Origin of the sequence: Celeribacter baekdonensis, from assembly GCF_900102315.1 — a bacterium.
GTDB classification, from domain to species: domain Bacteria; phylum Pseudomonadota; class Alphaproteobacteria; order Rhodobacterales; family Rhodobacteraceae; genus Celeribacter; species Celeribacter baekdonensis.
The window spans coordinates 57,672-104,289 of record NZ_FNBL01000016.1 but is presented as its reverse complement, the minus strand read 5'-3'; the positions used below and the strand labels follow the sequence as shown (position 1 = coordinate 104,289).

General features: G+C 60.0%; 41 protein-coding genes (1 of these 41 running past the window's edge). 18 read left to right on the top strand and 23 right to left on the bottom strand.

The genetic code is table 11. The features are described 5' to 3' along the window. Positions 1 to 241: 241 nt before the first annotated feature. Both BLT54_RS19325 and scpB read left to right on the top strand, forming a co-directional pair. The gene (locus BLT54_RS19325) at positions 242 to 1,186 is read left to right on the top strand and encodes a DUF1403 family protein (RefSeq protein WP_074646959.1); all 945 of its coding nucleotides are present in this window, start codon (positions 242 to 244) and stop codon (positions 1,184 to 1,186) included. Beyond that, the gene (gene scpB / locus BLT54_RS19320; RefSeq protein ID WP_074646957.1) at positions 1,183 to 1,797 is read left to right on the top strand and encodes an SMC-Scp complex subunit ScpB; all 615 of its coding nucleotides are present in this window, start codon (positions 1,183 to 1,185) and stop codon (positions 1,795 to 1,797) included. The genes BLT54_RS19325 and scpB overlap by 4 nt, the downstream gene beginning before the upstream one ends. On the opposite strand, the gene BLT54_RS19315 is transcribed toward scpB, so the two are convergent. From BLT54_RS19315 to BLT54_RS19305, 3 genes are all read right to left on the bottom strand, one after another. Then, the gene (locus BLT54_RS19315) at positions 1,794 to 5,093 is read right to left on the bottom strand and encodes a DEAD/DEAH box helicase (protein WP_074646955.1); all 3,300 of its coding nucleotides are present in this window, start codon (positions 5,091 to 5,093) and stop codon (positions 1,794 to 1,796) included. The two genes, scpB and BLT54_RS19315, sit on opposite strands and share 4 nt — an antisense overlap. After that, positions 5,086 to 5,739, bottom strand: coding sequence for a hypothetical protein (locus BLT54_RS19310; protein ID WP_245708066.1), 654 nt, complete (start codon positions 5,737 to 5,739; stop codon positions 5,086 to 5,088). The genes BLT54_RS19315 and BLT54_RS19310 overlap by 8 nt, the downstream gene beginning before the upstream one ends. Before the next feature lie 293 nt (positions 5,740 to 6,032). Further along, on the bottom strand, positions 6,033 to 7,553 hold the full coding sequence (locus BLT54_RS19305; protein WP_074646950.1) for a Fic family protein: 1,521 nt from the start codon (positions 7,551 to 7,553) through the stop codon (positions 6,033 to 6,035). A 956-nt stretch (positions 7,554 to 8,509) separates the two neighbouring features. Between BLT54_RS19305 and BLT54_RS19295 the strand changes: the two genes are divergently transcribed. The 5 genes from BLT54_RS19295 to BLT54_RS19280 all read left to right on the top strand — a co-directional run bounded on the left by BLT54_RS19295 (position 8,510) and on the right by BLT54_RS19280 (position 14,534). After that, positions 8,510 to 8,848, top strand: a complete 339-nt coding sequence (locus BLT54_RS19295; RefSeq protein WP_068248363.1) for a DUF736 domain-containing protein — start codon at positions 8,510 to 8,512, stop codon at positions 8,846 to 8,848. Between the two features lie 635 nt (positions 8,849 to 9,483). Then, complete coding sequence (locus BLT54_RS22670; protein ID WP_176832925.1) at positions 9,484 to 9,660, top strand: hypothetical protein; 177 nt, start codon at positions 9,484 to 9,486, stop codon at positions 9,658 to 9,660. Between the two features lie 410 nt (positions 9,661 to 10,070). Beyond that, positions 10,071 to 10,691 (top strand): helix-turn-helix domain-containing protein, encoded by a 621-nt coding sequence (locus BLT54_RS19290; protein ID WP_074646947.1) that lies wholly within the window; start codon positions 10,071 to 10,073, stop codon positions 10,689 to 10,691. Next, positions 10,684 to 12,606: a relaxase/mobilization nuclease domain-containing protein gene (locus BLT54_RS19285; protein ID WP_074646944.1), complete on the top strand. Its 1,923-nt coding sequence runs from the start codon at positions 10,684 to 10,686 to the stop codon at positions 12,604 to 12,606. The genes BLT54_RS19290 and BLT54_RS19285 overlap by 8 nt, the downstream gene beginning before the upstream one ends. Before the next feature lie 14 nt (positions 12,607 to 12,620). After that, complete coding sequence (locus BLT54_RS19280; protein WP_074646984.1) at positions 12,621 to 14,534, top strand: type IV secretory system conjugative DNA transfer family protein; 1,914 nt, start codon at positions 12,621 to 12,623, stop codon at positions 14,532 to 14,534. Between the two features lie 110 nt (positions 14,535 to 14,644). Here the strand turns inward: BLT54_RS19280 and BLT54_RS19275 are convergent, their stop codons facing one another. The 4 genes from BLT54_RS19275 to BLT54_RS19260 form a co-directional block, all read right to left on the bottom strand. Beyond that, positions 14,645 to 14,854 (bottom strand): KTSC domain-containing protein, encoded by a 210-nt coding sequence (locus BLT54_RS19275; protein ID WP_065331067.1) that lies wholly within the window; start codon positions 14,852 to 14,854, stop codon positions 14,645 to 14,647. Further along, positions 14,854 to 16,671: an ATP-binding protein gene (locus BLT54_RS19270; RefSeq protein WP_074646942.1), complete on the bottom strand. Its 1,818-nt coding sequence runs from the start codon at positions 16,669 to 16,671 to the stop codon at positions 14,854 to 14,856. The genes BLT54_RS19275 and BLT54_RS19270 overlap by 1 nt, the downstream gene beginning before the upstream one ends. Further along, positions 16,668 to 17,882: an SIR2 family NAD-dependent protein deacylase gene (locus tag BLT54_RS19265; RefSeq protein WP_083351910.1), complete on the bottom strand. Its 1,215-nt coding sequence runs from the start codon at positions 17,880 to 17,882 to the stop codon at positions 16,668 to 16,670. Before BLT54_RS19265 ends, BLT54_RS19270 begins: the two co-directional genes overlap by 4 nt. Positions 17,883 to 18,241: 359 nt before the next feature. After that, entirely contained in the window at positions 18,242 to 19,033 is a 792-nt protein-coding gene (locus BLT54_RS19260) for a BrxR family transcriptional regulator (protein WP_074646938.1), read from the bottom strand. 57 nt (positions 19,034 to 19,090) lie between these two features. On the opposite strand from BLT54_RS19260, the gene BLT54_RS19255 reads away from it, so the two are divergent. The 5 genes from BLT54_RS19255 (at position 19,091) to BLT54_RS19235 (ending at position 25,714) form a co-directional block, all read left to right on the top strand. Beyond that, positions 19,091 to 20,242 (top strand): exonuclease SbcCD subunit D, encoded by a 1,152-nt coding sequence (locus tag BLT54_RS19255; protein ID WP_245708065.1) that lies wholly within the window; start codon positions 19,091 to 19,093, stop codon positions 20,240 to 20,242. After that, on the top strand, positions 20,239 to 23,319 hold the full coding sequence (locus tag BLT54_RS19250; RefSeq protein WP_074646936.1) for an AAA family ATPase: 3,081 nt from the start codon (positions 20,239 to 20,241) through the stop codon (positions 23,317 to 23,319). The genes BLT54_RS19255 and BLT54_RS19250 overlap by 4 nt, the downstream gene beginning before the upstream one ends. Before the next feature lie 394 nt (positions 23,320 to 23,713). Continuing rightward, positions 23,714 to 23,962, top strand: a complete 249-nt coding sequence (locus BLT54_RS19245) for a hypothetical protein (RefSeq protein WP_065331062.1) — start codon at positions 23,714 to 23,716, stop codon at positions 23,960 to 23,962. A gap of 109 nt (positions 23,963 to 24,071) precedes the next feature. Then, the gene (locus BLT54_RS19240) at positions 24,072 to 25,013 is read left to right on the top strand and encodes a toll/interleukin-1 receptor domain-containing protein (protein ID WP_074646934.1); all 942 of its coding nucleotides are present in this window, start codon (positions 24,072 to 24,074) and stop codon (positions 25,011 to 25,013) included. A gap of 179 nt (positions 25,014 to 25,192) precedes the next feature. Next, positions 25,193 to 25,714 carry a hypothetical protein gene (locus tag BLT54_RS19235; RefSeq protein ID WP_074646932.1) on the top strand — a complete coding sequence of 174 codons (522 nt, stop codon included), beginning with the start codon at positions 25,193 to 25,195 and terminating at the stop codon, positions 25,712 to 25,714. A 139-nt stretch (positions 25,715 to 25,853) separates the two neighbouring features. Here the strand turns inward: BLT54_RS19235 and virB11 are convergent, their stop codons facing one another. The 13 genes from virB11 to BLT54_RS19165 all read right to left on the bottom strand — a co-directional run bounded on the left by virB11 (position 25,854) and on the right by BLT54_RS19165 (position 37,142). Continuing rightward, the gene (gene virB11 / locus BLT54_RS19230; RefSeq protein ID WP_074646930.1) at positions 25,854 to 26,846 is read right to left on the bottom strand and encodes a P-type DNA transfer ATPase VirB11; all 993 of its coding nucleotides are present in this window, start codon (positions 26,844 to 26,846) and stop codon (positions 25,854 to 25,856) included. Next, entirely contained in the window at positions 26,843 to 28,267 is a 1,425-nt protein-coding gene (locus BLT54_RS19225) for a TraB/TrbI/VirB10 family type IV secretion system protein (protein ID WP_074646928.1), read from the bottom strand. The genes virB11 and BLT54_RS19225 overlap by 4 nt, the downstream gene beginning before the upstream one ends. Before the next feature lie 2 nt (positions 28,268 to 28,269). Continuing rightward, positions 28,270 to 29,004 carry a TrbG/VirB9 family P-type conjugative transfer protein gene (locus BLT54_RS19220; RefSeq protein ID WP_074646926.1) on the bottom strand — a complete coding sequence of 245 codons (735 nt, stop codon included), beginning with the start codon at positions 29,002 to 29,004 and terminating at the stop codon, positions 28,270 to 28,272. A 5-nt stretch (positions 29,005 to 29,009) separates the two neighbouring features. After that, positions 29,010 to 29,690 (bottom strand): VirB8 family type IV secretion system protein, encoded by a 681-nt coding sequence (locus tag BLT54_RS19215; RefSeq protein WP_074646924.1) that lies wholly within the window; start codon positions 29,688 to 29,690, stop codon positions 29,010 to 29,012. Between the two features lie 17 nt (positions 29,691 to 29,707). Continuing rightward, entirely contained in the window at positions 29,708 to 30,721 is a 1,014-nt protein-coding gene (locus BLT54_RS19210; protein WP_074646922.1) for a TrbL/VirB6 family protein, read from the bottom strand. Further along, the gene (locus tag BLT54_RS19205; protein WP_245708064.1) at positions 30,722 to 31,156 is read right to left on the bottom strand and encodes a hypothetical protein; all 435 of its coding nucleotides are present in this window, start codon (positions 31,154 to 31,156) and stop codon (positions 30,722 to 30,724) included. Next, positions 31,153 to 31,920: a type IV secretion system protein gene (locus BLT54_RS19200; RefSeq protein WP_074646920.1), complete on the bottom strand. Its 768-nt coding sequence runs from the start codon at positions 31,918 to 31,920 to the stop codon at positions 31,153 to 31,155. Before BLT54_RS19200 ends, BLT54_RS19205 begins: the two co-directional genes overlap by 4 nt. Next, on the bottom strand, positions 31,917 to 33,029 hold the full coding sequence (locus BLT54_RS19195; protein WP_074646919.1) for a lytic transglycosylase domain-containing protein: 1,113 nt from the start codon (positions 33,027 to 33,029) through the stop codon (positions 31,917 to 31,919). The genes BLT54_RS19200 and BLT54_RS19195 overlap by 4 nt, the downstream gene beginning before the upstream one ends. A 202-nt stretch (positions 33,030 to 33,231) precedes the next feature. After that, positions 33,232 to 35,625, bottom strand: coding sequence for a VirB4 family type IV secretion/conjugal transfer ATPase (locus BLT54_RS19185; RefSeq protein ID WP_176832924.1), 2,394 nt, complete (start codon positions 35,623 to 35,625; stop codon positions 33,232 to 33,234). Continuing rightward, a complete protein-coding gene (locus tag BLT54_RS19180; RefSeq protein WP_074646916.1) occupies positions 35,600 to 35,878 on the bottom strand; it encodes a VirB3 family type IV secretion system protein in 279 nt (92 codons plus the stop codon). Before BLT54_RS19180 ends, BLT54_RS19185 begins: the two co-directional genes overlap by 26 nt. 15 nt (positions 35,879 to 35,893) lie before the next feature. Beyond that, positions 35,894 to 36,175, bottom strand: coding sequence for a TrbC/VirB2 family protein (locus BLT54_RS19175; protein ID WP_074646914.1), 282 nt, complete (start codon positions 36,173 to 36,175; stop codon positions 35,894 to 35,896). A 15-nt stretch (positions 36,176 to 36,190) separates the two neighbouring features. Further along, complete coding sequence (locus BLT54_RS19170) at positions 36,191 to 36,667, bottom strand: lytic transglycosylase domain-containing protein (protein ID WP_245708063.1); 477 nt, start codon at positions 36,665 to 36,667, stop codon at positions 36,191 to 36,193. A 160-nt stretch (positions 36,668 to 36,827) separates the two neighbouring features. After that, a complete protein-coding gene (locus BLT54_RS19165; RefSeq protein WP_074646910.1) occupies positions 36,828 to 37,142 on the bottom strand; it encodes a hypothetical protein in 315 nt (104 codons plus the stop codon). A 144-nt stretch (positions 37,143 to 37,286) separates the two neighbouring features. Here BLT54_RS19165 and BLT54_RS19160 point away from each other — a divergent pair, with 144 nt between their 5' ends. Further along, a complete protein-coding gene (locus BLT54_RS19160) occupies positions 37,287 to 37,865 on the top strand; it encodes a hypothetical protein (RefSeq protein WP_074646908.1) in 579 nt (192 codons plus the stop codon). Here the strand turns inward: BLT54_RS19160 and BLT54_RS19155 are convergent. From BLT54_RS19155 to BLT54_RS19145, 3 genes are all read right to left on the bottom strand, one after another. Beyond that, positions 37,859 to 38,059 (bottom strand): hypothetical protein, encoded by a 201-nt coding sequence (locus BLT54_RS19155; protein ID WP_074646905.1) that lies wholly within the window; start codon positions 38,057 to 38,059, stop codon positions 37,859 to 37,861. The genes BLT54_RS19160 and BLT54_RS19155 overlap by 7 nt on opposite strands. A 541-nt stretch (positions 38,060 to 38,600) precedes the next feature. Next, positions 38,601 to 39,425, bottom strand: a complete 825-nt coding sequence (locus tag BLT54_RS22920) for a universal stress protein (RefSeq protein WP_226946242.1) — start codon at positions 39,423 to 39,425, stop codon at positions 38,601 to 38,603. Between the two features lie 58 nt (positions 39,426 to 39,483). Continuing rightward, positions 39,484 to 40,458, bottom strand: coding sequence for a LysR family transcriptional regulator (locus BLT54_RS19145; RefSeq protein WP_074646903.1), 975 nt, complete (start codon positions 40,456 to 40,458; stop codon positions 39,484 to 39,486). Between the two features lie 546 nt (positions 40,459 to 41,004). Between BLT54_RS19145 and BLT54_RS19135 the strand changes: the two genes are divergently transcribed. From BLT54_RS19135 to BLT54_RS19115, 5 genes are all read left to right on the top strand, one after another. Then, positions 41,005 to 41,991 (top strand): ABC transporter permease, encoded by a 987-nt coding sequence (locus tag BLT54_RS19135; protein ID WP_074646897.1) that lies wholly within the window; start codon positions 41,005 to 41,007, stop codon positions 41,989 to 41,991. 150 nt (positions 41,992 to 42,141) lie between these two features. Continuing rightward, positions 42,142 to 43,089 (top strand): sugar ABC transporter substrate-binding protein, encoded by a 948-nt coding sequence (locus BLT54_RS19130; protein WP_176832923.1) that lies wholly within the window; start codon positions 42,142 to 42,144, stop codon positions 43,087 to 43,089. 61 nt (positions 43,090 to 43,150) lie between these two features. Next, positions 43,151 to 45,298 (top strand): ABC transporter permease, encoded by a 2,148-nt coding sequence (locus tag BLT54_RS19125; protein ID WP_074646892.1) that lies wholly within the window; start codon positions 43,151 to 43,153, stop codon positions 45,296 to 45,298. After that, on the top strand, positions 45,291 to 46,370 hold the full coding sequence (locus tag BLT54_RS19120) for an SMP-30/gluconolactonase/LRE family protein (RefSeq protein WP_074646890.1): 1,080 nt from the start codon (positions 45,291 to 45,293) through the stop codon (positions 46,368 to 46,370). Before BLT54_RS19125 ends, BLT54_RS19120 begins: the two co-directional genes overlap by 8 nt. 9 nt (positions 46,371 to 46,379) lie before the next feature. Beyond that, positions 46,380 to 46,618, top strand: the beginning of a protein-coding gene (locus BLT54_RS19115; protein ID WP_074646888.1) for a sugar ABC transporter ATP-binding protein. The gene runs 1,264 nt beyond the window's last position; only the first 239 of its 1,503 coding nucleotides appear in the window; the start codon lies at positions 46,380 to 46,382; its stop codon lies off the right edge, out of view.

Below are 46,618 nucleotides of genomic sequence, written 5' to 3'. Positions count from 1 at the left end.
ATCCAGTCTCATAAATACCGGTACAGAATCTCATGAACCCCGACTCGCTTTTCAGGGAAGTGCTTGAATCTCATGAATTCCGGCCATCCGACAAAGAACCCGTTCATATTGAGACTGTATCGTAGCGTATTTCCGTGTGTCCGATAATGCAAACTTATTGGACATATAGACGAGATATAAGGTGGGGCGGTTTGCACATCATATTGTGGACGAAAGCGCCGCGCGAGACTAGTGTAGTAGCATGACATATCAGCCCGCCACCATCTCTGACGACCTGAGCACCCTACCGCAGCTACCCGGCTGGGTCACCTCCGGTCGTGTCGAAACCCTTGAAACTGTGGCCTTTCGGTCGGGAGCCGCGCTGACGGTGCTCGATCAGCTGGTTTCCGATCCGCGGTATGGCGTGCCGGTGAAGCTGCTCGCCAATCGACTGGCGCTGAGAGCCGCAACCGCCACCTCGAAACTGGAAGGTCGCCTGGCGCGGGAGGCCGATATCCGCGACGCCTACCATCTGACGCTACCCGGCGAGGCGCGGGGGCCCGACGGCGATCTTCTGGTGTTCTGGCGCGAGAGTTTGCGGGCGCGCCCGGGTGAGATCGCTGACTTGGTTGGAGCGGAGTATGCGGGCGAGGTGGGTGTCTGGCTTGACGTGGGATTGGAACGCGCACGGACCCATGGTCCGTTGTCGGGTTGCGTCGCAGCCCTGGGCGCCGTGCTCGAGGCCGACGACCGGGCAGAGCGCACCGCCTGCCTGTTCTCGGACGTCGTCCTTGCGCGGGCGCTGAACTGGAAGCAGGTGCTGCCCGTGACTGCGCAGCGTTTGACAAAGGCCGTTCTGCGCGACCTGACTGCAGAAGGGCAGGGGGCCGATCTGGCAGTCGAGGTGCGGGTCCTCGAGGCTATCGAAGAGTCGATCCGGGTGGCGCGGGATCTGGCCCGACGCGCCGAGACCCTTCGCGCCGTTGCGCCGAAGCTACGGGCCAAAGGGTCGGACGCGGCGGTCGCGCTGTTCCTGACCGAGGATGCCGTGGCGCCTGCGTCGATGCTGTCTCCTTGCATTCGCGGCACCTCGATCCCCATGACTGACCGCGCCGCGCGGCGGTTTTGCGACCGGCTGGTCGAGCTCGGAGTTGCGCGGGAACTGACTGGACGACCGACCTTCCGGCTCTACGGGATCGCATCATGACGACCACGACCAGGAAACGGAAACCGGCGGAGGAGGGCGGCGCTGTCTTTGACCGGGAGCTCGACGACCTCCCGCAGGAGCTCCGCTGGCGCGAATGGATGGGTCGGGTCGAGGCGGTGCTCTTCGCCAGTGCGTCGCCGGTCGGCCGCGACGAGCTGGCCCGCGTGGTGGGGCAGGGAGCCTCGGTCGAGATGGTGATCGACGACATCCAGGCCGAGCTGACCGGTCGTCCCTACGAACTCGCGCAGGTGGCCGGCGGTTGGATGTTCCGAACGAGGACGCAGTTCGCGGACGCGATCAAGGCGGCGGCCGATCTTGGCGAGCAGTCGTTGACCTTCACCGAGATGGAGATGGGTGTACTTTGCGCCATCGCCTATCATCAGCCGATCGACCGGGCGGGCCTGGCCGACATCTTCGGCAAGGAGGTCAGCCGCGACCTGTTGGCCCGGCTGCGCTACAAGGACCTGATCGCCAGCGGACCGCGCTCGCCGCGGCCGGGCGCGCCGCATACCTTCGTAACCACGGAGACCTTCCTGGTGACCTTCGATCTGCAGAGCCTGCGGGATCTGCCGGAGCTGGAAGTTGTCGAGCCGTCCAATCTTGCTGGTTAGATGAGGTCGTCCAGATCTCGATTATTTAGTTCGCTTTCAGAAGCGGACTCCACGCGTGCTTCCAATGCCTCTTGAGATTCACCGACCGCAGCCGGTTTGAGATAGGGTACGATATCTGCGAATTGTCGATGGACTTCACGCCGCGACCATTTGGCTGACCACATAAATGATCCAAACGAGGCCATCTCAGCATTTGAAAATCCCCGCCTCACGCAACGATTGGCGAACGCCATCGCTGTACACGGTTCCGTCTTTTCCTCGGAATGCACGTTGACATGACCCTGAAGGATTTGAAGCGGCGCCCCCATAAGATGGGCGAGATCAGGAACAAGCCTAATCACGAATTTTCGGGCACTGGTAGAACGTTTTTTGTCGCGTGTTTTGTCTGAAAGCCGCTTCTGAATTTGCATGAGAGGTGCGCCGTTCATCCAGTCCTGCAAGGCTGCGCGAAGCTTCGGAAGAGAAAAGGATGCACGGGAACGATCATCTTTGAGCTTCTTGATTTCCGTTCCGAAGAGATACTCTAGGTTTTCCAACTTAACCAAGCGAACGAGGTATTGCGGTCTAACCATCAGCCACTCAAAGACCCAATCGCACAGGCTGTCGACTGTTTCGAAGTTTCGAAAACCGTGCATGTCGAGCGCCTTTGACATGTCGTCCAGGATATCCTCCGGCAACCCCAACATGGATGCAGTGTTGCGCAAAGACAGCTGCTCGACGGGCAAGTCTCCGTCATCACTCTTCAGCAGTGAAAGGGCTGCGGAGGTTCTGCTCTCAACCCAGTCTTCATCCGCATCTTGACGTTTACGATAAGCCGCGAAGCTCCTAGCGAGGCCAAGTCGTATGTCCACTTTTCCATCGTCGCCTTGATCAGTTTCAGCCAAGCGCGCGACGACGTAGCGCTCCAGGTCACCGATGTCTGTTGCGCTGTCGTGGATGCGGTCCATCAGGGCCGTGAATGGATCGTCCAATACCAAACACTGATCGGTTTGCCCAAATATGTCTCGCAGCCTACTCCATCTTGAACCGATCCTGTTCTCTGCATCGTCCAGGCCAACGACCTGGCCTGGAATGACTAGAACGATACCGGTTGCGCTTTCACCGGCCCGCCCGGCACGGCCGGCTGCGTTCAGCAGGTCCTCTGGATTCAAAAGGTCCTTCCGACCGGAAGATGCGTCGAACTGGCTGTCCTCCGCAATGATGACCAGGTCCGCAGGCAAGTTCATACCCTGGCCGAGCGTCGGGGTTGCTGCGAGCACCGCCAACGTACCCTGGCGCTTGTACAGTGCCTCCACCAATTGGCGCTCCTCAGGAAGCAATTGTCCATGGTGGGTCGCAGCCTGGGATGCCAATTTTCCATCCACTAGAGTCAAGTACAGCTGATCAGCACCACCCATTTCATCGACGGAAATCTCATACAGACGCTGCTCAGTTTCAGTCAGTTCGACACTACACTCATCAAGTGCTGCCCCAGCCTTTTCTGATATAGAAAAGGCATTCGGTATGGATTGAGAAAAGACGAGAGTTCGTAGCCCTGCTCCAGCGGCTGCAGCAGCGACTGAAGATGCAACGACACCGGAGTTAGGCGTCACTTTCCAGAACTTGTTTGTCGAAAGCTGAAGTGCTTCGTTCAAGAGTGGTACAAGAGCATAGTCGCGGCGAACCTGTGACGCCCATGTCTGCTTCACGCTGAAGAACGCGTTTGGTTTTGCCGTCAGCTTGCGCTTTACCGCAGCAGGAACCCCCGCAGTGGAGCTTTTTGCGCGAGCATTCCGCAAGAGTTTTCGCAGGTCAGCAAGTCTCTTTTCATCGTAAACGACGCATCCCCTTAGTTGCCGGGTTGGTTTCCATGCATTGTCGAGAGCAAGTGAGTTTCTACCTGTCAGCTCCGCCAGCCAACCGCTCAGTTCATATGTGTTCTTCATCATAGCCGACATCAGGACGATATCGGCGTCCGGTACAACGCGGGTAAACCCCAAGATGCATAGCATCGCGTCGATTGCTCTCCGGTCTCCGTCAGTGCTCGGATGCATCAGATGACATTCATCGAAGATCAAAAGACCGACGTCATCAAACCGCTCTGGTTCCATATGACTGGTAAGGAGACAGGCTTCTGGAGTCATCACCATGACGTCCGGCAACTCGTCGCTATCCCCAGAAAACCCGAATTCGTCCATACGTTCACCGCGAACGGTTGCCCGCGGAAATGCACCGCGCAGGTCCCGTGCTGTCTGATCAACGAGAGCGTGCGTAGGAGCTAGGAATACCGCCTTGCGCCCGGATAACAAAGTTGCATGAATTTTGAGTTGTGCGGTCGTCGACTTCCCGGCCCCAGTGGGGAACCCTATCGCAGCAGATGTGCCAATCTTGAGGTACCCTTGGGCGACGGCGTCCTTGTGATTACGCCACAGATACGGGCGCGTCTCGGCAACCGTTTTCATGGCCTCGGTCCAACGATCCTCAGGTACGCCATCCGGAGGCGGTAGGTTGACGACGGCGCTTTCCATCAGGGCAGAGCCTGCAGCGATCAAGAGACTGGCCAAATGGAACGGTCCGGGAAAGACAGCGATTGCCCCTTCGGGGAATGTATCCTCCAGATCTGATGCGCCGGCGGCGAGCGACTTTACTTCAGAGAAGACTGCAATTGGATCGACCATCCCGCTCACTCGACGCCCTTGCAGCACGAAGGCCAAGGCTCGCACACCTCGCAAGAGTCGATAGTAGAGCGCTGCATTGGCTCGCTCGCCACCGGTACCCGAGACGAGTCGGTCTTGGGGCGGTCGCTTTCGATTCCGAATACGACCAACTTGTCCTTTTGCGAGCATGATCAAGTGAAGAATCAGTTCCGACTGCAGCCAATCGCCGCTCGGGATGCGGATAGAGTCTGCCACCTCAGCAGCATCCGCCGATGCCCCGGCTACCAAGAACAGAAGCATTGCCGAAACATCCGGACTGATCGCATTCGGCGATACAAATGAAACTGGCTGGTCCGAGTCCCGTAGAGCGATCGCTTGATGAACCAACTGATAAGCCGTTGCGGCAACAAAGCCTGCCGCTGCCCGGTTTTCTCTATCGGGATTAATGGCTACCAATGCTTCATTGGTCTGCGCCAACCGGCGTGCAAATCGAATTGTGTCCTCGAGAAGCTCTTCCCCATTTTCACTCTCGCGAAGCAGTACCCTTGCCGATACGATCTCGGCGAAAGCACGTGCAAGTCGGTCAGGCAAACCTTCGCGGTCCAGGTCGGGCAAGTCTGGGGTGGACCTGATGAGTTCGGACGTTGCGGGATCATACATTGGCTGCCGCCTCCGCACTGTCGATCTTGACGAGCGCTTTCTCCGCTACACAATCTATCCAGTCGCGAACGTCTTCCAAAACTAAGGTTTCGGCGCGCCGGCGTGCTACGTCACCCAGTACAGACTTCTCATACCCTTTGAACAAGCCCTTGCGTCCCTTTGCCGATGCATATTTGCCACCAACGGTCACCGCCACGCGGTATGCCCGTTTTTCATTCCATAGAATATCGGCAACAGTCCCGTCGGGGTCTGGGTCTCTGGATACCTCAAGTAGCGAAGTTACCGACGCAATGAGTTCGTTGTCTCGTCCGCCTGTTTCAAACTGCTCAAACTCCGGCCAGACCTTTGATTTAACTTGGTTCCGAGGGTTCTTGGTCGCCTTCTCTTCGCAGATGACAACATGGGCAATGCCGTCGCTGTCGAACTCAATAATGAGGCCATCCAACCCTTTGTCCGCTTTAATCATCTGTGGAGCCCGTATGAGAGCCTCATCGTCGAAACGGTGAGCGGCGATCCACGCAATGACCTGAAAAAACCAACCATCCCGATGGTAGGTCTTGTCGCCAGTGCCGACGGTCAAAAGCTTTCGCGCACCTTCGAAACCGCCTTTGGGATAGCGCGCGGGCAAATCGCCTGTGGCGCGCAATATGCGCTCCACTGTTCGCGACTGACCTATTGCGACGCGGGCCAGGAGCTCAGCAAGCTGGTCCTCGTCCTCAATCGTCCAAGTGGAGCCCGACCAACAATCTTTCTGCCGTATTGGGGTTAGGGTTACTGGCATGAGCTAGACGCGCAACTCAGCGATGTCGATCAGGCTTGGCGTCTTAACGGTAGCTGCAGAATGAGTGTTTCTCATCGTCGGACTCGCTCAAATGTAGAACTTGAATGGCTGGCGTTCGGCGTCATTGGCGCTTCCCATGACCAGAACATATTTATTTGTCATTGCGCTGCCCTTGTCTCGGCCAGAAAAGCTGCAAACGGTCGAATATCTTCCCTCACGCTCGCTGTCTCTAAAGCGGCCATGTAAGCCGCGCGCTGTTCGAGCTTGATGACTGTCCATGGTTGCCCGGCAGCGGCCATCATGACGTTCATCAGAAAGCGCGCTATTCGACCGTTCCCGTCCAGGAACGGATGGATAAATACGAAGATGAAATGTCCAAGGACGATCCGAACAGTCGGGTCATCTTCCGCCTTGAGTAGGTCGAAGAAGACCGGCATGCAGTCTCGAACTGCCTCAGGACTCATTGGGACATGCTGGGATTGCCGAATGTACACAGGGGACGATCGGTAGCCTGCAAGTTGAGAGGCCTTCAGGATGCCCGCTGTGACAGACGTTGCGAATAGGTTGCGATACCAATCACTCAGATCGCGCTCAACAACCTCACCCGCGTCAGCACCTTCCAGAACTGCCCGAATGCTTTCCTTCACTCTCTGAAATGCTTCCCAATATCCACGCGCTGCAAGGGCGTCTTTCAGCGCTCGGTCTTGCTCATCTGTTTCTGGGGTCCAGGTCCCCGAACGCACTTTGTCAATCAGTTCCGGCGAGACACGATAGCCCTCAATGGAGAGCGAATGATACGCATCCGTGACATAGATTTCGTCGATCTGCTTGAGATAGGCGTCGATGTCATTGGTGATGGGTTGGGCCTTTGGAAAGAGATCAATAACATCGTCGCGCATGCTCTCCCACTTCAAGCGGATGCGATGCACGTGGGGCGAGGTGATCCGCCCGGCGTTTGGCACAAGAATCGACTGCTCAAAGGGGTTGATCTCGCGAACGTCATGCGAAGCGGCTTTCATCGCCGCAAGAATTTCGTCTGCGACCTTTTCGGACCCGATGCTTCTAAAAGCACCAGCAAGCCTGCCGGCCGCTCGCGTGTGCCCCCCGTCCAACAGCTTGCCAAGCAGCCGTGAGGCATCCGGCATCATAGCAAGCACAGTGCGCGCTTCTGTCGGATGGTTTTGGAAGAAGACCTCGGGAACGAGGATTAGGGCATCCTCGACGGAGAATAGGCGTAAATTGTCGACGATTTCGAGCGCCCCATCTGACGCGATCGTTGCGCGCGTCTCAAAAAGCGACGTGTTGTGGGGCAGATCGGTCTTAGAGTTTCCGCCCTTGACCGCTCTTACCAATAGCTGAGCAGGAACTGTCGTGTTTCCAGCATGTATGATGAGGGACTGTTCAGGAGACAGAGACCAGTCAGTGCCAAACCGATCTGACAGGTATTGTGCGCAGAATCCCCAAAACGATGTGTACCATGCTGTGCTCTCACCGGCGTTTTCATCGGGGCGTGATGGGATGTACCAGCCCTTCATGACTTCCTTCAGGAAGCCTGCCTTCAGCAGCCGTTCGCGGTGAGTGCGTGACATGTCTTTGGAGCGAATGGCAATCGAACCACCAGACTGTAGTGTCTCGAGCTCTTCCAAGGAGCTTGCAAGCTTCTCTGCGGCACTCGGCATAATTATTCGGCTCCGTTCGAGATTTAGGTTTTAGCGTCGTACATGATTTAGGTGTATGTGTCGAACGATCTTTAGGGTTTTGTGATGCGCAAATCTTAGGTTTTAGTGTTATTGGCCCCTCCTGCCCTTTGGTCAGGACCGCGCCCCACTCGGTCGGCTGCGCGCAGCCGCCCTCCCCGAGCTGAACCGCCGCCTCTCCCTGCGACGTGCCGCTGGCCATGCCGTCTCCTCCGGAGCCAGCCCGGCCAGCCGTCGCATGGTCGTGGTAACGCTTCATCTCGGCCATTCGGTAACGGTCGCTGGGGCGGGCGTGTGACATCAGTGATCACGTACCTCGCGTCTCGGCCGCTGTTGGTCCTCGCTTTGCCGGATACGCAGCTCCGCGCCGCGATCATGGGTCGCAAACGATGTCCGACGACCGCCGGATTGCATTGACCGAAGCTGGCAGAAGGCCGGTGATGGTCGTGCTGTGCAAACCCAAGCTATCGGGTTGCCGTAGAGGGTCAGTTCGAAATCCCGGTGATCCGAACAGGTTGTCGAAGCTTCGACGTTCTCCATGCTGCGCTTCCAGACAACACACATCGGGTTGCCACGGAAACCAGCCGTCGTGGCACGTGAGGCAGGGTCAGCAAAGCTCTGACTGGTCGGGATTCGGCTCGGAGCGAGAGGGCAGAAATATCGCCACCACAGGCATTTCTCTCTTTCGGCTGTTCTCCCAGTTTCCTTCGTGGCCACCGCACTTCTCCTTTTGTCTGAGTTGCATGACATGCTGGTCGCAGCTGTCGTCCCGTCCACAAAGGTTGTCGCCGATTTTTTTCCCCTGACCCTGCGGGTCATTCCTCGCGCACCAAAAAGACCGGCGCCTGCCCCTCTCCGCTGCGCTTCGCCTTCGGTGTGGCCAGGCCTTGGCCAGCTGCAAGGTGACCATCATTGCAACGCAAACAAGGAGAAGAGCAATGACCACGAACTGCATCAAATTCACCAGCGCCGACATCGAAACCGCCAAGGGCGTCGGCTCCATCTCGACCCTGACCTTCGATCTCGACATCACGGTCGAACCCGTCGCGAGCACCAACCCGATGGCCCCCACGCACCGCGTCCTCGGCCGCTCCCCGCGCGGCAAGCTGGTCGAATGCGGCGGTATCTGGAAGAAGCAGAACAAGGAGACCGGCGCCGACTACTACACGCTGACCATCCGCGATCACGGCTTCAACGCCAACCTCGGCAAGGCCGCGAACCAGGACGACCTGTCCCTTCAGGCCATCATCCCCTGGGGGCCCAAGGACGCCGCCTAAGCCAAAGGCCAGACCGCTTCGGCGGTCTGGCTATTTCTCGTTCTTGGGTGCGCCTGATGGGCGGGCCAAAAAGCTGATGTCCGAAGAACACGGCATATTTCGGACGCGGACGCACAAGGGGACAGTCAGTCTGGATAGGCCGCTGACGCGGCTTCGATCTTTCTGTTCAGTGACAACGTGCATCGCGCGAACCCGAGTCGGAACCGAATGTCCGCAGGGAGAGCTGGCAGCCCGCTGAGCGAGGTAAGCGCCCCCCATCTCTCAGTCGAGCAACCTGCGTCACGGTCGTCTAGGCGATGCGCCCAGGGGTGGCAAACTCACCCTTTGCCGCGAGGGTGGAAATCGCAAATCATCGTCATGCATCCCGGGGCAACGTCTCACGTTAGGATCACCGCCGCGCGCCTTTCCGTCGACCTGTTGGCCTTAGAGATCGCTAGCCCGGGGTCGAGCGGTTGGCAACGCCGGGGGCAGGTTTCTGGACGGCTTGCGCCTTGAGCGCTGCAGTGCACCGCTCACAACAAACCTGCCCCCGGCGTGCTCCATTTCATTCCGCCCCGTGCCGGGTGCAGCCCGCTCTCAAGCCCCCGACCTTTTCCACGATCCGTCCAACGACAATCAACGGAAAGGATCACACCATGACACTCGAACAATCCATCGACCTCGCCGAACTGCAAGCCGACATGGCCTTCGATGCCTACCTCGCCGCCTTCGATGAAGACGCCCATCCCGAGACCCTCGACAGCCTCGAGACCGAGGCGCTGATCGCCCGCAGCCGCTACGACGATCTGCGCAATCAGGGACTGGGTCACTGACCCAGACACCCCTGCGGGTCTTCGGATCCGCAGGGGGCTGACGTCGACACTCAGAAGCATCGTGACGCTCGCAGAGGGTGCGACCCGCGCCATCCAGCGCGGGCCATTTTCGCGTTCGGAGCGCCCTATCCGTGACCGGCTCGAGCGTTGGGTTGCCTTTCGTCGCGTGCGTCTTGAACACAAGTTTCGGAAGCTTTTTCGACCTGGCTGTCCTGCATCGATGAGGGCGGGACCCGTTCCATGTTGCGCTGCGGAGCAGTCTTGACTGCACCATATTGCCAGCAAAAAGACACAAAATGCAAAACGTAATATTGCGCAATGTGATGTATTGAAGTATAAACGAAGGAGAGAAAGAAGACGTTGGCAGGATATGGCCAATGTTTGCACATTTTGTCCGAGGGGTCTGACCTGTGCCGAGGCCAGCGAAAAACCTGAAGCTTGAAGAGCGCATCGAAGTCGCGCGGCGCTTTGCAGCGGGCGAAAGCGCGCGGGACCTGGCGGCGGCATTTGGCATCTCTCCGCGTCATGTGAACCGGCTCGCGAAAGAGGGGGCGGGCGAGGGGATCACGGTGCGCGATCCGAGCGAGACAGTGGCGTTCAGGGCCAGCCGATCCGAGCTGGACGCCTTCGATGCGGAGTGGCGCGCGCGGGGCTATGCCAACCGGTCTCAGGCACTCAATGCGGTGCTGCGCGGTCGCTGCGGATTCCTTGATGTCCCCCGCGATCTGGTCGCCGAATTCTGCGCCGCATGGCGTCAGGCGAGGGACGTGAGCGACACCGGACTGGTGCTCGCCAAGGCGGTCCATCGCGGTCGGCTGGAGGTCTCGGAGGCGGACCGGGCGGTGCTGATCGAGTTGCTCGATCTGGCGCAGTCGATGAGCCGTGAGATGGGCCGGATGAAGGATGCGGCGCAGGTGCTTCGTCATCAGGAGTGGCCGCAAAAGGAAGGAGGGCAGGGGGCGGAGAGCGCGGTTCTGGAGGAGGACCCGCGCGCGATCGAACGCGGATTGAGGCTTGTAAGAAATGGCTGATCCGCTCGCCCTCTATACCTCGGTCATGGGGCGGCTCTGGGAAGATGAGCGCATCCGGGGTCAGGCCGCGGCGCGGATCGACGCGCGGCTGGCGGGGCGTCGGCAGGGGCGGAGCTTCGCGCATGTCGGATCCATGTCGGCGCGCAACGCGCTGAAGGCAGCGTCGGGTCAGAGCCGGGCGGCGGTCTTCAAACGGATCCGGGCCGGAGGCTGCAAGACGCGTGCTTCGCTCGGGGCGCAGATTTCCTACATCAACGACAAGGCTGTCTACACCTACTCGACGATGACCAATGCCCTGACCGATGCCGCGGTGCTTTCTGAGGAGCAGAAAGAGGACATTATCGAGGACTGGGCAGGGACCTGGCGCGGCTCGACCAAGCTCGGTTTCACCTCGCACATGCTCCTGTCCTTCCCGACCGACGTGACGGTCGATCAGGTGCGCGACATCGCGATGGACTGGACGGAGCATTTCTTCGAGAGCGGCGAGTACGGCGATCAGTGGGACTATGTGCTCGCGGTTCATGACGACCGGGCGCACAAGCACGCCCATATCATCCTGAACAACCGCGGCGTCGAGAAGGGCACCTGGTTTTCCTGCTGGGCTGAGGGTGTAATGTCGCCGCAGCTGATGCGCGAGAAGCAGGCTGAGATCGCGGAACGCTATGGCGTGATGCTTGATGCCACCACCCGGCTCGAGCGCGGCATTTTCGAGAAACCCGCCGGGATCGAGGAGATCTACCGCGCCAAGGAAGAGGCCCGCCTGCCGCGCGAGATCGTTATGACGGCCCAGGAATCCGCCATTGCGCAGGCGCAGGTGGTGGGCTTCGCCAAGGACTACAAGAACCTCGCCGACCTGCTGGACCGGATGGACCAACGCCACATGGCGCGTGCCGTGCGCGGCATGGCGGACGGGCTTGGTTCGGGCACGCCGTGGAATTTCACCGAAGGAGAGATAGACATGAAGGACATCAAGACCGTCGGTGACGCGATCGACTATTCCGAGCGCACGATCGAGGCGTTGAGGCTCAAGGCCGAGGAACTGGACCCGGCCGAGCGGGCCGCCTTCGAGGCGAAGGCCGCGCCGATCATCGCGGATCTCTCGCAGATGGTGCCCGACCCGGAGTTGCGCGCGCGCTTCGGCAAGCAGCTTGAAGAACCCTATCCGCCGGGGGCGGGCAGCGAGGTGCTGATCGCGGCACTTCAGGCTGGCAATGATGAAGGGCTGCGTGACTTGCTCGAGCGCGCCGAAGAGGCAGGCATGGACAGCGAAGAGCTGGTGGCCCGGATCGCGGCGGGTGGCACGCGGAACTACGGCATGGCACAGGACTGGGTCGAGCGGGACATGAACGCGGTGCTGGCGAAGGATGGCCTCAGCGTTGAGACGGCCAATGACGACCAACTGGATGTCGCGCTCGAGAAGGTCGACGGGGTGATGGACGCGCTTATGGAACGCGCGAAGGAGATGGGCGTCGAGATCGGCCGGACCCTCGCGGACGAGGAGGAGGCGACCTTGCCTCTCATCGACGAGGACGACCGGACGCCCAATCCCTACCTGCAGGACCTCGCCGACATGTTGCGGGATGGCAAGCTCACCGAAGAACAGGAAGAGGTGGTCGAGCGGACCCTGCAATCCGAGCTTTTCAAGGAGCTGGGCGAAGAGGGCTTGGCCGAGCTACGCCGTGGCAACTACGAAGTGCTGGATGCGGCCCTGCCGAGCAAGCTCGACCAGATCACCGTCACGCAGGAATTCCTCGAGATGACCTTTGAGGAGACCGGCGATCAGGTCTTCACCGACCGCGCTGCCGGGTTGCAGCAGGACAAGGCGACCGAAGTGGCGCGGATGCGTGGCCAGCAGGAGGAGCTGGGCCGCGATCTTGGTCGCGACCGCGGTCTCGATGACGAGATGGAATTCTGAGGGGGATGACCACCATGACCAAGACACTTCCCCTCTGGGCTGCGCTCCTCTTCGGCGTGATCTGCGGTGCTGTCATCGGCACGATCATCGCCGCCTTCTACCTGACCCTGGCCCTGAAATCCGGGTTTCAAAGCTTCGACATGTTGGCGCTCTGGAAGGCCAGCGCCGGCACCCGCGCGGCGCACCCCGAGGCCTTCAAAGTGGGGTTTGGCGCTGTCGGCTTCGGGGCTTTCGGCCTCGGCGCCCTGGCGCTGGCCTGGACCTGGAAGAAGGAGCGGGACGATTACGGCTCGGCGCACTGGCAGACAAAGGCGGAGCTAAAGAAGAACGACATGCTGCAGGCTCCGGGCAAAGGTTTCGTCTGCGGCAAGCTCGGAGCCCCGACGTCCAAAGCTGAGTTCATCTCCTCGACCACCATCCCGCATGTGATGATGGTCGCGCCCACGCGGGCCGGTAAGGGCGTTGGCTTCGTGATCCCGAACCTTCTGAGTTTCGCGGGCTCGGTCGTGGTGCTCGATGTGAAGGGCGAGAACTTCGAGAAGACCGCACGGCTCCGGGCGCTGAACGGCGACGAGGTCTATCGCTTCAGCCCCTTCGACTGGGCCAATGCCACGCATCGCTACAATCCGCTGGCGCGGATCGCCAAGGCCCCGAGCTTCGCACAGCGCTTCACTGAGGTCTCGATCCTGGCCGACCTCTTTCTCGACAAGGACAACAAGCAACTCGACACCTTCTCCGAGGCGGGCAAGTCGATCTTTGTTGCCGCTTGTCTGCTGGCGATCCAGCGCGGCACGCCGAATCTTGGTGAGGTCAACAAGATCGTCGCCGGGGGCGAATACAAGAACGCGCAATACAAGACCTATGCCGACGAGGCCGAGGAGGACATCCTGCGCGAGCTCTGGACCAATGCCGCGAGCGCCTCGTCGCGGCTGCTGACCTCAAACATCCAGGCGCTGATGACCGCCGGTCTCAAACAGTGGGACAACCCGGCGGTACGCTCGGCCACCGAGGCGAGCGATTTTGATTTCTCGACTTTTCGGAAGCAACCGCAGTCGCTCTACATCGCCGTCTCCGAGGATCACATCGCGACTCTCGCCCCGCTCCTACGCCTGATGTTCGCCGATCTCATTGCCTCGATCCGCCTGAATGAGCCGGGTCCGGACGAGCCCTGGCCCGTCATGATGATGATCGACGAGTTCCAGCAAATGGGAGCGATGCCCTATCTCGAACGCGCGATCCATTCGCTGGCAAGCTATGGCGGTCGTGTCGCGATGATTGCGCAGTCGCTGGCCTCGCTCGACCGGATTTACGGGCCCGAGGGCCGCGAAAGCCTTGAGAACGGGGCGGGGCTGAAGCTTTACATCACGCCTCGCGATCAGCGCACCGTGAAGGAAGTCTCCGCTGCGGTCGGCAGCACCACCCGCGAGGCGGTTACCCGGATGTATGGCCGGAACAAGGGCTTCCTCGGGGCGACCTCGAGCTCGGCGCGTCTGGAAGAGCGGCCATTGCTTTCCGAGACCGAAGCGCGCCTGATGGACCCCGACGAGGTCATTATCCTCGCCTCGCCGCAGCATCCGATCAAGGCGAGCCGGATCAAATATTACGACGATCCGTTCTTCAAGGAGATGTTGGCGCGCCAGGAGGGAAAGCCCTTCCCCTATCCCCCGAGTGTGCAGGGCGTGGGGCCGTGGGACAGCGACGGTAGTGACGAGGCAAGTGCTGATGAGCCGTTGAAGCCAACCGAACGCGCGCCAGTCCGGGATCGCTCGCACCGCCGCGAAGCGCGCGCGATGAGCTTGAGGACGATGGAGGCCGGGCGTGGGCAACCAGAGCCAGAGACGCTCGAGCGGGAAGCGAACGTGCCCAAGGAATGGGAGGCGGCGCTCGACCGGCAGGAGGATTTCATTGAGGAGTTGTTGGGTGGGTGAGCGCGACAATCTTGTAGGCAGCTTTGCCCTTGGGACTGATTGGAGACAAGCGCGCTTGAGATGCATCTCAATGCGGCTTGAAAACTTCAAAGTCATTTCAACGCAGCACGCTAGATCTTCGCCTCGGGGTAGTGCCCCTTTATTTCCGCGTTGAAAAAACGACCTAGTGAGTCGGCGGACATGAGACGCTCGTACATGAAGGCAGGCACGTTGAAATACTGATAAACGCCGCCATGCCTGAATTGGACCTCGAGCGTCTCTAATTCAGGGTCATACCCGACCTCAGCCAAGTTGCTGGAAGTTACTGGCTGTCGTTCCATCAAATTCCTCCCTCGTTCTCGTCTTCGTTCTCGCCCACTTCTGGTGGCTTCCACTTTGGGTCCTGGGCACGCCATACCGCGACAAGCTCATCATAGTTTTCAGGGCCCCTGGGGCGCTTCCAGCTGTCCGCTACAAGCGGATCTTCGCTGTTTGGACGACGGTCTTTGGGTGGGAGAGTGACGCGGCAGCGCACTGGAAGCCGTGCAGCCTCGCCGGTTATTATTGCTTCGCCGGTCCTTAGAACCGAGAGGCTATCGGCGATACCGCTCAGGTTATCGGGCAAAGCGGCTTGTACCTTGCTGCGGTCAGTGGAATTGGTGAGGCGCAACGCGACAAAAGTCCCACACTGGGAGAGAATGGTGTCGTCAATTTCCGAAGGACGCTGGCTGACGATCATTGCACCAATACCGAACTTGCGTCCCTCTTTCGCGATTCTCTGAACCATTTCGCGCGCAGGGTTGTCGGATTCTCGACCAAGATACCGGTGAGCTTCCTCCATAACGACGAGTTGAGGCCGCTTTCGGCCGCCCTCATCGCGCTCGCGACCCCAGAAGAGCGCTTCATAGATAATCGACAGAATCGCCCCGATCAAATCTAGAAGAACCGCGCTAGGAATACCCGACAGATCAAGCACCGTTATCGCTTTCTCGTGGCCAATCCAGCTTTCGAGCAGGGATGGAAGGTCATTCGTTACGTGGCCCGTCAGGTCAGGCTCCCATTCACCGGGCTTGAGCAGGAACTCGAACTGACGATCGAGCATACGTGATCGCATTCGGTCGAGCTGCTTGCGGATTCCGAGCACACCGACGTTGTTCTGGTAAGGTGCTGAATTCGTTGTTGTGTGCGGCTGGTAGGCTGGTTGACGAAGCGTGGTCGCGTCGCCGGGCTGAATGATCGCCGGTTGTGTCTTGGCCTGATCGAGCCAGGTTTTAACTTCTGGTTCGATCAGCTCGAGCCACAGGTTTCGCAAGCTGTACGGAATAGGGCTGTCGAAGGTCATTGAATTCAGATCGACACCAGGCAAATTGTCTGCTTGAGCAATCGCGCTTTTGGCTGCGAAGATCTTGTCGAGTATTGCGGTCGTTGCGCGATCATCCAACTTCCCGCACAGAAAGTTGAGTATTTCGGCCGGCCGTAGTGCCCAGTACGGAATGACCAGCTGCTTCTCTCCGACTCCGGGTGTGATCCGAAAAATCTCAGCGTTGTCGGCGAGCGCGCTGGCATATTCGCCGTGGATATCGAGTAAGAGGATGCGCGCGTTCGGAAAGCCTGCTCCGTCAGGCGCCGAGATTGACCGCAACAAGCTAGAGACAGTCGTGGACTTGCCCGACCCGGTAGAGCCAAGCACTGCGCTATGGCGCGTGACTAGCTTGTCGAGGTCCAGGCGGACCGGAATGCTCTCGGCGTTAGCAAGTCGCCCGACTATCACTTGTCCGGAAAACTCTGCACCGTAGATCTTGGCCAGATCCTCTTCTGTGACCAGATGCACTTCATCGTTCACGTTCGGATACTGGCTGATGCCTCGCTCAAACGAGGCCTCGACAATCTCGCCAATGAGCTGAACGGTTAGCCATCGTTCGCCGCGGTCTAGCGCATCGACTAGCGTCACCGGTGTCGCACTTGCCCCGACCTCTGATATGATAGCATAAAGATCATGATACCCCTGTGGTATCCGCACAAAGCTGCCGACCTGACCTACCCGGTAGCTTCGTCCTCCGATGATCGCAATGCCCGAAGCAACGCCCTCGAATTGACGCACACTTACGGTCGAACCGGCGACAGAGCCGACATGGCCGAGAAGAGTAGGGGCGTTCATTTGGCCTCCGACGCGGTGGCGGCTGTCGGTGGTGGCGCCTCCGCTGCCAATGCTGCAAGGTCCGGTTGTGTCGGAAATGCTTGAACCGATCGTGATGCCGCGAAGAAGCGAGCAAAGGGTTCTATTGCACCGAGCGTGAAGTTTCCTTTGTCGTCCATGTAGGTTGACCTTATCGGCCCCCAATCCTTGCTCGGAAGTTCGGCCGGAGCTTTCCATGCGCCGCGCGTGCCGTTCACCTTGGCCTGGTCACGTGCATAGACGCTAAAGTTAGGCAGACGGCGCGCGAGGTCGCACGCCGGACCCTCTTCATCTAGAATCTTGTACTGGAATGCGAATACGCTGGAGGATGGATTGGCTGCGAGCGCTTCATCTATTCGGGCCGCGATGTGTGCATCGGCAAAAGAAAATCCGATAGAAATGAGTAGCGTGTCGGGGGTGAGCAGGAACGTACGAAGGCGATCGAGCAACGCTGCGTAGGGCGCTTTCTGTGTTTGATCGTATTTCAGGTGTTCGGGGAAGACGAGGTGACTTGCTGAGCTTTGGCCCGTGCGAATTACTTCGCCCTTAGAGCTAGCGCGCCAGCCGAGCGATCCATGGAGCTTCCATAGCCGCGTCCAGCGCGCGGGAAGATCACTGCGCGACACTGAGACGGGGTCGAAGAATGGTTCGCGACCACCCGTGAAGCCATCGAAGTACGGCGCTCGTACGGATTCGAACGCTTCTTCGAACAACAAGTCGTAGTTCGTGGTGAAGATTTCAACGGGATAGTCACGCGTTGTGCCCGTGATCCAATTCACGAGATCTGCATATGCTGATTCAGTCTCGGGCAATCGGACGTCCACGATCTTGCCTATCTCGGAGCAGATCGCTTCTCCGAAGGTCGCAAAGCCTGGGCCGTCGAGATCGTGGACTTTCGACGAACCAATCACTTGGCTCAGAGAGCGAATCCTCGAAAGGATCGTCTCGATGTCATGCTGCGCGAGTTCGGCTTTCAGGCCATCAATCTGTTTTTGATAGGTTGGGGCAAGTGTCGTGAGAACTTGGTCCGTGAGCCCCGCAACTGCCGGGATGAGCGGATAGGTGCCATCGGGCTTTGCCATTCCGGCAGAAGCTCCAGCGCCAACCAACAGCCCGATCCGCTTCCGGCCCTGCGCGACGATCGTCCTAAGCGCCGCCATATACTGATCGGGATTATGAACACTGACAGTCAACTTGCGCTCCCTCAACACTTGCTTCTGCATCCTCGCATCTAGCACTTGGTTCAATATTTCACGCTCGATCTCGCCCGTCTACGGCGGCCGTCTGAAAAGGCTCCGGCTTTCCAACCGCATTGAAGCTTGTTGCGCTTGTTAGCAGCGCAGTTTGGATAGTGTGCGCAGGGGGCGTGTCTGTCGTGCGTTCTGTATCCCGCTAGGCCGAAATGCCTTGCCTCCGTCATGCGGAAATTAAGATGCCAGCTTACTATGTCAGTTTCATTAGGCTCATGTTGGCGTACAGATGCAGACAGGGCCACTGTTTTATCTCATCCTGTTCGGCATTGAATTTGCAGTCTTTTCGCTGAGGGCGTACTTTAAGCACCCAATTCTTCCATCCTATCTAATTCTAGCCGAGCTTTTTCGTCATCGAGGCGCCATCGTCTTACGACATAAAATGCGAGCGCCTTACGCGTTTCGATCAGTAGGTGCGTCTTGTCGCCAAAGCCGTACTCCAGCCGGACGGCCTGCGCTTGTGCATCGGATAGATCTGAACGCGGGCGTATCCACAAGCGCACCAAGCTGTTCCAGTCCGTGTCAAATCGCAGAGAGGCAGGCCTCTCCCGCGTTTCCAGCTGGGTTTGTTTCGTTATTCGTATTGGGAGATAATCGCGGTACGCTTCGTGATTATAGCTCCAGGCGCGGAGATAAATTGCCTCTCCGTCAAAATGAAACTGAACTGGACTGATCCACTGAGGGTCGGAGAGGCCGCTTGTCATCGAGGTGTAGGTGATCTGGATGTCTCGTTCGCCCTTCATCGCGCGGTAGAGCTGTGCGACGATGGTGGAATCCATCACGCGAGTGGGAAGCGGGATGCTCGCGCCAAGCGATGCAGCCTTGCCATCGAGCAATTCGAAAACTTGTTTCGGGCCAGCATCAGTCAATGCGCAGTGGTCGCCGGTCGAGAAGTAGGCCTTATCCCCAGCATCGTAGACTGGCGGCGTATTCGTCAGCGAGAGATAGGTTCGAAAGTCAACGGCAGCCTGTGCCATAGAGATATTGAATCGTTCCATCAAGTCACGACGGTTCGCCTGACCCCTCCAGGTCAGGCATTGGTCGAGGAACAAAATTCGCTCGCGTTGCGCGTGTTTGAGGTCTTCTAGGGTCATGCACGAAGCAGTACTTGACTCGGCTCACAAAGTCCATACATTTACTATACGTATAGAATGTGGATTGATCTGATGCGAATACTTCATACAGCGGATCTGCACTTGGGGCGGCAGTTCATGGGGTTGAGCCTTGAGGAGGATCACGAGGTTATCCTGGGTCAGATCCTTGAAACGCTTGTGGCCGATCGGGTCGATGTTCTTGTCATCGCCGGAGACGTTTTTGACCGTGCCTCGCCGCCCAATTCGTCGATCCGGCAGTTCAATCGTTTCCTCAAGCGCGTGGCGGAGGAGACCGAAGCCGCTGTGGTGATGATCTCTGGAAACCACGATTCTGGCGACCGGATCGAGGCAATGTCTGTCTTTTCCACCGCGTCTTGTGTGCTGGTGCGCGGGATTGCCGACGCGGTAGAGGCGCCGCTGGTGCTGCGTGACCCGCAAGGCGAGATCGCCTTTTCCGCACTGCCCTTTTCCTATGAATACGCCGCACGCGAGGTGTTCGGGGATGAAAGCATTGATGCGCCAGCGGAAGTCGTTGCCGCTCAGATCGCTGCGGCGAGGAGGCAGGTGCCTGATGGGGCGCGTTGGGTCGTCGTGGCCCATGCTTTCGTCGCGGGGGGTGCGGTTGGCGAGACCGAGCGCGCCCTGACGCGAGTCGGGGGTATCGAAACTGTTCCCTCCAATGTCTTCGACGGGGCGGACTATGTTGCACTAGGACATTTGCACAAGCCGCAGGAAGTCGGCGCGAGCCATATTCGTTACTCCGGCGCACCGCTCGCTTTCGGGTTCGACGAGGCAGGAAACGAAAAATCCATGACTGTCGTCGATCTGCAGGCTGAAGGGGCCGAGATCCGCACCGTACCGTTCCGACCGATCCGGCAGGTTCGCTCGCTTACCGGGGCATTCTCGGATCTTCTGGAAGGAACGCCGTCTGATGACTTCATCCAGGCGATCCTGACGGATGAAAACCCTCTGATCGATCCGATGAAGCGGTTACGCGCGACCTATCCCAATGCTTGCCATCTGGCCTATGCCCGGCAGGAGCGCGCTGCGGAGACCAAGGTGCTCGGCAGTGGGCGGGCCGCGGTCACGCCAATCGAGATGATTGGCAACTTCGTGAAAGTTGTGCTCGGCCGGGAACCATACGCCACCGAAGTCGCGATCGTCGCGGAAAAGCTCCACGCAGGAGCCTCCGGGGAGGAGCAGACATGAGACCCATTCGCCTATCGCTTCAAGCCTTCGGGCCATTTGCGACAACCGAGGTAGTAGATTTTCGCTCCGCGCTGGAGACAGGGCTGTTCGGAATCTACGGCCAGACAGGGGCTGGGAAGTCGACGTTGTTCTCGGCGATGTCTTTCGCGCTTTTCGGGGCACCAACCAAGACCGATCAGGAACCACGTTCACTACGCTCGGATCACGCCGCTTCGGATCTACCTACCGAAGTCGAATTTGTCTTTGAGCTGGGCACCAAGGCCTACCTAATCCGTCGTCGTCCGGCGCAGGAACGTCCGAAGGCACGCGGTGAAGGGACCACTGAGGACGCGGCGGAAGCCTCTTTATTCGACGTCACCGGGATTCCGGTGGACACTCTTGGTCCGAGTCAGTCCGGCCGTGTCATTGCGGAAAAGAAGGTCTCGCTAGTAGGGCAGCAGGTCGAGGCGCTGCTTGGCTACGGGGCGGATCAGTTTCGACAGATCGTGCTCTTACCGCAAGGCAAGTTCGAGACGTTCCTGGCCGCAAAAACGGATGCGCGGGTCGAGATATTGCGGGATCTCTTCGACGTGAAGGTCTATCGCGATCTCGCCGCAAGGCTGAAGGAAGAAGCCTCAGCGGCAGAACGAGCGTTGCGCGACCAGCGTGCGCTCTACCTGGCTCGACTCGAGGAGCGCGGGTTCGAGAGCGCCGAAGCGCTTGAACTTGGGATTGTCGCAGCCGAAGCCCAAGTCGAACAAAAGCAGGGCGTTCAGCGTGGTGCGGAGATGGCAAACGAAGCTGCGCGTAAAGCTCTGACCGAAGGCGAGCAAATCGAAAAGGCATTTTCTTCTGCCGACACGGCACAGCAGGCTGTCGATGATCTAGAAAAGAAAACGATCGAGGTCGAAGAGCTAGCCAAGCGCGTTGAGGCTGTCCGGAATGCCTTGCAGGCCCGTGATCTTGAGACGGCTTGGCGCAATGCGGAGCAGGATAGCCTGAAAGCGGTGGAGGCTGTCACGAAGGCCGAGGCGGAACTCAACATCGCCACTGGCGCGAAGGAGTTGGCGGAAAAGAAACTTGCTGAGGCACAGTCTGGCGAGGACCGACGGCAACAAGTTCAGGCTGACCTGACAAGGTTGGAGGCGATCGAGAAGCAGGTCGGGCAGGCAGCGGATCTTAGAAGCGCGTTTGACGACGCTGTAAAGGACGAAGCTTCAGCGAAGAAGGCTCTGACCGAGGCCATTGATGCCCGAGAGAAGCTCAAGTCTCAGCGCGATGCGACCGATCTGGCGCTTGATCAAGCGCGAAAGACCGAAACGGAGCGAGGCCAGCTGACCGGTGAGCTGGCCGAGTTCAACCGAGAAAGGGTCAAGGCAGCGGCGTATGCTAAGGCGCAAGAAGCTGTCGCAGATGCTCAACGAAAAGTCGAAGCGGCATCGAACGAATTGGCGACAAGAACCGACGCGGCGCGAACCGCTGACGCGGGCTTGCTAGAAGCCGAGGCACGGCTTTCGCGCACGCAAGCGATCATTCTCGCGGAAAAGTTGACCGAAGGGGCGCCCTGCCCTGTCTGTGGTTCCCATGATCATCCGGCGCCTGCCCATGGTGCGCCTGAACAATCTGGTTTGACAGAAGCGTTTCGGAGCGCTCAGGTTCAGGCGAGAATCGCCTCCGAAGCCAGAGTTCGGGCCGAAAGCGACCTCGGCAATTTCCGAATGCGGCTCGACGAAAAGAAGCGGGCGCTGGAGGAACAGGAGCGCCCTGAGCGCACGTTGGCGGAACTCGAAGACGAAATCGCGCGGATTGAAGGCACCGTCGCCACGCTTGGAGAGGCGGTTGATCTGGACGCGATGGCGGAGCAGTTGGCCGAGCTCAAGCGCAAGGTGACTGAGGCAGAAACCGGCGAGGCTTCGGCGCGCACCGCTGCGGGGAAAGCCGAGAACGCTCTTGCCGGCGCGCGCGCCAAGCTGGACACAGTGATTGAGGCCCTGCCGGAAGGTCTGCGCACGCCTGAGGCGGTTGTCGCTCGACGGGAGGCTTTGCAGAGAGAGCAAAGGCAACTCTCCGAGGCGCTGGAAGTGGCGACGCAACAGGACCGAGCCGCCAGTGAAGTGCTCACCCGTTCGCAAGAGCAGCTAGAAGCAGCGAAGCGGGCGCGCGACGGGCAGCAGCAGCGCGTGAAGAAGGCACAAGGTGATTTTGTCGCTCGGCTTACCGAGGTTGGGCTGGACAAAGCGGGATATGATGCTTGCAAGAGCCATTTCCCGACTCTCGACGCCGACCGCAAGAAGGTAACCGATCACCGCGATGGATTGATCGCTGCTCGCACGACATTGCAGAACGCCATCGCCGCTTGCGCAGATCGTGAACGCCCGGATCTTGCCCCACTTCAGCTGGCGTTGGCAGACGCCACCCAGACCTTGAACGCGGCCAACGCAGCACTTGCCACAGCGAGAACGGATGTATCGTCACTGACCAAATTCAAGGAATCGCTTGCCGCGGCTCTGACCGAAACCGAGCGGCTAGAAACCGAAACCGGTCCGCTCCGGGGGCTGGCTGATCTGGCTAACGGCAAGAACGATTTCAAGATGACACTCGAGACCTTCGCGATCGGGGCAATGTTCGACCAGGTTCTTGAGGCGGCGAATATGAGGCTCGACCCAATGACACGTGGTCGCTACCGGCTAACGCGCGGGCTCGAGGCATCTGGCGGTCGCGGCAAGCGTGGGCTCGAAATCGAGGTCTTCGACATCAACACCGGCAAGGCGCGCCCGACAGCCACGCTGTCAGGCGGCGAGACCTTTATCGCGGCACTGGCCCTCGCGCTTGGGCTAGCTGATGTGGTCGAGAGCCTTTCGGGCAAGATCCGGATGGACACAATCTTTATCGACGAAGGCTTTGGGAGCCTCGACACCGAGAATGGGGCGGGCACGCTGGATCAAGTGATCCAAGTTCTTGCCGCGCTGACAGAGGGCAGTCGTGCCGTGGGCCTGATATCCCATGTAGGGCTGGTGCAAGAGGCTATTCCACAAGGCTTCTACGTGCGTTCGACCCCGAGCGGCAGCCGGGTCGAGGAAAGGAGGGGGCTGGGATGACGGACCGTTGGTATTACAGGAAGGCACATACCCGCCGTCTGTCGACAGGGCGCACGGTATCCGTTCGCGGAGGTTGGGCAGTTCGAGGCGATCGTGAAAGCAAGAAGGGCGCATCCTTCAGGCGGACTTGTCCAATATGCGGGGCGCTGATCGTAAGCGTGGGCATGCCCAGAGGAGGGTGGGTCCATTTTGAGGGCGGCAAAGGCCTGACACGTATTAAACATCCGTGCCTGCATCTTGGTGAAGGCCTGAGCAGGCGGCGCGACGAAGACACGCCAGACCTTTTTGAGGCGAGGCTGCCATTTTGAAATGTCACTGATGAAGCTTGCGAAAAGTTGGCTCCAATCCCACATCTAGTATCTAGAAGCAAACCAAACACCATATGGAGGATAGTATGGCGGTAAATCGTAAAGGAACTTCGACCAAGGTTGCCTCGCTTGCAGCAGACACCCTTTTCAAACCTGGCTCTTCACAGATCGCCCGCAAGCTTGCTGGTTCGGCGTTGTCTCAGTCAAAGACCAATCGGCAAACCGGAGCGGAAATGGAGGACCTCGCGTCAAAGGTACTTCGCAGCGATCGCTATTCTGAAAAGACAAAGACACTTGCCGCTTCGGTGTTGTCCCAGTCGAACAAGAAGCGCTGACTGTAGACAGTATAACAGTGGTTTCGGGCTCAAGCGCTACAGGCCGTGTCTCACGTAGGTAGCGCTTTGGGTAAATCATGAACAAACATTAAACATTTGAGTTGAGCAGATGCGGGCATTCATTTCTTATTCCCATAACGACAAGGCCGCGCTTGATCGGCTGCACGTCCACCTCAAGAACCTTACAAGGGAAGGGCGTATTGAGACCTGGTATGATCGCAACATCTTGGCTGGTGGCGAACTGGACGCTGAGATTGAACGGGAACTGGAGGCTTCCGACCTGTTCCTGCTCCTGGTGAGCCCCGACTTCATCGCATCCGACTACTGTGTCGAGCGCGAAATGAGACGCGCGCTTGAACGCCACGCCGCAGGGACCGCCCGTGTAGTGCCGATCATCGTGGAGGAATGCGATTGGAAAGCGATGAGGGAGTTGCGCCAACTGAAGGCCGCGCCGACTGACGGCAAGGCGATCAGCGCATGGGCCAATCCAAACACCGCTTACCTAAATGTCGTGCAGGAGCTTCGACGCATCATCGAAGCTGAAGCTGTACCTGCAGCTGCGGCGGAGGTAGCCCATGAGCCGTCGGCCACACGCCCCTCGATGGCACGCTACCGAGCAAAGCGGCAGTTCGACCAAATCGACAAGGGTGATTTCCGCGATGCTGCCTTCGCCACCTTCAAGGATTACTTCCGACGAGCGATCATCGAAATGGACTCAATCGATGGATTGCGCGGACGTTTCGTTGACAGAAGTGCGACCTCTTTTGGGGCAACGGTTGTCAACAGCGGCCATCGAAATGGTACGGCCCACATCTCGGTGCACTGCCGTAGCTCGCAGGTCGCCCTGGGCGATATTTACTACTCGTTCAGCGAAAACGCCGGTGACAACACAGCAAACGGCGGTTTCAACATTTCGGCCGATGATTACGAGCAATTCCTGATTCAAACCATGAACGTCTTCGGTAGAACTGATGAACGACTGACTCCAGAGCGAGCGGCTGAGGTGCTCTGGAATGAGTTCATTGGTAACGCAGGTATCAGCTATGACTGAGCGTGTTCATTTCCGCTGCAACAATTGTGGGCACCGCTTCGAAGTCGAAGTGCTTGATGAGTACGAACGTCGCGAGGCCCGCCGTGAAAAGCGGCCGACTAGCGCGGTGCATTGTCCCGAATGTTATCGAACCGATATCCGGAGGGGTTGGGAATGAAGGCTCGTGAGGGAGACCACATATGCGAAGCACTTTGAACGCAAAATCAGCCGCTCTCGCCGAGGAGCCGAAAGGTACGCTGTTTCTCCTCAAGAGGTACGGCCATCAGCCGATCTATGGCATTAAGCTTTCCGAACCATTGAATCAGCCCAACGACAAACCGACGGTTCTGCTATTGAACCCTGACTTTGGGCGTGAAGGCGAAGCCAATTGGCATCGGATATTCCAGTGGGAAGCGGACGAGTGGTGTATCTCCTTTGGAACCGACTGGATATTGCAGCCTGATTTCGCGGCTTCTTCGCTGTCTGAGATGAACGATCCGCAGCAAGAGGCATGTCTGACGATCGGGCCCCAGGGCATTCACTTCCGTGCGGCACCTGGCGACGGATTCCGGGTCTCCTATCGCCACTTCATCCATGTCGAAACCCTAGATCCGGTGAAGGATCTCGGAAATGCCGCCTTCCACCTCAACTCGTACCGAATCTTCTTGAACCGAGAGGATTGGGATAATGGGCGCCCCCCGATCTTTCAGCACGGCGTCTAGGCGACAGCAACTTCTCCTTCGAAGCCAGGAACAGATACTTGCTGTGTCATAGGGTGATCGTTACGCCATGTGTGTCCGAACGTTTCACCGATATCACTGCACTCAAGACGTCGCTAATCTGCTTTCAATGCGTCAACGTTCAATGGCTTCGTTCACCCGGCAGATAGAACTCCGTAATCCCGCGCTTCCCCTCAACCCGCCCGAGCTGGACGATCACATCGATGGACTTGCGGATATATTCCCGCACCTCGGCGAATGTTAGCGGCGTCCCTGCCTGCAGCACCATAATCGCCAGCCGGTCGATGGCGAGTTCCGCGGTTTCGGCGTGGATGGTGGAAACCGATCCACCATGACCGGTGTTGATGGCTTCGAGATAGGTCAGGGCCTCGGCCCCGCGCAGCTCGCCGACGATGATCCGATCGGGTCGCATACGGAGGGAGGCTTGAAGGAGAGCATTGGCGCTGCGTTGCGAACCGGCACCGCGGTCGGCCAGGAGGGCGACGGTGTTCGGCTGGCCGGGGAAGAGCTCGAAGGCGTCTTCGATGGTGATCAACCGCTCGTGCTCGCTCACATGGGTCAGGAGATGGCGGGCGAAGGTTGTTTTGCCGGTCGAGGTGCCGCCACTGATCAGGACGTTAAGCCGTGCCTCGACCAGGGTCTGTAGGGCAGCTTCGAGGTTCTCTTCGGCGAGACTGGAAATGTTCTTCATCTTCTCGGCTCGGAGCGCGTCGAGCGAGACGGCCTTGCCGAAGAGATAGGCAGGAGCGTAGTCCCGGACGCTGCCCGAGGCGAAGAGACGGATGGTGATCGAGGCCCCGCGGTCGATGGCGGGCGGCACGGCGACCTGGACCCGAAGCGGGCGGCCCGCGTATTCTACTTTGCCGGAGACGAGCGGGTTCTTTTCAGAGACGCGGGCCTTGGCGTCGCCGACGATGGTCTGGGCCATGTTGAGCGCAGTCGTTCGGTCCACGGTCTGGCCTTCGTGGCGCATGGTGGCGTCGCCCGCGGCCTCGAGCCAGACCTTGCCATCTGGATTGATCGCGATCTCGACCACGTCGTCACGCCTTAGAAGGTCACGGAACGGGTCGAGATAACGCTCGAGATAGGAGGTTGGGCTTTCTGAATGGCTCAATAAATCACCACATCCCGGTCCACGAGCACGGTGACCGAGGCCCCTTGATCGACATAGATCGTCGGTGCGATCGAGACCTGGTCGGCGATGACTGAGCCGACGGCGTCCTGAAGGTCGCTGCCGACATCGCCCAGAACGATGCTGGTGGTTTCGTTGTTGGTACTCTCCGCCGCCACGGCCGGCGCCGCCCCGATCACGGAAATCAGTGCCGCTCCGCCGAAGCGCTCGGCGAACTTGGTGTCGACGAGACCGGTGAGGCCAGAGCGGCCGAGCTGATCCCCGCCCACGGCGGCGATTTCCATCGAGGTGCCGTCCGGCGTCAGGACGCGGGTCCAGAGGATCAGGATACGCTTCTGATGCATCTCGATGCCCGAGCGGTATTGGCCAAAAAGGCGGGAACCCCGGGGGATCAGGATCCGGTCCCCGGAAAATGCCGGAACCGGTTCGGAGACCACCGCGACGACCGAGCCAGGCAGATCGCTGTTGATGGCGGTCTGGAGCGCGGCCTGAATGACCGAGCCTTGGGTCAGCGTGCGCTCGGGATGGGTGAGGCGGGCGGCCTCCTGCACCTCAAGTGGCCGCGCGCTCTGCAGAAACTGTTCATTGCCCGAGAGGACCGGCCCCCCGGTGCCAGCGGCCGCCGGATCGGCCACCGCCGCGCCACTTTGGCCACCACGCGGACCGTCGGCATAGACCACTGCGGGGGATTTGATCTGCGCGGTCAGAAGCTCCTCGGCGACCCGTTCGGCCTCGCGCTGGCGCTGTTCCTCTTCCTGCCGGCGGCGTTCTTCGAGAAGGCGCTGATCCGCAATCAGCCCCTCGCGGTCCAGCTCTGCCTCAAGACCCTCGCGCTGCGCCCGTTCGGCATCGAGCATGGCCTGCAGACCTTCGATGCGGGTCTCGGTCTGGCGCTGCAGGTTGGCAAGCTCGGTTTCTTTTGCGGCCAGCGTCGCTTCAAGCGCCGCCTTCTGTTCGTCGAAGGCTTCGCGCAGGTCCGCGACGGCGGACTGGATTTCCGAGTTGCGGGCGGCCTGGCTGGCGGCGAGGGCCTCGCGGAGCTTGGCGATCTCGGCCAGCACTTCGGCGCTCGGTTCCGGGACAGGGGCTGCGGGCACATCGAGCGCTTCCTCGACAGCGATCAGCGCGTCATTGACCCGTTGCTCTGTTTCGTCGGGTGGAAACTCAAGCCGCCCGCCGGTGCCGGGGCGGCGGTCCTGGAAGGTCTCGACATCGGAGGTTCCCAGCGCGCTGTCGCCCTCCTGCAGGCCGTTGGCCAGGAAATACGCGACCCCGGCGGCGCCAAGGGCGAGGGCAGCGGCGATCGCGCCAACCCCGAGGCTGTTGCCGCGGCGTTTGGATTTGCCGCGCTGGCTGAACTGGTCGAGACGGTCCTGAAGATCGGGAGGGGTTTGATCGGCCATGGTCAGTTGCTCACATAGATGGCGCTCTCGTCGCGCCAGGCGCAGATCGCCTCATCGCCGATGCGCAGCGTCCAGTAGGTGTTTACCCCGAGCACGCGAACGGTGTTGCCTTGCTGGGTCCAGTTGACCGTGCGCTCACGGCCCTGGTCATCGGCCTTGAAGAGGGCGGGCTGACGGGCGTTCTCCGGGAAGACGAAATACGTATAGCGCCCGTCGTCGTAGATATGGCTGGGGCGGAAATCCCCTTCGCCCGAGACGCGGTAATTGTAGTTGCGCGGGGCCTCAACGCCCTTGGGCTGGGTTGCACTCGCCGCGCGGCGCTCCTCGTCGGGGTAACGGAAGCGGACCTCGAAGAACATGCCGGTGCGGTTCGGGATCGAGCCTTCGCGCAGATGGAAGGAATAGGTGCGGCGGTTGGTGATCACCGTCATGTTGGTCGAGGCATTGGCCACATGCGGCTTGATCGTCAGCACATTGCCAAGCTCGGGGATCGGATCGACCTGGAAGCTTTCGGTGTCGCCGACGATCACTGCTTCAAACCGCTCCCCCGCCCCGAAATGGATCGTCGTCGAATGCCGAAGATCCGTTTCGATCCGGTAGACCTGGTTCTCGTTATAGACGGCGGTGCGGATGCGGATGTCGAGCGACCCGCCTTGCGGCGTGGCCTCGGCGAGGGCGGCAATAGGAATGGTAAGCGCTAGGAGAAACGTGGTGAGGAGCGCGGGCAGGGATTTCATGGGGGTCAGTTCTCCAGGGTCTCGGCGTCGACGCGGTAGGAGGTCACCACGAAGCCCAAGGGGTTGGCCCAGACATCCTGAAGGCGCTGGCGGGTTTCGGGTTGGAAGTCGTAACTGAGCGTGGCGACGTAAGACCGGGTCACGGTGCGGGTGTCGCGCGGCCGGCGCAGCGTGCGGGTGAAGCGGACCTGGGCCACGCCGCGCTCGATCTGGTTCACGGACTTGATGACCACCTCGATCTTGGCGTCGCGCCCATAGACGGTGATCGGGTAGTCCTCATTGGTAGAGGACCAGAGATCGCGCAATGTGCGGGAAGCATCACCGTCGGAGCGGTCGAGGACCGAGTTGATGCGTTGCTCGCCATCGGTCAGGTCATAGGTTTCGCGGTCATCGACATAGGCCACCAGATTAGCCTGGATGATCGCATCGCTTTCCGAGAGCGTCAGGGCCTGGACGGCGGCGACCCGGTCCATCTCGCCGGTCTCCTTGTCGACCACGACCACAAAAGTCTCGGTCGTCTTGAGCGGAAAGAGGCTCGCACCCGCGACCATTCCTGCCACGCCGACCAACACGCCCGCAGCCGCGACGAACCAAGCGAAACGCTCGCGCCGTCTTGGCCCGTAGATGAAATCCGCCTCGAAAGCGTCGCGGTCAGGCGCGGAGGAACTGGTCACAAGCTTCTTCAAAGTCGTCGTCTTTCACATCAGGGTTTGCGGAAGGCCTTGGCGGCGGAGAGAAGCGCGCCGGGGCTTTGCCGGATCAATTCGCCGGTCTTCACCACGCCCGCATTGGCCATCTGGTTCAGCTCATGCGGGGACTTGCCGGTGACGAGGCGCGCGGTCGCGCCGGTGCCATACTGGCGCGTGTTCACGAAGCCCTGCCGCGCGAGCCCGGTCAGGCCCACGGCATTCGAGGCAATGCCGACAACACCGGTGAGGTTGGAGGCGATGTAGGGGACTGAGGCCATGATCCCGGCGCTGAGGATCAGAATGACGAGGAAGGGCAGGATGAGGCTGACGGTCTCGACATCGCCCGGATCGGCCGAGGCGTCCCCGATCACTTCGGCGATCGCAACGATGATGCCCGCGGCCCCGGCGGCCGCGACCGGCATGAGCGCATAGCCGATGGTGGCGCGGGTCCAGGCCTCGAAGAGGGACTGGGTCGGCTTGAAGAGCGAGGTCACGATCATGAAGGGGGCGATGACGATCATCAGCGCGAAGACGATCCGGGCGAAGGCGATGATCCCGGCGGTGACGGCGGCGAAGACGGCGGAAAGGACGAAGAAGATGGCACCCAGGACCGCGCCGAAGACCCAGCCCGCGCGGTCGCCGATCGTGTCGCCATAGGCGGTGATGCGAGCGACCATGTTGTCGAGGCTCTCATAGACCCCGGCCTCGTCGCCCGACCCGGTGAGCGCCAGGATCGAGGCGCCGACGGAGTCAGGAACGCGCGTGACGATGTCATAGATGACGCTGAAATTGTCCCAGCTCTGCGCGAAGATCCCCACGAGCGCGATCTTCATGCCGAAGGCAAAGCCGGTGCCGAAGGACAGGGGGCGGAGTTGCATCACCGCGTTGATCCCGAGGAGCACGACAAGGAGCGCGGCCCCGGCGGAGATCACATCGCCGACAGCACCTGCCGAAGAGACAAACCCGTCCTGCGCCACGGTATCCACCGCGGCGTCGACCTGGCTCAGGATGTCGCGAATGACCCCCATCTACTCCGCACAGGCCTCCACAACTTGCGCCTCGAGCGCGTCGGCCTGCGCGTAGAGATCGAGCACCTTGAATGGCAGGCGTGGGTTGTCCGAGGTCTGGAACCGGGGCAGGGCGGTGAGCGCCTGATCCCAGGTGAAGTCGCCCAGCAGGCAGGTGCAGGTTTCCGAGGCGAGGGCTTCTTCAGCAACAAGGATGCGCAGGATCGCGCGGTAGCCGTTCCGCAGGTAAGCGGTCTCGGCGAGATCCACCGGGGGTTTGGGGACGCGGCACGCATCCTCTTCATCCCGTGCGATCTCCATCGAGGTGAAGGGCCGATCCTGACCTGATGCCGCGTCAGGCAAGACAAGGAGGCCGAGCGGCAGGGCAAGCGAAAGGCTCAGAAGTCCGGCTTCCTTCAGGGTGAAGCGGCTCGGGGTAAGCTTGGAGGTCCTCATGGATCCACCGCCATTGAGCGGAATTTGCGCTCGTCCGCGAGGGTCGCGGCATCGACGACGCCAAGCTGGCCGGCACTGACGCCTTGGGCTGCTTCGAGGCGCCAGATCTGGGTTAGAATGATGCCGAGCTCGGCGGTGACGCGGGTGTTGAGATCGACGGCGGCCTTCAGCCCGTCCTGATCGTCGATGAGCCCGACCATGGTCTCGAGCCGTTCGAGGCTTTGCCCTGCCTCTTCGTGGCTCGCCTCGGCTGCGACGGAGAGCATGGCGCTTGCCCCGGCCGAGGTGGCGATGCGGTTGTCGGCAGGCTGATCGGAGCCCGAGAGCGTGCTCAGTCGTCCCGAGGTGAAGCCGCTGCCCGACAGAACCCGTTCGACCGAGGCCGAGAGTTCTGCGCCTGGATTGAACCCGCTCAGGAAATCGCCGCTGGCCAGTGACTGCGCGGTATTGAGGGGGGCCACCAGCTTGCCACGCAGCGCGCGGAATTCTTCGACAGTGGCGAAGAGTTCTCCGAGCCCGCTGCCCTCAATCAGTGAAGTCAATTGCGCCTCGAGGTTCGTCAGTTGCGACAACTGGGTTTCTAGTTCCAGCCGCATGGTGGCGAGCTGCTGCATCTGGACGTTCAGGTCCTCGGCCATGTGCTCGAGCTGTGCCACGAGCTGACCAAGCTGTGATCCATCAAAGGTCGGCACGCCCTGCGCCGCTGCGGGCGAGGCAAACCCGAGTGTGGTGACTGCGGCCACGGTCAGGAGAAAATGTCTCATTCGGGAACTCCCATCTGCATGAAGTCGCGCTCGGCCAGCCGGTCGGCGACGAGGTGCTGCGCGTAAGCCGCCTCGCGCTGCTGGTTTGCCGCCATCAGCCGGACGCGAAGGTTGAGGATGCGACCGATCTCGGCTTTGGCATAGGTGTTGAGCTCCCAGGCCGCTTTGGCATTGGGTTGCGCGTCGATCTGCAGGATGATGGCACGCAAGCGGTTGATCACCTGTTCGGTGGTGGCCGAGCTGTCGGCGGCGTAATAGACGCCCGCCTCGGAGATGCTGGCATATTCGGCGAGCGCAAAGTCCGAGGGCGAGAGCGTGCCGAGCGCGTCGGCGCCACCAACCACGGCGAGGTATTCGTTGTAGAATTTCGAGATGTTGCGCACGTAGCCTTGGGTCTCGGCAAAGGGTGGCACCCCGCCGTATTCGATGACCCGGCCCGGCCCCGCGTTATAGGCCGCGAGCGCATGGGGGATGTTGCCGAAGCGATTGAGTTGGGTCGTGATATAGCGCGCGCCGCCGCGGAGGTTGTCTTTTACGTCATAGCGGTCGACTCCAAGATCGGAGGCGGTGCCGGGCATGAGCTGGGTCAAGCCATAGGCGCCGACCGGGCTTTCGGCAGAGACGTTGAAGCGGCTCTCCTGCTTGATCAGGGCCTGGAAGAGGCAGCGCCACTGGGTGGCAGAAAGACCCGCGCGGGCCACACCGGGTGTGCCAGCGAACTCACCCGCGACCTCGACGATCATCATCTCGACCGTCTCGCGGCCTTCGCCGAAAAAGCGGCTGTTCATCGGGCTGGGATCGGTATTGGGATAGACCGCTGCCACTCCGAAATCCGCGTTGCCATCGAGCGCGCGGATATCGAAGCCGGGCCCGGTGATGGCTGCGGTCATCTTCTCGAGGACGCGCAGCTGGTCGGCCTGCACATCGGCCAGCGTGGACTCGGTGTGGTCCTTGTCCTGCTGGACGCCCAGATCTTCGGCGAGAGCTGTCACCCGTGCAATGGCGCGCCCGATCGCGGAATTATCCTGCGTCGGTACGCTCTGGGCATGCGCGGGCAGGGCGCTGAGGCCAAGGCTGAGCCCGGCGGATATGATCGCGACGCGGCTCATTCCGGACGGGGCAGGGACTCGAAGGTGCAGTCCGGCTTGGCCGTTGCGTGAGCCGGTGCGCCCATGGTCGAGACCGAAAACGCGGATCGCGTTACTTGCGGCTCACCATTGCGTCCGAAGCAGGGCGAGGTTTTCTCGGTGTATGTCTCGCAAGCCGACAGCAGGCTCGCGGCGGCGCAAAGCGCGAGGAGAGGTTTCGAACTCATATCACATGTCTCCAAAAATCGGGATTGGCGCGCCAATCGGCGGGCACGCGGGCTTCGCCGGTGGCACCGCCGCCAAGGATGGGAAGGAGGTCGCCAAGTGCAGAGAGGTCGGCATCGACGAAGACACTGTCGCCCGCCGAGCGGATAAGCGCGATGCGCTGGCCGATGGTCGGCTGCACGAGAAGGGCAGCCTCCTTGGCGTTCACGCGGAGAAAATCGTAATCGGAGACGGTGGCGCGATCGTTCGGGAAGAGGATCTGGGTCGGGACTGTTTCGACGATGGTCTTGCCGACGCGGCTGTTCCGCAGCTGGCTCGGATATTGCGTCATCATGATCACGACGCAGTTCATCTTGCGCAGCGTCACCAGCCAGTTTTCCAGCCGCGCCCCGAAGTAGGGATCGTCCAAGAGCTTCCAGGCCTCGTCGAGCACGATGATGGTGGGGCGGCGGTCTTCGACCACGCGTTCGATCTGGCGGAAAATGTAGGAGAGCACCGCCATCCGCTCGGTGGTCATGTCGAGGATCTCGGTCATGTCAAACCCGACGATGTCGCCTGTGAGCTTGAGGCCCGCGCCGCGCTCGGACTCGTCGAAAACCCATCCGTAACGTCCACCCGGCGCCCATTCGGCGACGCGGGACTGCAGCTCGCCATCATCATCGAGCGACTGAAACAGCGTCTCGAAACTGACAAAGCGCTGCAGCGCCGCGCCCGCATCGGCGTTCTGGCCGACCGCACTCTGGATATGGCGGGATTGCTCGCCGGTGAGTGTGCCATTGCGCGTGAGGAGTGTCGCCAGCCAGTCCGAAAGCCAGGCACGGCCGCGCTCGTCTGTCTCGGTGGCGAGCGGATTCAGCCCTGTCGGTACGCCCGCGCGGATCTCGTTGTAGCGCCCGCCCAAGGCGCGAACCGCCATTTCGAGGCCGCGATCCTTGTCGAAGAAAAAGAGCCGCGCGCCGACCCGCTGCGCTTGGGCTGCGAGGAAAGCGGTGGTCAGCGTCTTGCCCGTGCCGGTGCGACCGAGCACAAGCGTATGGCCGACCGTTGGTTCCTTGCCGGGGCCGCCCGCCTCGTGGAAATTGAACCGATAGCCCGAGGTGCCGACCGTGGGCAGGGCCGAAATGGTCTGACCCCAAGGCGACTGATCCGGCCCGCGCCCTTCGACGCTGCCGTGAAGTGCCGCGAAATCCGCGAAGTTGATCGAGGAAATCGGCGTCTTGCGGGCGCGGTAGCCGAAGTTGCCGGGAGATTGTGCGAAGTAGGTGGCTTTAAGCGCCATGTTCTCGCGCACGATCACCGACATGATCTCTTGGCCAACGCGTTTGATCTGGGCGGCGGCGCGTTCGAGCGTGTCGCGGTCCGGGGCGTAGACGGCGATGGAGAGGTGATGATCGCCAAAGGCGATGCGGCCCGCTTCCTGGTCATCGGCGGCCTGGCCCAGTTGTTCGCGCAGAGAGACGGCGGCATCGTCGGAGGCATGCATCTGACGGATGATGCGCTGGATGCGTTCGGCCATGATGTTGTTCGGGATCGGACTGAAGGAGTTCGTCAGCACGATATCCAGCGGCAGGTCGAGCGCGTCGAGGAGTGTGACGTCGGTGAGTGCGGGGTAGGACTTCATCGAAAAGAGAGCGCCGTATTTGACCCGACCGGTCACGGCATCGGTCAGGGTGACAACTTCGCCATCAAAGGTCGCGCGGCAATTGCTCAAGGTATGCGAGAGGGGCAGGGCGCTATGCCCGAAGGCGATGGGGGAGAAGCTGCCCGCGTTCAGGGTATTGAGATAGCCCAGCCATTCACCACCGGACTTCGTGAGTCTGACTGGGTTGGCCGACGCAAGCGCCACCTCGAAAAAGCCCATGACCTCGTTCAGCTCCTGCAGGCGTGTCGCGCGGTCCTTGACCCAGGCCCTGCGGGCCAGCGCGCGCAGGAGCGGAATACGGGCCGAGATGTCAGGCCGCCGAATCACGCTGAGATAAAGTTGGCGTTTGGCGGGGCGCAGGTCTTTGACATGGGCCTGCCAGCGCGTGTCGATCGCGGCGGCGAAGCTGTCTCCCTCGATAGGGCGCATCCCGAGATCCTGCGGGACTGAGATCCGGTGGATGTAGAAACCAAAGGCATTACCGGTCTGGGCGACGATGGCTGCGACCGCGCGTTTGAGCGCATCGAGCCGGGCGTCCTCAGTGGTCATCGGGTTAAGCCCGTCGAGGCGCAGGGTCGCCATCAGATCGCCCTCGCGCAGGACCATGACATCGTCATCGGCGAGAGCAAAATACGGCAGGTGTTCGGCGAGATAGCTCTCCCGCGCGAACTCCCCGCCGCCAGCCTGAAGGAGTGCCGTTCCGTGAGTGGAAAGTGTGCCTGCATCAAGCGCCAAAGCTGTCGCCTCCATGCAGGGCCCGGTTCTTCGTCGGGCGCACCGATCCATAGGAGACGCGCAGCACCTCGAAGAAATGCGGCTCGCGGTCGGCGACGAACCAGAGGATCGGATAGGCGACGAGGCCGATCAGGAAGAAGGCCATGGACTTGGTCCAGATGAACGGCAGAACGACCCCGGTCGCCAGCACCACGAGGTATCCGACAGGGAGGCCCAGATACTTGGGCGGTCGGGCGAGGCCCAGAAATAGGGGGGATCGTTCTGCCAACTCTATTCTCCAACCTCAGGAGAAGCCGTCGACAATGGTGCCGGCCGAGAAGATCAGCACGATCCCGATGATGACCGAGGCGAACCAGCCCCAGTTGAGCCTTCCCATCATACACATGAAGCCGGTGCCAATGACCGCGAGCGTCGCGACCGCGATCCCGATCGGACCGGTGAGAGCGGCCTCGACGGTTTCCAGCATGGTCTGGATCGGCGACAAGTCTTGCGCGAAAGCGGGTGCCGAGAGAATCGTCAAGGTTGTAGCGGTGGGCAAAAGGCGGCTGAGGCGATGTCGAAGCATGCGAAGTTCCTTTAATTACTGAAAATCAATGAGGACCGGTGCGCGCTCTGGCAGGCTGGTCGCGAGGCGGAAGCTTGGCTTGTTCGTAGGCGTCCCCGCCAGCCGAGACTGTATCCGGTGAATGCGCGCAATGTAGGCACGCGTCTCGGAGAAGGGTGGGACGCCCGCGTATTGGATCACGCGGTGAGGACCGGCATTGTAGGCCGCGAGCGCAAGGTCGATGTCCTTGAACGTGGCGAGTTGAGCGAGGAGATAGCGCGCCGCGCCGTCGAGGTTCTGGGAGGGATCGCGCGGATCGACGCTGAGAGCACGGGCGGTATCCGGCATCAGTTGGCCGAGACCATAGGCGCCCTTGGGGCTTACGGCGGTCGGGTTGTAGCTGCTTTCAGCTTCGACCAGTGCGCGGAACAGGACCTGCCAATCATCCGGGCCCAGACCAACCTGCCGCAGGGCGCGATTGCCCTCGTGGCGATCTGCGGTGGCCAGGATCAAATTGAGGATCTCTGTGCGCCCCGAAGTCGGTGTAGCCTCCTGAGGTGGAAATGAAACCACGGGTTCAGCGCCGTCGTTCAGCCCTGCCCAGGCGGGTTTTTCGCCGTGGAAGGTCCAACCTGACGTCCGAACAGTGCCATCGCGCGCAAAAGCGATGACGTCAGCCGCACTCCTCGAGGGTGATGCTGTAGTCAGGGCCAAAGCACAGATTGCGCCCGTCACCGAACTCGAGATGATGTTTAAAGAGCCCCGGCCAGATGTTGAAATACCGCGGCTCGGGCCCGTGCGGGGTAATTCTCGTGGAGACGAGAATGGCTTCCGGCTCGCCGATCCGCAGGTAGATGCACTGGTAGCGCGGCTTGCCATCGTCCGTGAACCCCACGAGTTCATACCGGCAGCGGAATGCAACGCCCTTCTCAAAAAGGTCTTTTACACCATCGATGGTGATCAAAATTTGGTTGCGCGCTATCGGCATGTTCGGACTCTCCCCATGAGAGCCCTTCTACTTCACGACACTAAGGCCATAAAGTCATATGGAGTCAATACGACATATTGCAGATAAATACAAATTGCGCGATAGTTCGCGCAACTTTCGCGCGAAACAAGGCTGGTGAGCGACATGAAGCGACAGGCGATGGCTGCGGTGATGGGTGTGATGGCGGCGTTCGGCACCCCTGAGAAGGCGCGGGCCTATGATATCGACTGCGCCATCATGCTTTGCATGGCGGGTGGTTTCCCGCCAAGCGCGGTCTGCGCACGGGCCTATCGCACCATGATCCGCCGCATCACGCCCTGGCCGAGCCTGCCGCCCTTCGGGGTCTGCACCTTTGCCCATGTGCCGGTCGAGCTGGGCGGGCCCGGCGGGGAGGGTGAGCTCGACACCAACCTGCCGGAATACGAATGGCTGAACCGGACCCATGTGATCTGGTTCACTGGAAGCTCATATGACACCAATGAGGATGGGCGTGTGTGGAACTGGTCCGTGAAATCGTGCGATCGGGAGAACCGAACCTGCACCTATCTCCAGCGCGCGCGACGAGAAAGCCGGTCATGGCCTGACAGTTTCGTCTCTCAAAGTGGCCAAGTGATCGAGTTGCCCACGAGGCGACGCTCAGGTGAATTCTCTCTTCGCAGCATCATGGTCGAATACGGCGACTATGAGGGCAACATGGGCCACTCGGAGTGGTTTGCTTATTGATCGCTCTCATCAGGATCGCTGAGGGAAAAAGGGCGGATGTAAATGGCCGACGGGTCATATTGGTCAGGGTCAAAATGCCAGAGACGGCTGGTGGTGCCATCGTTCCAACGGTAGTCCGTGAAGACGTGGGTTTCGACTTGCTTTGAGAGGAAATAGCCTTCCTGAAAGGGCCTTCCGATCTTCTTTTTACCCATAAAAATACTGCTTACAAATAAAATGTGCGCATGAGCGCGCAGGGGTATGATAAAAGGCCTATATAGCGCTCTGTGAACAAGAGGGTCGGGTCACCCTCCAAGAATTTTGTGATACGTTCCAATAAATTAATGGATGAAGCGAACTTTGCGTTCTCCTCCTTGCCATATGAATTCGACTCATGTTGGACAGATTAGTAAGTTCGTCATGACTAAGAAAACGCGCGTCTCAGCTCCTGCATGTTCAATACAAACACAGTTGCTCAATTTGACGACTGTGGAATGGACATTATGCGCGACATGCAGTCACGCTAAATATATGTTACAATTGCAGATTATTCTCTGTGCTGTCCGCGCGGCTAAGGCGCACGAGTCCGGATGTGATTCACGAGCATCGCGCGTCTTATCAAGACGGGGTAGACCCGCGCTGGCGGGCATCCATAGAGCCACTTCTTAGTGGTTAATATGAACGAAATGTCGTCTCGTTCCGCTTTGTCTAACTGTCCTGTTGTTGGCATAAAACATGCATGTAGGGGGCATTCTTTTAGTGCGACATGAACACTGGCACTTTGGCGGTGCGGATTACATGGTGGGTGACACCGCCGAACAGATCCTGCGAAAACTTGCTGTGCTCGTATGCGCCCATCACGATCAGCTGTGCGCCGATTTCAGAAGCCGTAGTTTCGATGATCTCCGCGATTTTTCGTCCCGATCGGGGACGCAGGATGTGTTCCGCCTGTATGCCGTGGCGTTCGAGGTGGGTCACGATATCGGTGCCTGTGGGCATCTCGTGAAGCACATCGCCGACGGTCAGGATCGAGACCTTCTTCGGTGCATCTTCGAGCACGGTCATGGCGTCGCTCAGCGCACGCGCGGAGGCCCGTTTGCCGTCCCATGCGACCAGCACATGATTGGCCAGCCCTTCTGAGATATAGTCATCGGGCACCACAAGTACGGGGCGACCGCTTTGCAGCGCCATCACATCCGGGCTGACGGCCCGGTATTCATCCGTGGGAAGTTTCGGAGGATAGCCGGTTACGATGAAGTCGAAATTCCGGGCGATCTCTGCCAGAGAAAGTTTGCCGATGACCTCGGGCATGAGAAAACGGGCGCGATTTTCGATCCCGGCGGCTTCCACTTCCTGCTGAAACAACTCCCGCGAGCCCTCGATTTTTGCGGCTCTCACCGTCTTGAGCTTGTCGTGGAGGTCTTCGGTCAGACCCAGCACCTGATCGAAATAGGACGACGGTCCGCCATAAATGCCGGTCAGCCATGCTTCATGGCGTTTTGCAACTTTCACGGCGTGACGAAGGCTATGGGGAAATCCCGCGCTTCCAGTGTGGGCGAGAAGGATGTTTTTAATGGTCACGATGTCCTCACAGTCCGAAAATGATTTCCGAAACCTTAGACGACATAATCTTAGAGGTCTATGATTTTGTGGTTTCCCGTCCGAAATTCGCAAACGTATTGCGGATTTCCGAGATCAGTTCGGTTTGCGGCGCGGAGAAGACCATTTTCTTGTCATGGATCAGGAACAGAGGGATGGCGATGTCGATTTCCGGTGTCTGCACGATGCGAAGCCCGTCTTTTTCCGGGTTGGCGGGCACGGCGCTCTGAAACACAAAGCCGACACCGATATCTGCGCGAATGGCGCTCAGGATCGGTTCAGGATGCCCGAATTCCAGGACGCTGTTTGTGCGGACAACGCCCGCGGTGCGCAGGGCCTCGTCAATGAGTTCGCGGGCGATCTGTCCCTTGCGGGGGGTGACGAACGGCAGGGAGGCGAGGTCCGACAGGCTTGCGACATTTCCGGCGAAGCTGCTGTTCAGGGCCGCAACAAGGAAGAGGGGTTCTTTCCAGAGCAATTCGATTTCAAGCCGCGATGTGTCCTGGTTAGGGTCAATCAGGGCGACGCCAAAATCGCAGTCGCCGGAGAGAACGGCCTCGGTGGCGAGGCGGGGGCTGGACATCGACATGCAGACCTTGCTGGTCGGATACTCCTTGTGAAACCGGATAATGATATCTGGAAGTTTATATGTTCCGACGACCATTGTGGCTGCGATCTTGGTTTCTCCAAGGATACCCTGACGGATATCCTCCAGATCAAGAAACATCTCCGTGCTGCGTTGCATGACCTCGGTTGCCCAGGAATAGACCCGTTCGCCGGCTTGGGTCAGTTCGATATTGCGCCCGGCCTTGCGCACAAGTTGCGTTCCGAGACTTTCTTCGAGGCTGCGCAGGTGCGCCGTAACAGCCGGCTGGGCAATGTTTAGATGTTCGGCGGTCCTTGTCACGCTGGAATATTTGGCAACGATGCAAAATACATTGAGTTTATGCAACGTCAGGTTTCTGGAATGCAGAAACTCCTGTGGCAGAGGGACATGTTTCGGCTGTTGTGTCATGGCTTCGGTCCGGTTTCAGGTTTCAGTCGGTATTGGCAGGCCGAGATGTCCCGGCAGGGGAACGATTTTGCGAAGGTTATTCGCGAACACGCGTCGGGCGCGTGTTCGCGGGCGGTGTCGGTGATGGCTTGGCGGGCGGTCGATGTTTCCAAGGGAATATCCGTTCTCCCGTATGGGTGGGGGTGTCATGGATGTCGTACTATGAGAACTCTAATTCATAATCTATCTCATATGTATTTTTGTGAAGTTGATATTAGACAAAATATCGCCCGATCCCAAAGATACGGGCAGCAAAACAAACAAGACGACAAAATGACGCGTCCGGTTGGCGCCGCACAACGATCTTGCCAAAGGCTTGCGACAGGGAGGATGGCAAGGAGGGCATCGCCTCTGTCAGGTGATACGGACGACACATGACGCCTGTCGGGATGAATGCAGACATTCGCCCGGGATTGTCAGGCATGACATTATTTTGGGTCCCGCTCTGAAACGATCGCACATGAAGATGCGACGAGGGCAGGGGCATGGCTTGGGGAGGAAGCCGCCATGACTGCACATCAAAAAACGAGGCTCTCGTTGAACCAGGAACAAATGGTGCTTGCCATTTCCGGGGCGCTTTTCGTGATTTTCTCGCTGACACTCGACAGCTTCTTTCAGGTGTCGAATCTCGTGTCGCTTTTACAGAATGTTTCGATGCTGGGTATTCTGGCCATTGGCATGGCCGGGGTCGTCATCGGACGGGGCATAGACCTGACGATGGTTGCGGTCATGGTGTTTTCCACCGGATGGTCCTTTGTCCTTTTTACCGGCGGGATGCAGATCGAACTGGCGTTGCTGTTGGGGCTGTTGCTGGCGCTGGCCATTGGGACGGTCACCGGCATCCTCGTGGCCTATGTCGAAATCCCGGATATCTTCGCCACGCTCGCCATGGCCACCGTCATTACCGGGCTCGGGCGTTTCGCGCTGGTGCCGAGCGACAATATTTTCATCAGCGGCGATGTTGGCTGGCTGGCCTCGCTTGGGACGGGGAGCGTCGCGGCGTTGCCGATGCCCGTCGTGCTGTTCCTGGTCGTCGCCTGTGCCGCTTTCGTCGGGCTGCGCCTGACGCGCTACGGGGCGTTCGTCTATGCGATCGGCGACAACCCGATGGCGTCGCGCAACAGCGGTATCCCGATCCGCCCCATCAAGGTCCTGATGTACAGCAGTTCGGCGTTCATCGCCTTCTGTGCTGGTCTGATCATGGCGATGACGGTGTCCTCCGTGAACACCAAACTGGCCAGTTCGACGATGATCTACGACATCATTCTGGTGGTCGTGATCGGGGGGATCGGTTTGGCCGGGGGCAAGGGCAGCGTACGCAATGTTCTTTCAGGCACGCTTTTGATCGGATTGCTGCTGAACGGCATGACGATCATGAACATCAGCTATTCCGCGCAGAACATCATCAAGAGCCTCATTCTGTTGTTGGCGATCATTGTCGACTCGGTGCTCAACCCCAGAGATGAACAGACCTCTCAACAGGGGGATATCTGAGGCGCTTACAGGCCAAAACAACACCCAACAATAATCGAAAAAAAGCACAACAAGTCTCATGGGAGGAGAAACATGAAACTGTCCAGATTGACAAAGGCGCTCGGTGTCACAGCCGTTCTGTGCGCGACCCTAGGGGTTTCCATGCCAGCGATGGCGGAGCGCCCGAACGACGGCCTGATCTTTGACTATCACAAGGCATTGGAAGGCAAAAAGGTCGCTTTCGTTCCGATCACGATGGGGTTCGACCTGACACAGGGCTGGATGGCGGCCGTTGAACGGGATGCAGAGCGGCTCGGGTATGAGCTGACGATCCGCGATCCCAACTGGAATGTCGATGCCGGGGCCCAGGCCATCGAACAGCTCATCAACGAAAAGCCCGATGTGTTGATCGTCCACAACAACGATATGCAGGCCTATGCCAAGCTCATTCGCCGGGCGATGGATGCGGGCATCAATGTGATCCAGATGAACCTGAAGACCCCGGTCAACTCCGACGCCTTCGTCGGCGGGGACTGGTACGATGTCGGGGTGAAAACGGCGCAGGAGGCCGCCCGGATGTGCGGCAAGGGAACCTCGGGCAAGGTCGCCGTGGTGCAGGGGCCGGTCACGGCGCCGCCGAACCAGTTGGGCGTTGCAGGCGTCGAGGATGCCCTGTCGGAGTACCCGGATATCGAGATCGTTTCCAATCAGGCCGCCGACTGGGACGCGTCCAAGGCGCGCTCGATCGCCTCGACCATTCTCAAACAACATGGCGATCTCTGCGCCTTCATCGGCTTGTGGGACAATATGGATGTCGGCATCGCGGCGGCCATTCGCGAAGCCGGGCTGACGGAGCAGGTCAAACTGATTTCAACAGGCGGCGGCAATCAGCAATTCGGCTGTACGAACCTCGAGAGCGGCGCGTTTGCGTCCTATGTCAAGGTGGACACCCGCGATCAGGCGAATCAACTGGCTGAAACCATCCAGATCCTGTTGCAGACCCGGCCCGAACCGGGATCGCAGCCCTTCGGTCTTTATACGGAAAACAAGATCCTGACACCGGACACGGTGGGCCCCGCATCCTGCTGGACGCTGGACGGGATCAAGGCGGGCGACTGAGCCCCCGGACGCGGTCGTATGCCTGTGTGCTGCGGCCGCGCATATCTTCGGAGTAAGTTGAATGAGCGTAAACGAAACGTATCAGCGCTGGCGGTATCGCTATGTCCCGGATCATCTGCTTGGCGAAATTCTGGCCAAGAACTGGGTCGACAACGCGATCCCGGTGCTTTTCCTGGTCCTCGCCATCGCCGTGTTTTCCACGATCATACCGGGGTTCTTCACCATCGGGAGCCTGTCGACGATTGCCCGTGTTCTGGGGGAATACATGTTCATCTGCATCGGCATGACGCTGGTGCTCAAGGCCGGGGGAATCGACCTGAGTGTCGGGTCTAATTTCGCCCTGTGCAATTTCGCCGGGCTCTATCTGGTGAATGCGCTCGGCATGCCGCTGATTGTCGTCATCCCTGCGGTCCTGCTGCTCGGCGGGCTCGTCGGGATGTTGAACGGGCTGCTTATCGGCTACATGCGTCTGCGCGCGTTTTTGACCACATTGGTGACGCTCATCCTGCTGCGCGCCATCGTGGAACTTTTGTCGCTGAACTACGGGGTCCAGGCTTCCTATTCCGACACGGCGGTGCCGGCATGGGATTATCTGGGGCTGGCCAGTGTCATGGGGGTGCCGGTCTCGCTTGTATTTGCCACCATTGTCGCGGTGATGATCCATATCCTGATGACGCGCATGCGCTTCGGCTGGCATTTGAGTGCGGTCGGTGGCTCGCGCCGCTCGGCCTATAATGTGGGTCTGCCGGTCAAGCGGATCGTGGCGCAGACCTATGTGATGTCCGGCGTTCTGACGGCGGCGGGGGCGCTGTTCTATGCCTCGCGCCTCGGCAGCATAGGCGGCTCTGTCGGTGTCGGACTCGAAATTGTGATCCTGACGGCGGCGGTGCTCGGCGGCAACAGCCTTGGCGGTGGCCGTGGGTCTGTGGCCAAGGCCATTATCGGCACGGTGATCGTCGTGCTGGTGACCAATGCGCTGGTGCGGCTCGGGCTGCGCACCGGGACAAGCGAACTCGTTTTGGGGCTGATTCTTCTGGCCGCCGTGGCGATCGACGTCAAATGGGTCAAGAACCGGCTCAAGATCCTGAACCGGGCCTATGTGTCCCCGACCTATTTCGCGCTTCCGCCCTGTCCCGAAACGGTGGAAGGCTCGTCGTCGGTTTACGAGGTCAACGACAGGTTGTCGTCGGCGGAGGCAATCGGTCTGGGCGAGCTCGACGGGCCGGAAGACATTATTCTCGATGAAGACGACAACCTCTATTGCGGCAGCCGTCATGGCGATGTGATCCGGTTCTTTGCCCCGGATTACAAACGGCACGAGGTCTATGTCCATATCGGGGGGCAGCCGCTTGGCATGGCGTTCAATCGGGATCAGGAGCTTGTGGTCTGTGTCGGGGGAATGGGGCTTTACAAAGTCACCAAGGACCGCAAGCCGGTCAAACTTTCGGACGAAACCAACCGCTCGCTGTTCTCGGTGATCGACGATTCCCGTATGCGGCTCGCCGACGATCTCGACATCGCGCCGGACGGTCGGATTTTCTTTTCCGAAGCCACCATCCGCTACGAGATTCACGACTGGATTCTCGATGCGCTGGAATCGCGCGGCAATGGTCGGATCATCTGCTACGACCCGCACGACGGCTCGTCCCGGACCGTTCTGTCGAACCTTCAGTTCCCGAATGGCATCACGATGGTTGGCGACGATGAATCCTTCCTCTTTGCCGAAACCTGGGGCTGTCGGATCAGTCGCTATTGGTACGCGGGCCCGCGCAAGGGGCAGACCGAAGTCGTGATCCCGGATCTGCCGGGCTACCCGGACAATATCAACCGTGCCTCGGACGGGTCCTTCTGGTGTGCCGTCATCGGCATGCGGTCGCCGACATTCGATCTCGCTCAGCGGATGCCACAGTTCCGGCGGCGCATGGTCTACCGCGTGGCGGCGGACGAATGGATGTATCCAAACATGAATGCGGGCTGTCTGTTCAAGTTCAGCCTGGAGGGCGAAATCCTTGATGTGCTGTGGGATCGCGACGGGGTCAAGCACCCCTCGATCACCTCAATGCGCGAACACAAGGGCAGGCTCTATCTCGGGGGGCTCTTCAACGACCGGATCGGGGTTTACGACCTTCCGGGTGCGGACCCCGAGTGGACGGGCATCAAACATTACTGGGGAGACAAGCAAGACAAGGGAGACAAAACCGATGAGTAACATTTTCTCCCGGACACTGGACCGATTTCGGGGCAGCGGCAGCGCGGCCACCACATTGCCCCCGATGGACGGGGCGCTGCGACCGAACACGCGGATCGACGAGGCAGAGGCGCTTGCTTCTCTGGAAGCCCCAGACAACATCCTGTCCACCCCTGATGGCATCTTGCTGTCGAGTCGTGAGCGGTTGCTGCGTCTGACGCCGGAGGGCGGAACCGATGTGATCTGGAGCGCGTCCAGCGACATCACATGCCTTGCAAGCGACGACAGCGGAGCTTTGGCGGTGGGGCTCGACGAGGGTCGGGTGCTCATTCGCGGTGGTCGTCATGACGGCTGGGAGGGGACGCAATTGAACGGCATGCCGATCGTCGCCCCGTCCGCCGCCGTTTTCACCGACCCGGACACACTCCTTTTGTGCCTGGCAAGTCAGGACAACCGGATGGGCGACTGGAAGCTCGACCTGATGACGAAACGGGCTAGCGGCTCTGTCTGGAAACTCGATCTCGCGGCTGGCGCAGCAACCTGCCTGTGCCGGGATCTGGCGTTCCCCTACGGGATCGTGGCGGCCGAGGAGAACAGTGTCATCGTGTCGGAAAGCTGGCGCCATCAAGTGTTGCGGATCGGCGCGGACGGGCGGACCAAGGTCATGCTCGCGGAGCTTCCCGGGTATCCGGGGCGTCTGGTGCGGGACGCGGAGGGAGAGGGCCTGTGGCTCACTCTCTTTGCACCGCGGACGCAGTTGATCGAATTCGTTCTGCGCGAGGACGAATACCGACAGCGCATGATCGCGACCATCGAGCCGGAATACTGGATCGCGCCGTCACTGCATGCTCCGACCTCTTATCTGGAACCGTTGCAAGGCGGCAGTCTCAAGCAACTCGGAGAACTCAAACCATGGGCGCCGTCACGCTCGCTCGGCATCGTGCTGCGTCTGGACCCGGCGGGCCATGCAAAAGAGAGCCTGCATTCCCGCGCAAACGGGGTGCGCCACGGCGTGACCAGTTGTCTGCCGTCCCGTGACGGCCTGCTCATGACGTCCAAGGGCGGCGATGTTGTCGTCCGTGCGAAACTATAGGTGACCACCATGCAGATATCACCACTTATCGAAATGCGATCCGTGACCAAGGAATATCGAGGTATTCCCGCGATCCGGAACGTGGATTTCAAGCTTCTTCCCGGAGAAGTGCATGCGCTGCTGGGCGAGAATGGCGCCGGTAAATCGACGCTGACCAAGATCATGGCGGGCGTCACCCAGGCGACGGCGGGCGAAATGCGGCTCGACGACAAGGCGGTGTCCTTTGCGACACCCGGAGAGGCGCTGGC

What these genes read in the sequence shown, in the direction of transcription:
- BLT54_RS19295 (WP_068248363.1), top strand. Translation starts at nt 8,510, where the DNA reads ATGACCACGAACTGCATCAAATTCACCAGCGCCGACATCGAAACCGCC.
- BLT54_RS19120 (WP_074646890.1), top strand. Translation starts at nt 45,291, where the DNA reads ATGAGTAACATTTTCTCCCGGACACTGGACCGATTTCGGGGCAGCGGC.
- BLT54_RS19200 (WP_074646920.1), bottom strand. Translation starts at nt 31,920, where the DNA reads ATGAGACATTTTCTCCTGACCGTGGCCGCAGTCACCACACTCGGGTTT.
- BLT54_RS19235 (WP_074646932.1), top strand. Translation starts at nt 25,193, where the DNA reads ATGCGAAGCACTTTGAACGCAAAATCAGCCGCTCTCGCCGAGGAGCCG.
- scpB (WP_074646957.1), top strand. Translation starts at nt 1,183, where the DNA reads ATGACGACCACGACCAGGAAACGGAAACCGGCGGAGGAGGGCGGCGCT.
- BLT54_RS19220 (WP_074646926.1), bottom strand. Translation starts at nt 29,004, where the DNA reads ATGAAATCCCTGCCCGCGCTCCTCACCACGTTTCTCCTAGCGCTTACC.
- BLT54_RS19160 (WP_074646908.1), top strand. Translation starts at nt 37,287, where the DNA reads ATGAAGCGACAGGCGATGGCTGCGGTGATGGGTGTGATGGCGGCGTTC.
- BLT54_RS19145 (WP_074646903.1), bottom strand. Translation starts at nt 40,458, where the DNA reads ATGACACAACAGCCGAAACATGTCCCTCTGCCACAGGAGTTTCTGCAT.
- BLT54_RS19175 (WP_074646914.1), bottom strand. Translation starts at nt 36,175, where the DNA reads ATGCTTCGACATCGCCTCAGCCGCCTTTTGCCCACCGCTACAACCTTG.
- BLT54_RS19280 (WP_074646984.1), top strand. Translation starts at nt 12,621, where the DNA reads ATGACCAAGACACTTCCCCTCTGGGCTGCGCTCCTCTTCGGCGTGATC.
- BLT54_RS19240 (WP_074646934.1), top strand. Translation starts at nt 24,072, where the DNA reads ATGCGGGCATTCATTTCTTATTCCCATAACGACAAGGCCGCGCTTGAT.
- BLT54_RS19255 (WP_245708065.1), top strand. Translation starts at nt 19,091, where the DNA reads ATGTGGATTGATCTGATGCGAATACTTCATACAGCGGATCTGCACTTG.
- BLT54_RS19135 (WP_074646897.1), top strand. Translation starts at nt 41,005, where the DNA reads ATGACTGCACATCAAAAAACGAGGCTCTCGTTGAACCAGGAACAAATG.
- BLT54_RS19325 (WP_074646959.1), top strand. Translation starts at nt 242, where the DNA reads ATGACATATCAGCCCGCCACCATCTCTGACGACCTGAGCACCCTACCG.
- BLT54_RS19125 (WP_074646892.1), top strand. Translation starts at nt 43,151, where the DNA reads ATGAGCGTAAACGAAACGTATCAGCGCTGGCGGTATCGCTATGTCCCG.
- BLT54_RS19185 (WP_176832924.1), bottom strand. Translation starts at nt 35,625, where the DNA reads ATGGAGGCGACAGCTTTGGCGCTTGATGCAGGCACACTTTCCACTCAC.
- BLT54_RS19270 (WP_074646942.1), bottom strand. Translation starts at nt 16,671, where the DNA reads ATGAACGCCCCTACTCTTCTCGGCCATGTCGGCTCTGTCGCCGGTTCG.
- BLT54_RS19260 (WP_074646938.1), bottom strand. Translation starts at nt 19,033, where the DNA reads ATGACCCTAGAAGACCTCAAACACGCGCAACGCGAGCGAATTTTGTTC.
- BLT54_RS19130 (WP_176832923.1), top strand. Translation starts at nt 42,142, where the DNA reads ATGGCGGAGCGCCCGAACGACGGCCTGATCTTTGACTATCACAAGGCA.
- BLT54_RS19155 (WP_074646905.1), bottom strand. Translation starts at nt 38,059, where the DNA reads ATGGGTAAAAAGAAGATCGGAAGGCCCTTTCAGGAAGGCTATTTCCTC.
- BLT54_RS19305 (WP_074646950.1), bottom strand. Translation starts at nt 7,553, where the DNA reads ATGCCGAGTGCCGCAGAGAAGCTTGCAAGCTCCTTGGAAGAGCTCGAG.
- BLT54_RS19245 (WP_065331062.1), top strand. Translation starts at nt 23,714, where the DNA reads ATGGCGGTAAATCGTAAAGGAACTTCGACCAAGGTTGCCTCGCTTGCA.
- BLT54_RS19165 (WP_074646910.1), bottom strand. Translation starts at nt 37,142, where the DNA reads ATGCCGATAGCGCGCAACCAAATTTTGATCACCATCGATGGTGTAAAA.
- BLT54_RS19195 (WP_074646919.1), bottom strand. Translation starts at nt 33,029, where the DNA reads ATGAGCCGCGTCGCGATCATATCCGCCGGGCTCAGCCTTGGCCTCAGC.
- BLT54_RS19275 (WP_065331067.1), bottom strand. Translation starts at nt 14,854, where the DNA reads ATGGAACGACAGCCAGTAACTTCCAGCAACTTGGCTGAGGTCGGGTAT.
- BLT54_RS19205 (WP_245708064.1), bottom strand. Translation starts at nt 31,156, where the DNA reads ATGAGGACCTCCAAGCTTACCCCGAGCCGCTTCACCCTGAAGGAAGCC.
- BLT54_RS19250 (WP_074646936.1), top strand. Translation starts at nt 20,239, where the DNA reads ATGAGACCCATTCGCCTATCGCTTCAAGCCTTCGGGCCATTTGCGACA.
- BLT54_RS19225 (WP_074646928.1), bottom strand. Translation starts at nt 28,267, where the DNA reads ATGGCCGATCAAACCCCTCCCGATCTTCAGGACCGTCTCGACCAGTTC.
- BLT54_RS19315 (WP_074646955.1), bottom strand. Translation starts at nt 5,093, where the DNA reads ATGTATGATCCCGCAACGTCCGAACTCATCAGGTCCACCCCAGACTTG.
- BLT54_RS22670 (WP_176832925.1), top strand. Translation starts at nt 9,484, where the DNA reads ATGACACTCGAACAATCCATCGACCTCGCCGAACTGCAAGCCGACATG.
- BLT54_RS19210 (WP_074646922.1), bottom strand. Translation starts at nt 30,721, where the DNA reads ATGGGGGTCATTCGCGACATCCTGAGCCAGGTCGACGCCGCGGTGGAT.
- BLT54_RS19285 (WP_074646944.1), top strand. Translation starts at nt 10,684, where the DNA reads ATGGCTGATCCGCTCGCCCTCTATACCTCGGTCATGGGGCGGCTCTGG.